Here is a 57,671-nt window from a genome sequence, read left to right as displayed (position 1 = left end):
GGCGCGTAGGCGGCCACCCGTCCCAGCGGGTCGAGGAAGGCGCTCGCGCTCGCGTAGAAGGCGCCCGCGTCGGCGCCCGTGCCGTCGCGGAGGTCGACGACGTAGCGGAAGCCGTGGTCGTCGGTGAAGCTCGCGGCGGTCGTGCCCGTCGTGGACGTCGACGCGCCGATGGTGACGACCTGCGGCTCCGTGGCGCCGGGGACCAGCGTGACCGCCGCGGTCTGCGTGTCCGCGCCGGGCAGGTCGAGGTACGAGCGGTACGCGGCGTCGAGGCTCGCCGGCGCGAAGTCGCCGATCGCCCCCGCCATCGGGCTGTACGCCCCGTAGTACTCCGCGAAGCCGTAGGCCCCGAAGACGTCGCCCCACAGCAGGTCGCTGTGCCCGAGCCCGAGGTTGTGCCCGAGCTCGTGGACGGTGACCGCCGCGCCCGGCTCCGCGATGTGGACGAAGCCGCCGAGCGTGATGCGGCCGACCGTCGCGACCCCCAGGTAGTCGTACGCGCACCCGGTCGGCGTGTAGACGACGAGGTGGTTCGCGGCCTGCGCGAAGTCGACGGCGGGGAAGAGCGCGGCGGCCTCCTCCCACAGCTCGTCGAAGGCGTAGGCGCACGACCCGGGCAGCGACAGCACCCGGGTCTGCGCGATCTCGAACGAGTCGAGGGCGCCGCGGCCCTCGCGGACCCAGTACTCGAGCGCGGCCGCGGCGTCGGCTGTCGCGGCCGCGGGCGCGATGTCCCCGCCGGCCGTCGCATCGTCCACCGTGACCACGTACGCGTCGTGACCGGTGACCGCGACGCTCGGAGCGACGGGCTCGAGGACCGTCGCGGCGCTCACCTCGCCGCCATCGACCGTCGCCGCCACCTCGGAGCCCGTGGGGATCTCCTCGAGCGCCTCCCCGGCCACCTCGGTGACAGTGCCGTCGTCCTCGACGAGGACGTAGGCGTCGGTGTGCTCGTCGGCGGTGTCGATCGTCACCTCGAGCAGGCTCGCGTCGACGGTGGCGAGCCCGAGGGTCTCCCCGGGGCCGGCGGGCACGGCGGCCGCGGAGGCGAGGCCGACGACGGTGAGCGCGAGCGCGATGCCGGCGCTCGTGGCGGACCGGGCCGCCGGGCGGGTGCGAGTCGTCACGGGGGGAGGCTATCGGGGGAGGGACCAGCGGCGATAGGCCCTGACGAGGGTTCGGCGCCCGGGGTGGCGGCGGTCCCCGTGAGGCACCATGGAGAGGTGATCACCGTCCTCACGGGCGCCGGGCTCTCGACCGGCGCCGGCATACCCGACTTCCGCGGGCCGAACGGCGTGTGGACGCGCCACCCCGAGCGGGCGCGGCTCCTCGAGATCGACGTGTTCCTCGGCGACCGCGAGGCGCGCATCGAGGGCTGGCGCGACTGGGCCGCGCACCCGGCGTGGGAGGCGCGGCCGTCCCCCGCGCATCGTGCCCTCGCCCGCCTGGTCGAGGCCGGCGCCGCGCGCGACATCCTCACCCAGAATATCGACGGCCTGCAGCAGGCCGCCGGCACGCCGGACGATGCGGTGGTGGAGATGCACGGGCGCCTCGCCACGACCTCGTGCATGGGATGCGAGTGGGGGTGCGAGACGCGCGAGGTGATCGCGATGCTCGACGTGGATCCGGACCCGCGGTGCCCGTACTGCGGCGGGGTGCTCAAGCCGGACGTCGTCTACTTCGGCGAGGCGCTCGGCGACGCGGACCTCGACCGGGCGTCGCGCGCGTCGCGCGGATGCGACGTGTTCGTCGCGATCGGCACCACGCTGCAGGTCTACCCCGTGGCGATGTACGCGGGGTCCGCGCTGCAGGCCGGGGCGGAGCTCGTCATCGTCAACGCGTCGCCGACGGCGTACGACCGGGACGCGCACCGCGTGATCCGCGAGCCGATCGAGGAGGCCGTGCCGGCGCTGGTCGAGGAGTGGCTCGCGGGCTGAGCGGGGCGCGGGTCGACGACGCGATCCGTCTCTACCTGGGGCTCCGAGGCGCCGGCCCGGGCCCTCCGTCAGTAGGCGTAGGGGAACCGGGTCCAGTCGGGCTCGCGGCGCTCGAGGAACGCGTCGCGCCCTTCCTGCGCCTCCTCCGTCATGTACGCCATGCGCGTCGCCTCGCCCGCGAAGACCTGCTGGCCCGCGAGGCCGTCGTCCGCGAGGTTGAACGCGAACTTCAGCATGCGGATCGCCTGCGGCGACTTCGTGGCGATCAGCGCCGCGTACTCGAGCGCCCTGGCCTCGAGCTCCGCGTGCGGGACGGACTCGTTGACGGCGCCCCAGCGCTCCGCATCGTCCGCCGAGTACTCCCGCGCGAGGAAGAAGATCTCCCGCGCCCGCTTGTCGCCCACCTGCCGCGCGAGCAGCGCGGAGCCGTAGCCCGCGTCGAACGAGCCGACGTTGGCGTCGGTCTGCTTGAAACGCGCGTGCTCGCGGCTCGCGATCGAGAGGTCGCTCACCACGTGCAGCGAGTGGCCGCCGCCGGCCGCCCAGCCGTTGACCGCGGCGATCGTGACCTTGGGGGAGGTGCGCATGAGGCGCTGCACCTCGAGGATGTGGAGGCGGCCGCCGTACGCCGGCGCGTCCTGCGCCGAGCCCTCGTAGAGGTAGCCGTCCTTGCCCCGGATGCGCTGGTCACCGCCCGAGCAGAACGCGTGCACGCCGTCCGCGGCCGGGCCGTTGCCCGTAAGGATGATGGCCGCCACGTCGACGGTCTGGCGGGCGTGGTCGACCGCGCGGTAGAGCTCGTCGACGGTCTGCGGGCGGAACGCGTTGCGGACCTCGGGCCGGTTGAAGCCGATGCGCACCGCGGGCAGGTCACGCTCGCCGTCCGGCCCCCGCCGCACCCACCGGTGGTACGTGATGTCCGCGTCCGGGAAGCCCTCGACGGCTCGCCACTGGGTCGGGTCCATGAGATCGGAGACCTGCGCCGGGATGTCGCTCATGGTCTCCGAGCGTAGTGCGGGGCCGGCCGTCGACTCCCAATGACGCCTGTGGCGCGATCCTCGCCGTGTGAAGGCTGGGGCGGCCCCACGCGCCCCACGCGCCGCATCGGCCACATCTGTCATTGGGAGTCCACGGGGCCGCCAGCCCTAGGCTGAGCCCATGGAGTTCCGTCCCTTCCGCGTCGCGCTGGCGACGCGCTTCCGCGGCGTGACGGAGCGCCACGGCGTCCTCATCCGCGGCACCGGCCCCGACGGCGAGGACGCGTGGGGCGAGTACTCCCCGTTCGACGACTACACGCCCGAGCGGGCCTCCCGCTGGTGGGACGCCGCGATGGAGGCGGCCCGCGGCGAGTGGCCGGCCCCGGTGCGCGACCTCGTCCCGGTCAACAGCATCGTCCCCGAGCTCCCGGCGGGACGCGCCGCCCAGCTCGCCAAGGCGGGCGGCTGCACCACCGCCAAGGTCAAGGTCGCCGGCACCGTCTCCCTGAGGGACGATGCGCGGCGCGTCGAGGCCGTCGCCGTCGCCCTGGGCCCGCAGGGCCGGGTGCGCGTCGACGCGAACGGCGCGTGGGACGTCGACACCGCCGTCAAGGCGCTCGCGGAGCTCGATGCCGCGGCCCGCGCCGGCGGCGGGCCCGGGCTCGAGTACGTCGAGCAGCCGTGCCGCACCGTCGCCGAGATGGCCGAGGTGCGCCGCCGCACGAAGGTGCTCGTCGCCGCGGACGAGTCCGTGCGCCTGCCCGGCGACGCCGACGAGGTGATGCGCGCCGGCGCCGCCGACATCCTGGTCCTCAAGGTCGCGCCCATGGGGGGCGTGGCCGCATGCCTGCGCGTGGTCGAGCGCTACGACGTGCCCATCGTCGTGTCGAGCGCGATGGAGTCCTCCGTGGGGCTCGCGGCGGGCGTCGCGCTCGCGCGGGCCGTGCCCGAGCTGCCCTACGCGTGCGGGCTCGGCACCGGCGAGCTGCTCGCCGAGGACACCGTGCGGGAGACGATCGTGCCGCACGGCGGCGTCATCGGCCCCGTCACCCTGGAGGTGACCGCGTGAGCGAGCACCCGTCGGGGGCCTTCGCCCGCGCGCTGGTCGCGGCGCTCGCGGAGCGCGGCGTCGAGGACTACGTGCTCAGCCCGGGTTCCCGCTCGGGCCCGCTCGCGCATGCCCTCGCGGAGGCCGGCTCGGGCAACCCGCCGCTCGGCGCGCCCCGCATCCGCCTCCACGTGCGCATCGACGAGCGCTCCGCGGCCTTCCTCGCCCTCGGCATCGCGCGCGGCCGGGCCGCCGCCGGCGACGCGCGGCCGGTCGCGATCGTCACCACCTCCGGCACCGCGGTCGGCAACCTCATGCCCGCGGTGATGGAGGCGCACCACTCGGGCGTCCCGCTGCTGCTGCTCACCGCCGACCGTCCCACCGAGCTGCGCGGCGTGGGCGCCAACCAGACCACCGACCAGGTGGGGCTCTTCGGCGCCTTCGTGCGCTGGGGCGCGGACGTCCCGGCCGCCGCCCTGGGCGACCGGCCCGACCGTGCCACCGCGCTCGCGGACCGCGCCGTCCGCGCCGCGCTGGGCGACCGCGCCCGCGAGGACATGGCCGCCGCCGCGGGCCCCGTCCACGTCAACGTCGCGTTCCGGGAGCCCCTCGGCGCGGACGGCGGGCTGTGGAGCGACCCGCCCCGCCTGCCCACGCCGAGCGGCGGCATCCCTGTCGTCGCGCCGCCGGACGAGCCCGCGCCGCTGCCGCCCGTCGCGCGCGGCGTGGTGATCGCCGGCGACGGGGCCGGCGACGTCGCCCGCCAGGTCGCGGAGGCGCACGGCTGGCCCCTGCTCGCGGAGCCGACGTCCCTCGCGCGCTCCGGGTCCCACTGCATCGCCGACTACGTGCGCCTGCTCGAGTCCGCGCACGGCAAGGATCTCGCGGACCGCGTCCACCAGGTCGTCGTCATCGGCCGGCCCACCCTCACGCGGCCGGTGCAGGCCCTCATCGCCCGCGCGCCCGCGCTCGTGGTCGCGCGCTTCGGGGCGCGGTGGCGCGAGGCGCCGCCGCACGCGCAGTCCGTGCTCCGCGAGGTGCCCGCCTCGTGGCTGTGGTCCGCCGCGCCGGACGATGCGGACCCCGGCTGGCTCGCCGAGTGGCGCGCCGCGGGCGGCCGCCCGTCATCGCCCGAGGGCTGGGGGCCGCGCGTGGTCGCGGCGGCGTTCGCCGAGTCGCTGCGCGACGGGGTGTGGGGCGTGGTCGGCTCCTCGGGCCCGGTGCGCGCGCTCGACCGCCTCATGCCCGCCGCCCCGGCGGGATCCGCTCCCATGCTGCTCGCCAACCGCGGGCTCGCGGGAATCGACGGCACCATCTCGACCGCGGCCGGCATCGCCTTCGGGTCGGGCCGCCCGGTGCATGCGCTCATGGGCGACGTCACGTTCCTCCACGAGGCCGGCGGCCTGCTCGTCGGTCCGCGCGAGGAGCGGCCGCGGCTGCGCATCGTCGTGGTGAACGACGGCGGCGGCACCATCTTCGGCGGCCTCGAGCACGGCGGCGCGCCCGCCGAGAACCTCGAGCGGGTCTTCACCACGCCGCACGGCGCGGACCTCGCGTCGCTGTGCGCGGGCTACCGGGTGCCGCATCGTGCGGTGAGGTCCCGCGACGCGCTCGCGGCCGCGCTGGCGCAGCCCGTCGCGGGGCTCGAGGTGGTCGAGGCCCTCGTCGGCTGACCCCTGGTGACTCCCAATGACAGATGTGATGGGAGCGTCACCGCGTGAAGGATGGGGCAGCCCCAGCCTTCACCACGGATGACTCGGGTCACATCCGTCATTGGGAGTCGACGGGCCGGCCCCGTGGGGCTAGCCGTCGCGGCGGGCCCGGAGGACCGCGTCGCGCCGCACCATGACCTCGCCGTCGTGGCTGACGCCGTCGCGCTCGCGCGCCTCCACGACCTCGACGGTCCAGCCGTCGCCCAGCGCGGCGGCCGCCTCCTCCGCGCGGAACGCGAGGCGGCTCAGCTTCGCGTGCTCGAGCACGTGCGGATCACGGGGGTCGTGCCCCACCACCAGCAGCGTGCCGCCCGGCGCGACCAGCTCGGCGAGCCGCGCGACCAGCACGCCGATGCCCGCCTCGGGATGCGCGTAGTGCGTGGTGACCAGGTCGAACGATGCGGCGGGCAGGTCCGCGTGCATCGCGTCGTCGACGCGCCAGTCGAGGCGCGCGGCCACCTCCTCGCCGGTCCGGTCCGCGCGCTCGACGCCGCGCGACACCGCGGTCGCGGACACGTCGATCGCGGTCACGTCCCATCCCAGCGAGGCGAGGTGCACGGCGTCCGCACCCTCGCCGCAGCCGACCTCGAGCGCGCGGCCCGGGGCGAGCCGCGCGGCCTCCTCGACCAGCTGGTGGTTCGGGTTCGCGCTCCACACCGCATCGTGCGACGCGTAGCGCTCCTCCCACGCCGTCGCGTCCCAGCCGTCGACCTCGGATGCCGGGGCGCCGGCCGGGTGCACGTGCGGGATCGCGCCGGTCGTCGACGGCGCCGGCGCGCCCAGCGCGCGCCGCATCGGCTCGAGCTTGGCCTCCGACTCCGCCCACTCGGCGGCGGGCTCGCTCGCGGCGACGATGCCGCAGCCGGCGAACAGCCGCAGGCGCCGCGGATCGGACGGCGAGATCTCTGCCGAACGCAGGCCGATGCACCACTCGCCGTCGCCGCCCGCGTCGATCCATCCCACGGGACCGGCGTAGCGGCCGCGGTCGAGCCCCTCGAGCTCGTCGATGACGCGCGCCGCGCCGAGCGTGGGGGTGCCGCACACGGCGGCGCTCGGGTGCAGCTCGCTCACGAGCTCGAGCGCGGCGACGTTGTGCGACAGCACGCCCGTGACGTCCGTCGCGAGGTGCATGACGTTGGGCAGGTGCAGCACGAACGGCTCGTCCGGCACGTTGACGCTGCCGCAGTGCGAGGCGAGGGCCTGCGTGACCGACCGGACGGCGTACTCGTGCTCCTCGCGGTCCTTCGAGGAGCGGGCGAGGGCGCCGGCGCGCGCGAGGTCGCGCATGTCGTCGCCCGTCATGCGGATGGTGCCCGCGAGCACGCGGGAGGTCACGAGGCCGTGGTCGACGCGCGCGAGCAGCTCGGGGGTCGCGCCCACGAGGCCGTCGACGTGGAACGCCCAGCAGGTGGGGTACTCGTCCGCGAGCCGGCGCAGCAGCACGCGCACGTCCACGGGGCGCTCGGCCGTCGCCTCGACCGCGCGGGCCAGCACCACCTTCTCGAGCTCGCCGGCGCGGATGCGGGCCACGGCGGCGTCGACCGCGGACGCCCATGCGGCCTCGTCGCCGGAGGCGATGTCGACGTGGCCCGGGCCGGCCGGCGCCGTCGCGGCGGCGAGCGCCTGCTCGAGCGTGAGCGGCGCCTCGTCCTCGCGGGAGATCGTGGTGAACCAGGCACGACCGTCCCGGCGTCCCAGCACGTACCGGGGGACCACGAGCGAACCGCCGGCCCCGGAGGCGTCGGCGAACGCGAACGAGCCGAAGGCGACCAGGCCCGTGCCGCGCTCGCGCACCTCGTCCCGGACCTCCGCGTGGCGGCACATGAGCCGCCACCAGTGCTGCGCCTGCTCGACGCGGTCCTCGCCGCCGCCGTCGTGGCGCGCGGCCTCGCCCCACGCCACCATGCCCTCGCCGCGTCGGACCCACGAGATGCCGGCCTCGGGCAGCGCGGCGATCAGGTCGCCCGGGTCGTCGATCTCGGTGGTGCGGACGACGAGAGGTCCGGGGGAGGCGCTGTGGACGGTCACTCCTCCACAGTAGGGCCGTTCCACCACCGCGCCGCACGCACCCCGACCCCCGCCAGGTAGTCGTTGACGAAGCGGCCGCCGGGGTCGAGCTCCTCGAAGACGGCGCGCGCGTCCGCGACCCGCGGGTGGGCGCGCGCGATGGCCGCGGCGTCGAACGCGTGCCACTTGCCCCAGTGCGGGCGGGCCAGGAACGGGGCGAGCGCCTCCTCGATGCGGGGCAGCAGCGCGAGCACCTCGGCGGGGTGCTGCGCCCACGTGAAGTGGATCGCCAGGGTGTCGCGCTCGTACGCGCCGGACAGCCACAGGTGGTCCGCCGCGACCGCGCGCAGCTCGGACACCAGGAGGTGCGGGCGGATGAGCAGGCCGAGCGCGCGCACGGCGGCGAGCGCCTCCCCGGCGGCCTCCATCGGCACGAAGTACTCGGTCTGGATCTCCTGCCCGTTCGACGGCGTGTGGGTGAGCCGGAAGTGCGGGAGCCGGTCGATCCACGGTCCGGGCTCGCCGCCCTGCGGGGTGAGCGCGTCCGGGTCGCCGTCGACGAGCCGCGCGTCGGACTCGGGGCTGCGCACCGCGCCGTGCCACTCCTCGGGCGGCATCTTGTCGAGCCCCACGCCGCTCTTGCGCCAGATCTGCTGGACGGTCGGCTCGTCCCACGTGGTGAAGATCGACACCGAGTACGCGTCCGCGAGGATCGCGGGGGTGTCGGACAGCAGGGTCGCCCACGGCATCCCCGTGTAGACGTCCTGGCGCACGTCGTAGGTGGGCTGGACCCCGAGCGTCACGGACGTGATGATCCCGAACGCGCCGACGCCGACGGCGAGCGCGGGGAACTCGGGGTCGCCCTGGCGGCACGTGCGCAGGTCCCCCTCCGCGTCGATGTACTCGAGCTTGCGCAGCGCGGTGGCCTGGCAGCCGTTGCGCGCGCCGGAGCCGTGGGTGCCGGTCGCGATCGCGCCGACGACCGAGATGTGGGGCAGCGAGCCCGTGTTGTGCAGCGCCCACCCGCGGTGCTGCAGCCACGCGCCGAGCTCGCCGTAGCGGATGCCCGCGGGCGCCGTCACGGTGGGCCACGCGGGGTCGGACAGGTCGATGTGTGGGGAGCCCTCGAGCCCGGTCGTGTCGATGAGCGTGCCGTCGGTGTCCGCGATCGCGTTGAAGCTGTGCCGCGTGCCGAGCGCCTTGACCCGGCCGGGCGCCTCGCGCACCGCGCGCGCGACGTCCTCGACGGTGCGCGCCTCGACCAGACGCTCCGCCACGAAACGATGGGTCCCCGCCCAGGTGACGCCCGCGTCGCTCATGATTCCAACGTAGCAACGGGGGACGCGCGTGCGCGGTTCGTGCCCGGTGCGGCGCGGCGCGCATCGTCCCGGGCGCCGGCGTGCGGGGGGACGATGCGGGGGCCGGCGGAGCGGACGGTCCCGCACGGAGCACCTTGCGCGCACCTCTACGCTTGTCGGGTGCGTACAGAGGCCGATGTCATCGTGATCGGGGCGGGTCCCGGAGGGGCCGCCGCCGCCCGCTACCTCGCCGTCGAGGGCTTCGACGTGATCGCCCTCGAGAAGGCGAGGTTCCCCCGCGAGAAGGTCTGCGGCGACGGGCTGACGCCCCGGGCCGTCCGCGAGATCGACCTCATCGGGCTGCCGACGCCGCGCGACGAGGGCTGGATCCCCAACCACGGCCTGCGCATGGTCGGCGGCGGGCACCGCCTCGAGTTCCCGTGGCACGACCTCGAGTCCTTCCCCCGCTACGGCCTGTCGCTGCCGCGCGCGGACTTCGACAAGCGCCTCGCCGACCACGCCCGCGCCGCCGGCGCCGACGTGCGCGAGGGCTGGCACGTCGAGTCCGCCCTCCGCGACGAGCGCCAGGCGGGCTACGCCGGCGGCGGGCGCGTCGTCGGCGTCGTCGCGCGCGAGACCGACGAGCGCGGCCGCAAGGTCGGCGAGCCCGTCGAGTTCCGCGCCCCGCTCGTCATCGCGGCGGACGGCGTGAGCGCGCGCGTCGCGCTCGGCATGGGCATGGAGCGCATGGAGAACCGCCCCATCGGCGTCGCGGTGCGCACGTACTTCACCACCCCCCGCCACGACGAGGAGTGGATGGAGGGCCACCTCGAGATCTGGGACGGCGAGCGCGGCGCCTCGAACCTGCTGCCCGGCTACGGCTGGATCTTCCCCATGGGCGACGGCACCGCGAACGTGGGCCTCGGCACCCTGAGCGCCAAGGGCACGCCCCCCAAGCTCGACCACCGCGCGCTGCTGCGGGACTGGCTCGACCACTCGGCGGCGGACTGGGAGTTCGGCGAGCAGGTGGGCGGCATCAAGGGCGCCGCGATCCCGATGGCCTTCAACCGCCAGCCGCACTACGTGCCCGGCATGATGCTCGTCGGCGACTCGGGCGGCATGGTCAACCCCTTCAACGGCGAGGGCATCGCCTACGCGATGCAGGCCGCGCGCCGCGCGACCGAGGCCGCCGTCGCGTGGCGCGACGCGACCGGCGCGCGCGACAAGGAGGCCGCGCTCGCGAGCTACGGTCGGATGATGAAGGACGACCTCGGCGGCTACTACTCGCTCGGCCGCGTCTTCGCCTCGCTCGTCGAGCACCCGGCCGTGATGAAGGTGTGCACCCGCTACGGACTTCCTAGTCCTTTGGTCATGGAATTCACGTCTAGACTGCTGGCAGATGTCTATGAGCCTCGTGGCGGGAACTGGGCCGACAGGCTCCTCTCCGCTCTGACGAGGGTCGCTCCGGCGGCCTGACGGCATCCGCGACCTCGACGAAGACGGAAGGATAGTTCCCTGTGAATCCGTACGTGCCGATCATCGTGATGATGGTGATCGCGGGGCTGCTCGCGGGCGCCGGACTCTTCGTCAGCTCGATCCTGGGTCCGAAGCGCGCCAACGCCGCGAAGCTCGACCAGTACGAGTCCGGCCTGCAGCCCACCCCGGGCGCCGCCGGCGGGGGCCGCATCCCGATCAAGTACTACCTCGTCGCGATGACCTTCATCATCTTCGACATCGAGGTCGTGTTCCTCTACCCGTGGGCCGTCGCGCACGACGCGCTCGGGTGGTTCGGGCTCATCGCCATCATGACCTTCCTCGCCCTCATCACGATCCCCTTCGTGTACGAGTGGCGCCGCGGCGGATTCGAGTGGGACTGAGAGATATGGGTATCGAAGAGAGCGCTCCTCCGTTCATGCTCGGCATGGTCGAGGACTTCGTCGGCTTCATGCGGGCGGGATCCCTCTGGCCGGCCACGTTCGGCCTTGCGTGCTGCGCGATCGAGATGATGGCGACGGGCACCCCGCGCTTCGACATCTCGCGCATGGGCTCCGAGGTGTTCCGCGGGTCGCCGCGCCAGGCCGACATGATGATCGTCGCGGGCCGCGTGTCCAACAAGATGGCGCCGATCGTCCGCCAGGTCTACGACCAGATGGCCGAGCCCAAGTGGGTCATCTCCATGGGCGTGTGCGCCTCCTCGGGCGGCATGTTCAACAACTACGCGATCGTCCAGGGCGTCGACCACATCGTCCCCGTGGACATCTACCTCCCCGGCTGCCCGCCGCGCCCGGAGATGCTGCTCAACGCGCTGCTCGAGCTCCAGGAGCAGGTGCGGAACACCCCGATGGGCCGCAACCGCCGCGAGATCGCCGCCGCCGCCGAGGCCGCCGCGCTCTCGGCCACCCCGACCTCCGACATGAAGGGCCTGCTGCGTTGAGCGACTCCCAGGACCTCACCGGCACCGGCGCCCCGCAGGGCGGCCCCCAGCCGGGTGAGCGTGAGCAGATCACCCTCATCAACGTCCGCGAAGGCATGTTCGGCGCCCAGGGCGACACGTCCGGCTACGACCTCCTGGTCAAGCCCGTCGAGATGCCGGGCGCGTCCGAGCGTCCGTACGGCGAGTGGTTCGACGGCGTCGTCGACGTGCTCGAGGAGCTCCTCGGGGACGATGCGGCGGCCGCTATCGAGCACGTCGTCGTCGACCGGGGCGAGCTCACGCTGCACATCGCGCGCGAGCACCTGCCCGCCGTCGCCCAGCACCTGCGCGACGACCAGGACCTGCGCTTCGAGATGTGCCTGGGCGTCTCCGGCGTCCACTACCCGGCGGACGCCGGTCGCGAGCTGCACGCCGTCTACCCGATGCAGTCGATCACCCACAACCGCCGCCTCCGCCTCGAGGTCGCGGTGTCCGACGCCGACCCGCACATCCCGTCGATCACCTCGATCTACCCGATGAACAACTGGCACGAGCGCGAGACCTGGGACTTCTTCGGCATCGTCTTCGACGGCCACCCCTCGCTCGCGCGCATCGAGATGCCGGACGACTGGGTGGGCCACCCGCAGCGGAAGGACTACCCGCTCGGCGGCATCCCCGTGGAGTACAAGGGCGCGGAGATCCCGTCGCCCGACAACCGGAGGCAGTACCGATGACCCAGACCGCACCCCACGCCACGGGCGCGTTCGTCGAGGACCCCGACGCCCCCGAGTACAGCGCCTACGGCGGCGACTGGTCCGACATCGCCGACGAGGCCGCGCGCCTGGCGCAGCAGCGCATCGTCGTCAACATGGGCCCCCAGCACCCGTCCACCCACGGCGTGCTGCGCGTCATGCTCGAGATCGAGGGCGAGACCGTCACGGAGACCCGTGCCGGCATCGGCTACCTCCACACGGGCATCGAGAAGAACATGGAGTTCCGCACCTGGACCCAGGGCGTGACCTTCTGCACCCGCATGGACTACGTCGCGTCCATGTCGCAGGAGGCCGTGTACTGCATGGGCATCGAGAAGCTGCTCGGCATCACGGACGACGTCCCCGAGCGCGCGAACATCCTCCGCGTGCTCATGCTCGAGCTCACCCGCATCGGCTCGCACCTCGTCGCGGTCGGCACCGGCGGCAACGAGATGGGCGCGACCACGGTGATGACCACCGCGTTCGTCGCACGCGAGGACACGTTCCGCGTCATCGAGATGATCTCCGGCCTCCGCACCAACAACGCGTACATCCGCCCGGGCGGCGTCGCCCAGGACGCGCCCGAGGACGCCGTCGCGCTCATCCGCAAGGTGATCCCGCAGATCAAGCAGAAGCTCGACGAGCTCGCGGACCTCCAGCTGGAGAACCCGATCTTCAAGGGCCGCCTCAAGGGCGTCGCGAACCTCGACCTCGCGGGCTGCATGGCGCTCGGCATCACCGGGCCGATCCTGCGCTCCGCGGGCCTGCCGTACGACGTGCGCAAGGCCGACCCGTACTTCGGCTACGAGACCTACGACTTCCAGGTCCCGACGTCGACCGACGCCGACGCCTACTCGCGCGTGGTCCTCCGCCTGGAGGAGTGCTACGAGTCGCTCAAGATCGTCGAGCAGTGCGCCGACCGCCTCGAGCAGACGGCGGGCCAGCCCGTCATGGTCGCGGACAAGAAGATCGCGTGGCCGGCGCAGCTGTCCGTCGGCTCGGACGGCCAGGGCAACTCGCTCGACCACATCCGCCACATCATGGGCGAGTCGATGGAGTCGCTCATCCACCACTTCAAGCTCGTGACCGAGGGCTTCAAGGTCCCCGCGGGCCAGGTGTACTCGGCGATCGAGGGCCCCAAGGGCCTGCTCGGCGTCCACCTGGTCTCCGACGGCGGCACCAAGCCGTGGCGCGCGCACTTCCGTGACCCCGGATTCAACAACCTGCAGGCCCTGTCGATCCTCACCGAGGGCGGTCAGGTCGCCGACGTCGTGGTGGCGATCGCCACGATCGACATGGTGCTGGGAGGCGTCGACCGATGACCTACGACGAGACCACGCTCGCTCAGCTGACCGAGGACGCGGCCGCGATCATCGCGCGCTACCCGGTCAAGCGCTCCGCGCTGCTGCCGATGCTCCACCTGGTGCAGTCCGTGGACGGCTTCGTGTCGCCCGACGGCATCGAGTTCTGCGCCGGCCAGCTCGACCTCACGGCCGCCGAGGTGTCCGCGGTCGCCACGTTCTACACGCAGTACAAGCGCCGCCCCAACGGCGAGTACCAGGTGGGCGTGTGCACCAACACGCTGTGCGCCGTCATGGGAGGCGACCGCATCTGGGACGAGCTCTCCGAGCACGTCGGCGTGGGCCACGACGAGACCACCGAAGACGGGCAGATCACGCTCGAGCGCCTCGAGTGCAACGCGGCCTGCGACTACGCGCCCGTGATGATGGTCAACTGGGAGTTCTTCGACAACCAGACGCCCGAGAGCGCCAAGCAGGTCGTCGACGACCTCCGCGCCGGCAAGGACGTCGCCCCCACGCGCGGTCCCGCCAAGGTGTGCTCGTTCAAGCAGGTCTCGCGCGTGCTCGCGGGCTTCGAGGACGGCCGCGCCGACGAGGACCAGGGCGCGGGCACCCCCACCCTCGCGGGCCTCGAGGCCGCCAAGGAGCAGGGCTGGAAGGGGGCGGCCAAGTGACCGACCTCGTCCCCGTCCTCAGCGCGACCTGGGGCTCCGAGCAGTCCTGGAGCCTCGACACCTACACCGACGCGGGCGGCTACGCGCCGCTCAAGAAGGCCCTGGGCATGGAGCCCGGCGACCTCATCCAGGCCGTCAAGGACTCGGGCCTCCGCGGACGCGGCGGCGCGGGCTTCCCCACCGGCATGAAGTGGGGCTTCCTGCCCCCGGACGACGGCGGCCCCCGCTACCTCGTGGTCAACGCCGACGAGTCCGAGCCGGGCACGTGCAAGGACATCCCCACGATGATGTCCGCGCCGCACGCGCTCATCGAGGGCGTCATCATCACGTCCTTCGCGATCGGCTGCAATCACGCCTTCATCTACCTGCGCGGCGAGGTGGTCCACGTGTACCGCCGCCTGCTGCAGGCCGTGCGCGAGGCCTACGAGGCCGGCCACCTCGGCAAGGACATCCACGGCAGCGGCTTCGACCTGGACGTCACCGTCCACGCCGGCGCCGGCGCCTACATCTGCGGCGAGGAGACGGCGCTGCTCGACTCGCTCGAGGGCCGTCGCGGCCAGCCGCGCCTCAAGCCGCCGTTCCCCGCGGTCGCGGGCCTGTATGCGCGTCCCACCGTCGTCAACAACGTCGAGTCCGTGGCATCCGTGCCGGCGATCGTCGACAAGGGCGTCGAGTGGTTCACCGCGATGGGCACCGAGCGCTCCAAGGGCATGGGCCTGTTCTCGCTGTCCGGGCACGTCACGCGCCCCGGCCAGTACGAGGCGCCGCTCGGCATCACGCTGCGCGAGCTCCTCGAGCTCGCGGGCGGCATCCGCGAGGGCCACGAGCTGAAGTTCTGGACGCCCGGCGGCTCGTCGACCCCGATCTTCACGCAGGACCACCTCGACACCCCGCTCGACTACGAGTCGGTGGGCGCGGCGGGCTCGATGCTCGGGACGCGCGCGCTGCAGCTGTTCGACGACACCACGTGCGTGGTCCGCGCGGTCACCCGCTGGACCGAGTTCTACAAGCACGAGTCCTGCGGCAAGTGCACCCCCTGCCGCGAGGGCACCTACTGGCTCACCCAGATCCTCAAGCGCATCGAGGCGGGCCGCGGCACCGAGGCGGACATCCAGCAGCTGCTCGACACGTGCGACTCGATCGCCGGCCGCTCGTTCTGCGCGCTCGGCGACGGCGCGACGTCGTCGATCATCAGCTCCGTCAAGCTCTTCCGCGAGGAGTACGAGGCGCACGTCGAGCAGGGCGGCTGCCCGTTCGACCACAGCGCCGCCGCGCTCTTCGACTACTCCGACACGCCCGCGACCGAGGAGGCGCACGCATGACCGCGACCGCGGACAAGCCGGCAGCGGAGGTCGTCGACACCGTCACCCTGACGATCGACGGCACCGAGGTCACCGTGCCCAAGGGCACGCTCATCATCCGTGCGGCCGAGCAGGTCGGCATCGAGATCCCGCGCTTCTGCGACCACCCGGCGCTCAAGCCCGCGGGCGCGTGCCGTCAGTGCCTCGTCGACGTCGCCAGCCCGGCGGGTCCCGAGGGCAAGCTGCGCGCGTTCCCGAAGCCGCAGGCCTCGTGCACCATGACGGTGACCGAGGGCATGGTGGTGAACACGCAGCACACCTCGGAGGAGGCCGACCGCGCCCAGAAGGGCGTGATGGAGCTGCTGCTCATCAACCACCCGCTCGACTGCCCGGTGTGCGACAAGGGCGGCGAGTGCCCCCTGCAGAACCAGGCCATGAGCCACGGGCGCCCCGAGAGCCGCTTCGTCGACGTCAAGCGCGTCTTCGAGAAGCCCCTCGCGCTGAGCTCGGAGATCCTGCTCGACCGTGAGCGCTGCGTCCTGTGCCAGCGCTGCACGCGCTTCTCCAAGGAGATCGCGGGCGACGCGTTCATCGACCTCCAGAACCGCGGCGCGCAGCAGCAGATCGGCACGTTCGACGAGGACGTCCTCGACTTCGACGGCTACCGCCCCGTGGGCGCCGCCACCGTCGACGAGGCCGGCAAGGCGTTCTCCTCGTACTACTCCGGCAACACGGTCCAGATCTGCCCCGTGGGCGCCCTGACCTCCGCCGCGTACCGCTTCCGCTCGCGCCCGTTCGACCTCGTGTCGTCGCCGAGCATCTCCGAGCACGACTCGTCGGGCTCGGCGATCCGCATCGACCACCGCCGCGGCAAGATCCTGCGCCGCCTCGCGGAGAACGACCCGGTCGTCAACGAGGACTGGATCTCCGACAAGGACCGCTTCGCGTTCGCGTGGCAGAACCTGTCCGACCGCCTGACCCGCCCGCTCGTCCGCAAGGACGGCGAGCTCGTCGAGGCGTCGTGGCCCGAGGCCCTCGCCGCCGCCGCGGCCGGCATCAAGGCGCAGACCACCGGGGACGATGCGCGGGGCGCCGCGGTCCTCGCCGGCGGCCGCGTCACCCTCGAGGACGCGTACGCGTACCAGAAGCTCGCCCGCGTGGTGCTCGGCACCAACGACGTCGACGCCCGCGCCCGCACCGCGAGCGACGAGGAGCAGGCGTTCCTCGGCGCGCAGGTGGCCGGCACCGGCCTCGGCGTGACCTTCGGCGAGCTCGAGAAGGCGCCTACGGTCGTGCTCGTCGGCTTCGAGCCCGAGGACGAGGGCGGCGTGGTCTTCCTGCGCCTGCGCAAGTCCCTCGGCCGCCAGCAGGTCGTCGCCGTCGCGCCGTTCCTGTCGCGCGGCTCCGAGAAGCTCGGCGCGACGCTCGTGCCCGCGGCGCCCGGCCGCGAGGCCGCCGTCCTCGCGGACCTTCCCGCGGATGTCCGGGAGGCGCTCGCGCAGCCCGGCGCCGTCATCGTGCTCGGCGAGCGCGCGGCCGAGGCGCCCGGCGCCTTCGCCGCCGCCCAGGACCTCGCCTCGTCCACCGGCGCCCGCGTCGCGTGGATCCCGCGCCGCGCCGGCGAGCGCGGCGCCGTCGAGGCGGGCGCGCTGCCCGGCCTGCTGCCCGGCGGCCGCGCCGTGTCCGTCAAGGCCGCACGCGACGCCGTCGCCGCGGCCTGGGGTGTGGACGCGCTGCCGTCGGCCAAGGGCCGCGACACCGCCGGCATCGTCAAGGCCGCGGCCGAGGGCACGATCGGCGCGCTGGTCGTCGGCGGCGTGAGCGCCTCCGACCTCACCGGCGACGTCGCCGCCGCGCTCGAGTCGGCCGGCTTCGTCGTGTCGCTCGAGGTCCGCCGCTCGGAGATCGCCGAGGCGGCCGACGTGGTCCTGCCCGTCGCCCCGCCGTCGGAGAAGCCCGGCACGTTCGTCAACTGGGAGGGCCGCCTGCGCGCGTTCGCGACGGCGATCCGCACCGACGCGATGTCCGACCACCGCGTGCTCGACCTGCTCGCCCGCGAGTGGGGCGTCGAGCTCGGCACCGGGACCGTCGAGGCCGTCAACGCGGAGCTCGCGGCGCTGGGCGCCGCGGAGGCCGCGCATCGTCCCGCCGCCGCGAAGGTCAAGGCCCCGGCCCGCAACCCGCGCCCCAAGAAGGGCGCCGCGGTCCTCGCCACCTGGCACCAGCTGGTCGACGAGGGCGCGCTGCAGGACGGCGAGCCCTACCTCGCCGGCACCGGCCGCGTCGCGGTCGCCCGCATGTCCGCCGCCACGGCCGCGTCGCTCGGCGACGCCGTGAGCGTCGAGGTCTCCACGGAGGCCGGCGCGGTCGAGCTGCCGCTCGTCGTCACCGAGGGCATGGTCGACGGCGTGGTCTGGGTGCCCGTGAAGTCCCCCGGCTCCTGGGTGGCGCGCGACCTGCGCGCGGCCGCCGGAGCCGTCGTCTCGGTGAAGGGAGCGGCGTGATGACCGTCCTCGCGTCCACGTCGGGCGTCCCCGTCGCGGAGGCCCTGGCCGCCGACCCGCTGTGGGTCGTCATCGTCAAGGCCGTCCTCGTCGTGGTGTTCCTGCTCACCTCGGTGCTGTTCGCGGTGTGGTTCGAGCGCCGCGTCATCGGCCGCCTGCAGGAGCGCCCCGGCCCCAACCGCCTGGGCCCGTTCGGCCTCCTCCAGTCCGTCTCCGACGCGATGAAGCTCCTGTTCAAGGAGGACATCAGCGTCCGCAAGGCGGAGAAGGTGCTCTACGTCGCGGCGCCGATGATCTCGGTGTTCTGCGCGCTGCTGATCTTCTCGGTCATCCCGTTCGGGCCCGAGACGCGCATCTACGGCACCGACTTCACGACGCCGCTGCAGCTCACGGACTTCTCCGTCGCGATCCTGTTCGTCCTCGCGTGCGCCGCGCTCGGCGTCTACGGCATCGTGCTGGGCGGCTGGGCCTCCGGCTCGACGTACCCGCTCATGGGCGCCATCCGTTCCACCGCGCAGGTCATCTCGTACGAGCTCGCGATGGGTCTGTCGCTCGTCACCGTCTTCATGCTCTCGGGCACGATGAGCACGTCCGGCATCGTCGAGGCGCAGACCGACCGCTGGTGGATCTGGCCGCTGTTCCCGGCGTTCATCCTCTACGTCATCTCCATGGTCGGAGAGACCAACCGCCTGCCCTTCGACCTCCCCGAGGCCGAGGGCGAGCTGGTCGCCGGCTTCATGACCGAGTACTCCTCCATGAAGTTCGCGTGGTTCTTCCTCGCGGAGTACATGAACATGATCAACGTGTCGGCCGTGGCCTCCACGCTGTTCCTGGGCGGCTGGCGCGCCCCGTGGCCCGCCTCGTGGCCCGGCGCCGAATTCCTCAACACCGGCATCTTCCCGCCGCTGTGGCTGATCCTGAAGATCTGGCTGCTCATGTTCGTGTTCGTGTGGATCCGCGGCTCCGTGCTGCGCTTCCGCTACGACCAGTTCATGAAGTTCGGCTGGAAGATCCTCATCCCGGTGGGCCTCGGCTGGCTCGTGTTCTTCGCCGTCGGCCGCGCGGCCTTCGACCACTTCGACCGCGACCTCAACGTCTACGACGCGGTCGCCGGCGTGGTCGCCATCCTGCTGGTCGTCGCCGTGTGGAGCTTCGTCTCCGACGAGCAGGCGAAGAAGGCGGACCAGGTCGACGAGGACGCCGAGCCCGAGGTGCTCGACGCGTTCGCCGGCGGCTACCCGGTGCCGCCGATGCCGCACCAGGTCCTGCCCCCATCGCCGCGCTCGGGCCGCACGGTCGAGGCGCATGCCGGCACACGAGAGGAGGACTCCGAGTGAGCGGGTCCGACGAGGTCTGGAAGGTCAACCGCGAGCGCGACGCGCAGCGCGAGACGTTCGAGTCCAACCTGCCCAAGAAGGGGCCGATCGGCGAGGCGCTCGCGCCCGTCGCCGGCTTCGGCGTGTCCCTTCGGAACTTCTTCCGTCCCACCGTGACCGAGCAGTACCCCAAGGTCAAGGTGCCGACGATGCCGCGCTACCACGGCCGCCACCAGCTCAACCGTCACCCCGACGGCCTCGAGAAGTGCATCGGCTGCGAGCTGTGCGCGTGGGCGTGCCCCGCGGACGCGATCTACGTCGAGGCGGACTCCAACACGCCCGACCACCAGGTCAGCCCCGGCGAGCGCTACGGCCGCGTCTACCAGATCAACTACCTGCGCTGCATCTTCTGCGGCCTGTGCATCGAGGCCTGCCCGACCCGCGCGCTCACGATGACCAACGAGTACGAGCTCGCCGGTCCGACGCGTGAGGGCCTCATCTACGAGAAGCAGGACCTGCTCGCCCCGATGGGCGAGAACATGCTCGCCGCGCCGCACCCGATGGTGCCCGGCACGACGGACGGCTCGTACTACCGCCAGGAGGTCGACGGGCCCGTCGAGGAGCAGGTCGCGTGGGTGCGCGAGCACCGTCCCGACGACCCGACGCTCCCCGAGAACCGCGGGGCGACGACGGTCGAGAACCAGGGCGGGGGTCGCGCCTGATGGTCAACGCCGTCCTCTTCTGGATCATCGCCGCGATCACCGTGATCCCGGCGCTGTCGCTGCTGTTCGCCCGCAAGGCGGTGCACGTCGCGATGTCCGTGGTGCTCGTCATGGTCGGCCTCGCGACCGCCTACGTGGCGCTCGGCGCCCCGTTCCTCGGCATGGTGCAGATCGTCGTCTACACCGGCGCGGTCATGATGCTCTTCCTGTTCGTGCTCATGCTGGTCGGCGTCGACCAGCGCGAGGAGCTCAAGGAGACCATCAAGGGCCAGCGCTGGATCGGCCTCTTCACCGCGGCCGGCCTGGGCGCCTTCCTCGTATCCATCGTGGGCCGGACGGCGCTGCCGACCGCGGAGGTCGGCGTGCAGGGCGAGCCCGACGTCATCGCGATCATGCTCTTCGAGAAGTACGTCCTCGTCATCGAGGTGCTCGGCTTCCTCCTCATCACCGCCGCGGTCGGCGCGCTCGTGCTCACGCACACGCCGCGCCTCAAGCCGCGCCGCACGCAGCTCGAGGTCCAGCGCGACCGCGTGCTCATGGGCGCGAACCCGGTGAACAAGCCGATGCCGGGCGTGTACGCGCGCCACAACGCGCTCGACGTGCCCGCGCTCGACCCCGAGGGCCAGCCGATCGAGGACTCGGTCTCGCGCGTGCTGAAGACGCGCAGCCAGACCCAGCTGGGCGAGGAGTACCGCGCCCAGCTCGAGGACCCGTCGCGCAAGGAGGGCGACCGCTGATGGACCCCATCAACTTCGTCATCCTCGCGAGCATCCTGTTCGCGATCGGCGCGGCGGCCGTGCTCCTGCGCCGCAACGCGATCATCGCCTTCATGGGCGTCGAGCTCATGCTCAACGCCGCCAACCTCGCGCTCGTCTCCTTCTCCCGCATGCACGGTGAGATCGACGGCCAGATCATGGCGTTCTTCGTGCTGGTGGTCGCGGCCGCGGAGGTCGTCGTGGGACTCGCGATCATCATCGCGGTCTTCCGCGCGCGCCAGACCATCTCGCTCGACGAACCCGCTGAGCTGAAGGGCTGACATGCTTGACCTGACCTGGCTTCTCATCGCCGTGCCCTTGGCGAGCAGCTTCGTGCTGCTGCTCCTGGGCAAGCGCGCGAACCCGTGGGGGCACTGGCTCGGCGTGGCCGCCTCCGGCACCGCGTTCGTCGTCGGACTGCTCGCGCTCATCCAGATGCTCGGCCTCGACGCGCACGACCGTGCGCACGCGGTCCACCTCTTCAGCTGGATCCCCGGCGGCGAGCTCAACGTCGACGCCGGCCTGCTCGTTGACCCGCTGTCGATGACGTTCGTGATGCTCGTGACGTTCGTCGGCACGCTCATCCACATCTACTCCGTGGCGTACATGGAGCACGACCCGAACCGGCGCATCTTCTTCGCTTACCTCAACCTGTTCGTGGCGGCGATGCTGCTGCTCGTGCTCGCGGACTCGTACCTCCTCCTGTTCGTCGGCTGGGAGGGCGTGGGCCTCGCGTCGTACCTCCTCATCGGGTTCTGGAACCAGAAGCCCGAGTACGCGACCGCCGCCAACAAGGCCTTCGTGGTCAACCGCATCGGCGACATCGGGCTCATCATCGCGATGGGCCTCATGTTCACGTACCTCGGCGGCGTCGACTTCGCGACGGTGTTCGCCGCCGCGCCGGAGGCGTCGACCGCGCAGCTCACCGCGATCGGCCTCATGCTGCTGCTGGCCGCGACCGGAAAGTCCGCGCAGTTCCCGCTGCAGTCCTGGCTGGGCGACGCGATGGCCGGTCCGACCCCGGTGTCGGCGCTCATCCACGCCGCGACCATGGTGACCGCGGGCGTCTACCTCATCGTGCGCTCGGCGCCGATCTACGAGGGCGCGCCCGCCGCGCAGACCGTCGTCGCCGCGATCGGTGCGTTCACGCTCATCCTCGGCGCGCTCATCGGTATGGCGAAGGACGACATCAAGAAGGCGCTCGCCGCCTCGACCATGTCGCAGATCGGCTACATGATGCTCGCCGCCGGCCTGGGCCCCATCGGCTACGCCTTCGCGATCTTCCACCTCGTCACGCACGGCTTCTTCAAGGCCGGCATGTTCCTCGGCGCGGGCTCCGTCATGCACGGCATGCACGACCAGGTCGACATGCGCCGCTACGGCGCGTTGCGCACCGCGATGGTCACCACCTGGGTCACCTTCGGCCTCGGCTGGCTCGCGATCCTGGGCGTCCCGCCGTTCTCCGGCTTCTGGTCGAAGGACAAGATCATCGAGGCCGCCTTCGTGGGCGAGGGCGTGCAGCCCTGGATCCTCGGCGGCGCCGCGCTCATCGGTGCGGGCCTCACGGCGTTCTACATGTCGCGCCTGTTCTTCATGACGTTCCACGGCAAGGCCCGCTGGACCGACGACCAGCACCCGCACGAGTCGCCGGCCCTCATGACGGTGCCGATGATCATCCTTGCGGTGGGGTCGGCCTTCCTCGGCCTCTTCCTCGCGATGGGCGACCGCTTCACCGACTGGCTCGAGCCCGTCACCGGCCACGCAGAGCACCACGAGCCCGTCCTCCCGGTGCCGGTCATCATGGTCGCGACGCTGCTGCTCGTCGCGCTCGGCGTGTGGGTCGCGTGGCGGAAGTACGGCGCCGCCGATGTGCCCGAGACCGCCCCGGCGGCCTCGCTGGCCACCATCGCGGCCCGCAACGACATGTTCCAGGACTCGGTCAACCGGGGCGTCTTCGAGCGCCCCGGCACCCACCTCACCCGCACCCTCGTGTACGCCGACGCGGCGCTCGTCGACGGTGCGGTGGACAAGACGGCGCACAGCTTCGCCCGAACCGGCGAGTCCGTGCGCAAGACGCAGAACGGTCAGGTGCGCTCGTACGCGCTGACCATGCTGGTGGGTCTCGTCATCATCATCCTCGTCGTGGTGCAGGGGGGTCTCTAAACCATGTTCCCGATCCTCTCCGTCATGGTGGCGCTGCCCGCGCTCGGCGCCGTCCTGCTCTGGGCCCTGCCCGGCGGGGCGCGCGCCCGGGTGCGCGAGCTGGCGCTCGCCATCACCGGAGTCGAGCTCGTGCTCGCCGTCGTGCTGTTCCTGCAGTTCGACACGTCCGCCGCGGGCACCATCCAGTTCTCCGAGACCTATGCGTGGATCCCGCAGATCGGCACGAGCTGGGCGCTCGGCGTCAACGGCATCGGCCTGCTGATGATCGTGCTGTCCGCGCTCCTCACCCCGCTGGCGATCCTCGCCGGCTGGTGGGAGGACAAGGACCCCGCACGCCGCACGCACTACCTCGCGCTCATCCTGCTGAGCGAGGCGTTCATGGTCGGCATCTTCGCCGCCCGCGACGTCTTCCTCTTCTACGTGCTGTTCGAGGCGATGCTCATCCCGCTGTACTTCCTCATCGGCTCGTTCGGCGGCGGCCAGCGCCGCTACGCCGCGGTGAAGTTCCTCCTGTACTCGCTCGCCGGCGGCCTCGTCATGCTCGTCGGCGTCGTGGCCCTGTACTTCCAGGGCCCGGGCGGCGACCAGGCGTTCCTCACGGACAACCTCACCGGGCTCGACATGTCGACCACGGCGGAGCGGCTGATCTTCCTCGCCTTCTTCCTCGCGTTCGCGATCAAGGCGCCGATGGTGCCCGTGCACACGTGGCTGCCCACCGTCGCCGAGACCGCCCGCCCGGGCACCACCGCGCTGCTCGTCGCCGTGCTCGACAAGATCGGCACGTTCGGCATGCTCACGCTGTGCGTCGCGCTGTTCCCGGAGGCCGCGGCCTGGGCCGCGCCGGTCATCATCGGCTTCGCCGTCGTGTCGGTCATCTACGGCGCGCTGCTCGCGATCGGCCAGAAGGACATGCTCCGCCTGGTCGCGTTCACCTCGGTGAGCCACTTCGGCATCATGGTGCTGGGCATCTTCGCCTTCACGCAGACCTCGATCGAGGGCGCGGCGTTCTACATGTTCAACCACGGCCTGTCGACGGGCGCGCTGTTCTTCGCGGTCGGGTTCCTCATCCACCGCTACGGCACCGCGGACGTCACCGCCTACGGCGGCCTCCAGCGCGTGGTGCCCGTCCTCGCGGGCACGTTCCTCATCATCGGCCTGAGCGCGCTCGCGCTGCCCGGCCTGTCGCCGTTCGTGTCGGAGATCATGGTCCTCATCGGGGCCTTCTCCGTCGCGAAGGTCGCGGTGATCATCTCCGCGGTCGGCGTGGTGCTCGCGGCGCTGTACGTGCTGCTCACCTACCAGAAGGTCTTCACCGGCCCCGCGCCCGAGAGCCGCAAGCCCGTCATGGAGCTCACGCGCCGTGAGCGTGTGGTGCTGTGGCCGCTCATCGCGCTGATGCTGGTGCTCGGCTTCCTGCCCGGCATCGCGATCGACACGCTGCGCGCGCCCTCGGCCGACATCGTGGCCACCGTTCCCACCGAGGAGGCAGGTCAGTGACCTTCACGACCCCCGAGATCGCCTGGGCGCCGCTCGCGCCCGTCATCATCGTCCTCGGCGCCGCCGCGGTCGCGATCCTCATCGAGTCGTTCGTCCGCTCGGCGGAGACCCGCCGTCGCGTGCAGCTGGGTGTCTCCGTCGTCGCGCTGCTGGCCGCCGCCGGCACCGCGATCGTCCAGTGGGTGGGCCTCGAGGGCGCCGGCACCGTGGTCCTCGACGGGATGCTGACCGTCGACCGCCAGTCGCTCGCGTGGCAGGTGCTCATCCTCGTGTTCGGCACGCTCGGCACGCTGCTGTTCGCCGCGCGCACGCGCGCCGGCGAGGAGGCCTTCACGCCGCTGGGCTCGGTCGCGCCCGGCTCGACCGAGGAGACCCTCGCGCGCCGCAAGGGCATGCAGGTGACCGAGGTGTTCCCGCTCGCGCTGTTCGCGGTCGGCGGCATGATGCTCTTCACCTCGGTGACGGACCTCATCTTCCTGTTCGTCGCGCTCGAGGTCTTCTCGCTGCCGCTGTACATCCTCGTGGCGCTCGCGCGCCGCCGCCGCTTCCTCTCGCACGAGGGCGCGCTGAAGTACTTCCTGCTGGGCGCCTTCTCGTCCGCGATCCTGCTGTTCGGCGCGGCCTTCCTCTACGGCGCGACCGGCTCCACGTCGTACACCGAGATCGCCCAGGGCGTCGCCTCGGCGAGCGGCGTCGACGCGCTCGTGCTCGCGGGCGCCGTCATGGTCGTCGTGGGCCTGCTCTTCAAGATCGGCGCCGTGCCGTTCCACTCGTGGACCCCGGACGCCTACCAGGGCGCCCCGACCCCGGTCACCGCGTTCATGGCCGCCGCGACCAAGGCCGCCGCCACCGCGGCGCTGCTGCGCGTCGTGTACGAGGCGTTCTACGGCCTCGAGTGGGAGCTGTCGTGGCTCATCTGGGGCGTCTCGATCGCCTCGATGCTGCTCGGCACCGTGGTCGCGCTCGTCCAGACCGAGCTCAAGCGCATGCTCGCCTACTCGTCCATCGCGCACGCCGGATTCATCCTCGTCGCGTTCGCGGGCTTCCCCGACGGCGCGCTGTCGGCGCTGCCCTTCTACCTCGCCTCGTACGGCCTCGCGACGCTCGGCGCGTTCGCGATCATCACGCAGGTGCGCGAGAAGTCCGAGGACGGCACCGTCATGGGCGAGGCCACGCGCCTCGGCCAGTGGGCGGGCCTGGGCAAGCGCTCGCCGTGGCTGGCCGGCGCGATGGCGCTGTTCCTGCTGTCGTTCGCGGGCATCCCGCTCACCGCCGGCTTCGTCGGCAAGTTCGTCGCGTTCGCCGCGGCGATCTCCGAGGGCGGCTGGCCGCTCGTGCTCATCGCCGTGATCGCCTCGGCCGCCGCCGCGTTCTTCTACGTCCGCCTCGTCGTGCTGATGTTCCTCACCGACGTGCCCGAGGGCCAGGAGGACGCGGTCGAGATCGACCACAGCCCGCTCGCGCGCGCCGTCGTCGTGCTCACCGCGGTCGCCGTGGTGCTGCTCGGCATCGTGCCCGGCCCCGTGCTGGACGCGTTCGAGAATGCCGGCGTGCTGCTGCTGGGAGCGGCGGGCTAGCGCATGGCGACCCTGGCGATCGGTAACGAGGCGCTCGAGGCGGAGCTGCTGCCCCGGCTCGAGCTCGTCGAGGAGCGGCTTCGCGACGCGGTCGCGCAGTCGGACAAGCTCGCCGACGCGACCTCGCGCCACCTCGTGGACGCGGGCGGCAAGCGGCTGCGCCCCGTGCTCGCGCTGCTGTGCGCGCAGCTGGGCGACGGCGCGCGACCGGAGGTGCTCGACGCGGCCGTCGTGGTCGAGCTCACGCACCTCGCGACGCTGTACCACGACGACGTCATGGACTCGGCGCCCACGCGTCGCGGCGCCCCCGCGGCGCACGAGGTGTGGGGCAACTCGGTCGCGATCCTCACCGGCGACCTCCTCTTCGCGCGCGCCTCCCGGGTGGTCGCGGGCCTCGGCCCGCAGGCGGTCCGGATCCAGGCGGAGACGTTCGAGCGCCTCTGCCTGGGCCAGCTGCACGAGACGGTCGGGGCCTCCGAGTCCAACGACCCGATCGCGTTCTACCTCCAGGTGCTCGCGGACAAGACCGGCTCGCTCATCGCGACCTCGGCGCGCTTCGGCGCGATGTTCGGCGGCTGCCCGCCGAGCATCGTCGAGAAGGTGACCGCCTACGGCGAGGCCGCCGGCGTCGCGTTCCAGCTCGCCGACGACGTCATCGACATCCGCTCCGACGCCGCCACCACGGGCAAGACGCCGGGCACGGACCTGCGCGAGGGCGTCCCCACGATGCCCGTGCTGCTGCTCCGCCGCCGGCTCGCCGCGGGCGAGGGCACCGACGCGGACCACGAGCTCCTCGACGCGATCGACGGCGACCTGTCGGACGATGCGGTGCTCGCCGACGTGGTCGCGCGGCTGTCCGCGCACGTGGTCGTCGACGAGACCGCGACGCTGGCCCGCGCGTGGGCCACGCAGGCGAAGGACGCGGTCGCGCAGCTGCCCGAGGGCGACGTCAAGGCGTCGCTGCTGGCCTTCGCGGACGCGCTGGTCGCCCGCGCGGCCTGAGCCCGCCACCTGCCGGACAGCGGGCGCCGCTCGCACCCCCGAATCGCCACGGGTAGACCCTGGTCGGTCCTGGCAGATCTGCGCGTCTTGTGGGTGGATCAGTGACGGATCTCGCGGATCCCGTGCCCCGGGGTAGGGATCCTTCCACGCCGCGACCCCGGGGCGCTCGGTTCCGCGATCGCGTGCGCGGGCACTCGTTGCAGGCCCGGATGAGCCGGGTTACGCTCGCCGGAATCGAGCATGGGGGGAATCATGACCGAGAAGCCCGGCACAGCGCAGTTCTCGATGGCGTACCGGTGTCCGCCGGAGCACGAGGCCGAGGGCGACCGCTTCTTCGCGAACCATGCGGAGTGGATGAGACGCACGCATCCGACGGAGGGTGACGAGGCGCTCCTGCACTACACCGTGTCGAAGCAGCGCGAGGACGGCAGCGTGCGGTTCCTGCTCTGCGAGACGTATGCCACCATGGCCGGCGCGGAGAACCACAGCCGCCTGGCGGTGCTCGACCAGGAGCAGGGCGGCAGCCAGCTCGCGGACTTCCATGCCTTCGTCGCGAAGTGCGACACCATCGGTGGCAGATCCGAGATGCTTCACACCCTCTGGTAGGGCGGACGGGCCCGCCCGCGCCCGGGCTCAGACCGGCTCGGTGACCCTGCCCGACTCGGCCGCCCGCGGATCCCTGACCCGCGACCGCGCGCGCCACGAGTCCGCCGTGATGAGCACGAGCGCGACCCACACGAGCGCGAAGCCTGCCCAGCGGGCCGGCGGCATCGGCTCGTGGAAGTGCCACACGGCCAGCGCGAAGGTCATGGTCGGCGCGATGTACTGGAGCAGCCCCGAGATGTTGAGCGGCAGCCGTCGCGCGCCCGCCGCGAAGATGAGGAGCGCGCCCGCGGTCCACGTGCCGGTGGTGAGCATGAGCGCGTCGTGCCAGCCGCCCAGGCCCTCGGCGCCGCGCTGGAACAGCGTCGCCTGACCCGCGATCCCGACCCAGGCGAGCACCCCGATCGCCACGGGCAGCTGCACCGCGGTCTCCACGGTCAGCCCCGTGAGCGCGTCTACCTTGTGGCCCACGTCCTTCTTGATGAACGAGTACGTCGCGAAGCTGAACGCCAGCACGAGCGAGATCCACGGCAGTCCGCCCATCTCGACCGCGAGCACCACGACGGCGATCGCCGCCACGCCGATCGCCACCAGCTGGAGCCGGCGAAGACGCTCGCCCAGCAGCACCACGCCGAGCGTCACGGTGATGAGCGGGTTGATGTAGTACCCGAGCGATGTCGAGGCGACCCGGTCGGTCACCACGGCGTAGACCATCACGCCCCAGTTGAGCGCGATGACGAGCGACGCGATCGCCAGCCTGGCGAGCACCTTCCGGTCCCGCACCACGGCGACGATGCGCGCCCACCCGCGCACGAACGGCACGATCGCGAGGCACACGGCGAGCGAGGAGATCGAGCGCCAGGCGACGATCTCGAGCGCGCCGGCCGGCTCGAGCGCGGCCATGAAGAGGGGGAACAGCCCCCAGATGAAGTAGGCGGAGGCACCGTAGGCGAGGCCGCGGCGGTCGAGCGAGGGGGTCACCAGAAGATTCTGCCACCGTCTGGCCCCTCGCCTGCAGGGCCAGTCGGCCGCAGCTGGCCCCTCCAACGCGAGGCGGGTGCCGGCGGCCCTGACGCCTCCACGGAAGATTTCGCCCATTTCGATTTGCAAGCGTTTACATGCACCGATACGCTCGCGCTCAGTTGGACCGCTCAGCATCACACCGTCGTGACCAGGCCACAGCGTGGTGGCCCCGAACCTGGGAGTTTCCTTGTCCAAGCCGCTGACCGTGCGTGGCACGGCCGCCCTCCTGCTCCTCACCCTCACCGTCGCCTTCGCCGCCCTCACCGGCGTCGCCGCGCCCTCCGCCGCCGCCGACCGCACCTTCGCGCTCGTCGGCAACCTCCAGGACGAGCTCGGCTGCCCCGGCGACTGGCAGCCCGAGTGCGTCGAGACCGAGCTCGCCGCGACCGGGACCGCCGACCTCTACGCGGCCGAGTTCGACGTGCCCGCCGGCACGTACGAGTACAAGGTGGCCGTGGACGATGCGTGGGACGAGTCCTACGGCCTCGACGGCGGCGCCGCGAACATCCCGCTCTCGCTCCCCAACGCCGCCACGCTGCGCTTCCTCTTCGACGACGCGGCGAAGCGCGTCGGCCTCGAGGTGATCTCGATCGGCGCCGGCTACACGGCGGAGGACGACGCGCTCGTCGCCGACCCCGTGCGCCAGGCGGGATCGGACGAGCAGTTCTACTTCGTCATGACGGACCGCTTCGCCAACGGCGACGCCACGAACGACGAGGGAGGGCTCACCGGCGACCGCCTCACCACCGGCTTCGACCCCACCGACAAGGGCTTCTACAACGGCGGCGACCTCGCCGGCCTCGCCGCGAACCTCGACTACATCGAGGGGCTCGGCACCACCGCGATCTGGCTCACGCCGAGCTTCAAGAACCGGCCGGTCCAGGGCACCGGGGACGATGCGAGCGCCGGCTACCACGGCTACTGGGTCACGGACTTCACGCAGATCGACCCGCACCTCGGCACCAACGAGGAGCTCGAGGCCCTCATCGCCGACGCCCACGACCGGGGCATCAAGGTCTACTTCGACATCATCACCAACCACACCGCGGACGTCATCGACTACGCCGAGGGCGAGTACTCCTACATCGAGCAGGCCGACAAGCCCTATGTCGACGCGACCGGCACCGCCTTCGACCCCGCCGACTACGCCGGCACCGGCACCTTCCCGGACCTCGACGCCGCCACCTCGTTCCCGTACACGCCGGTGGTCGCGGCCGAGGACGCCGACCTCAAGGTGCCGTCCTGGCTCAACGACCCGACGCTGTATCACAACCGCGGCGACTCGACCTGGACGGGCGAGTCCGTCACCTACGGCGACTTCGTGGGTCTCGACGACCTCATGACCGAGCACCCGACCGTGGTCGAGGGCTTCGTCGACGTCTACCAGGGCTGGATCGACCTCGGGATCGACGGCTTCCGCATCGACACCGCCAAGCACGTCAACTTCGAGTTCTGGGAGCAGTGGAGCGCCGAGGTCCTCGCGTACGCGCAGGCCAACGGCAAGCCCGACTTCTTCATGTTCGGCGAGGTCTACGACGCGGACCCGGTCAAGCTCGCTCCGTACATCCGCGACACCGACATGTCCTCGGTGCTCGACTTCACCTTCCAGTCCTCGGCCGTCAGCTTCGCGAGCGGCAACTCCGCCAAGGGGCTGAGCACGCTCTACGCGGGCGACGACCGCTACACGACGCCCGACAGCTCCGCGACCGCGCTGCCGACCTTCCTGGGCAACCACGACATGGGCCGCGTCGGCTACTTCATGCGCAACACCGACGCCCCGCTCGCGCGCACGATGCTCGCCAACGAGCTCATGTTCCTCGGCCGCGGCCAGCCGGTGGTCTACTACGGCGACGAGCAGGGCTTCATGGGCGCCGACCCGGGCAACGACAAGAGCGCGCGCCAGTCGCTCTTCGCGTCGCAGGTGACCGAGTACACGGACCAGGCCCTCCTCACCGGCGAGACCGTCGGCAGCGTCGACCGCTACGACACCGACGTGCCGGTCTACGAGCAGATCGCCGCGCTGTCCGCCCTGCGCGAGAGCTACCCCGCCCTCAGCACGGGCGCCCAGATCGAGCGCTACGTCTCCGACGGCGCCGGCGTCTACGCGTTCTCGCGCGTCGACCCCGACGAGCGCATCGAGCACCTCGTCGCGCTCAACAACACCGGCGCGGACCTCACGGTCGACATCCCGACGCTCACGTCCGGCGCCACGTTCACCGGCATCCACGGCACGTCCGTATCGGTGACGGCGGACGATGCAGGGGTCGCCACGGTGACCGTGCCCGCCCTGGGCGCGGTGGTCCTGCGCGCGGACGGCGAGGTGAGCGCGCCCGCCGAGGCGGCAGAGCTCACGGTGACGGCGCCCGGAGCCGGCGCGGGCCTCTCCGGCCAGGTCGCGGTGCGCGCCGCGGCCGACGGCGCTTGGCGCGAGACGAGCTTCGCGTGGCGCATCGTGGGCGACGCGGACTGGCACGCGCTCGGCACCGCCGAGACCGCGACGCCGCGGGTGTTCCACGACGTCCCCGACCTGCCGGCCGGCACGCTGCTCGAGTACCGCGCGGTGTCCGTCGACGCGGCGGGCCAGGTCTCCGCGGCCTCGACCTATGCCTCGGTCGGCCACTCGGTCGCGATCGTCGCGGAGGAGCAACCCGAGACGACCTACGACTCGGTCACCATCGCGGGCGACCTCCAGTCGGAGATCGGCTGCGCGGGCAACTGGGACCCGGCGTGCGAGGCCGCGATGCTGACCGAGGGCCCGGCCGGCATCTGGACCGGCACGTTCGACGTGCCGGCGGGCAGCTACGAGTACAAGGTCGCCATCGACGGCTCGTGGACGCTCAACTTCGGCGCGAACGGCGTCCAGGACGGCCCCAACATCGCGATCACGCATGACGGCGGCCCGCTGACCTTCTACTTCGACGCGCGCAGCAACATCGTGCAGTCGACCGCCGAGGGTGACATCGTCACGCTGCCGGGCTCGTACCAGGAGGAGATCGGCTGCCCCGGCGACTGGCAGCCCGACTGCCTGCTCAGCCTCATGGCCGACGGCGACAAGGACGGGGTCTACGAGCTCAGCACGACGGAGATCCCCGCCGGCGCGTACGAGATCAAGGTCGCCCACGGCCTCGGCTGGGACGAGAACTACGGGCAGGACGGCGTGCCCGGCGGCGCGAACATGTCCTTCTCCACCGACGACGGCGAGATGGTGACCTTCCGCTACACGCTCGCGACGCACCTCCTCGACATCGAGGTCGCCAACCCGCCGCTGGCCGGCTCGGGGGAGTCGCGCGCGTACTGGATCGACCAGGAGACGCTGGCATGGCCCGCCGACCTGGGCGACGGTGACGCGTTCCGGCTCTACGCCTCGTCCGATGCCTCGCTCGCGGTCGCGGACGGCACCGTCACCGGAGGCGACGGCGTCGACCTCACCGTGGTCCCCGAGGGCCTCAGCGATGCGCAGCTCGAACGCTTCCGCGCGCTCGACGGCTATGTCGCGCTGCACCTCGACGCGGACCGGGACGCGGTGGCGCAGATGCTGCGCGGGCAGCTCGCCGTGGCGCAGCAGTCCGGCGACGACCTCACGGCGTTCACCGGCGTGCAGACCGCCGGCGTGCTCGACGACCTCTACGCGGAGGCGGCGGCCGGCACCGGGCTCGGCGCCGTCTACGGCGACGGCGGCCTCGCGCTGAACGTGTGGGCGCCCACGGCCCAGGAGGCGACGCTGCTCGCCTGGGAGCCCGGCGCCGACGGCGACCCCGCGCGGCACGCGGCGACCCTCGACCCGGCGACGGGCATCTGGTCGGTGGCCGACGACGGCACGCTCGACGGTGTCGAGTACCTCTGGGAGGTCGCGGTCTACGCGCCGTCCACTGGTGCGATCGAGACCAACGAGGTGACCGACCCGTACTCGGTCGCCCTCACGCTCAACTCGGCGCGCTCGGTCGCGATCGACCTCGACGACCCGGCCTGGCGTCCGGACGCGTGGGAGGACACCCCGTCCCCGATCGTCGAGCGCGCGGTCGACCAGACCATCTACGAGCTGCACATCCGCGACTTCTCGATCGGCGACGCCGCGGTGCCCGCCGAGAAGCGCGGCACGTACCTCGCCTTCACCGAGGACGGAGCGGGGCGGGCGCAGCTGCGCCAGCTCGCGGAGGCGGGCATCACCACGGTGCACCTGCTGCCGTCGTTCGACCTCGCGACCATCGAGGAGGACCGTGCGGCCCAGCTCGAGCCGGACTGCGACCTCGAGTCGTTCGCCCCGGACTCCGCCGAGCAGCAGGCCTGCGTGGTGGCGGTGGCCGACGAGGACGGCTTCAACTGGGGCTACGACCCGTTCCACTACACGGTGCCCGAGGGCTCGTACGCGGTGGACGCGGACGGCGGCGCGCGCGTCGCCGAGTTCCGCCAGATGGTGGGCGCGCTCCACGAGGACGGCCTCCAGGTGGTGCTCGACCAGGTCTTCAACCACACCGCGCAGTCGGGCCAGGCGGAGAAGTCGGTGCTCGACCGCGTGGTGCCGGGCTACTACCAGCGGCTCAGCGCGACGGGCGCGATCGAGACCTCGACGTGCTGCCAGAACGTCGCGACCGAGAACGCCATGGCCGGCCGGCTCATGGTCGACTCGGTGGTGACGTGGGCCAGGGACTACAAGGTCGACGGCTTCCGCTTCGACCTCATGGGCCACCACTCGCGTCAGAACATGCTCGACGTCCGTGCGGCGCTCGACGCCCTCACGCTCGAGGACGACGGCGTGGACGGCTCGGCGATCTACCTCTACGGCGAGGGCTGGAACTTCGGCGAGGTCGCGGACAACGCGCTGTTCGACCAGGCGACGCAGGGCCAGCTCGGCGGCACCGGGATCGGGACGTTCTCCGATCGCCTGCGCGACGCCGTCCACGGCGGCAGCCCGGTCGACGGCTCGTCGACGTTCCAGCAGGGCTTCGGCACCGGCCTCGGCACCGACCCCAACGGCGACCCGATCAACGGCACCACCGAGGAGGCTCTCGCGGACCTCGCCCACCAGACCGACCTCGTGAAGCTCGGCCTCGCGGGCAACCTCCGCGCCTACGAGCTGCTCGCCTCGACCGGGGAGGTGCTGCGCGGCGACGAGCTCGACTACCGCGGCTCGCCCGCCGGCTACGCCGACGAGCCCGACGAGGTCGTCACCTACGTGGACGCGCACGACAACGAGACGCTCTTCGACCTCGGCGTGCTCAAGCTCCCGACAGACACGTCCATGGAGGACCGCGTGCGCATGAACACGCTGTCGCTGGCGACCACGGCGTTCGCGCAGACCCCCTCGTTCTGGCACGCCGGCACGGAGCTCCTGCGCTCGAAGTCGCTCGACCGCAACAGCTACAACTCGGGCGACTGGTTCAACCGGATCGACTGGACGGGGCAGGAGTCGACCTTCGGCTCGGGCCTGCCGCCGGCCGCGGACAACGAGGGCAAGTGGTCGATCATGGCCCCGCTGCTCGCGGACCCGTCGCTCGAGCCGGCCGCCGCCGACATCGCGACGGCAGAGGCGGCGGCGCTCGACCTGCTCGAGGCGCGCTCCGAGGTGCCGCTGCTGCGGCTCGGCTCCGCGGACCTCATCGAGGAGAAGGTGACGTTCCCGGGCTCCGGCACGGACGCGACCCCCGGCCTCATCGTCATGCTGATCGACGACCTCGTGGGCGAGGACGTCGACCCGGGGCTCGCCGGCGCGCTCGTGGTCTTCAACGCGTCGCCCGAGGCGATCACGCAGACGCTCCCCGAGCTCGAGGGACGCAAGTTCGGGCTCGCACCCGCGCTCGCCAAGGGCTCCGACCCGGTGGTGAAGGGCACGAAGGTCTCCGCCAAGACGGGCACGCTCACCATCCCGGCGCGGACCGCGGCGGTGCTGGTCGAGGGCCAGTCGAAGGGCAGCGGCAAGGGCAACGGCTCGGGCCACGGCAAGGGTCAGGGGAGCGACGGGGCGCCGGGCAAGCCCGCGCTCATGTGAGGCGCGGCGGCCCCCGGGGTACGTGTCCGGCCCCGGGGCGCCGCCCGGCACCTCGCGCTCGTCGTGCTCAGCCCGCGGCGGCGATCCACGCGAGCATCCACGTCCGCGAGCTCCCGTCGTCGATCGCGGAGTCCGGCAGGTCCACCGCCGCGGCCCACGCCGCCGCCCGCTCCTCGTCGCCGGCGAGCGCCCGGTACATGAGCAGGTAGTCGGCGAACTGGCCGGGCGTACCCTGCCCCCACGCCTCGTCGACGGACGCGACGATGCGCTCCGCGGGCACCGCGCCCAGGTACGCCGCCGCGGCGGGCTGGCCGGGGATGACCTGGATGCCCAGCATCGCCGCGGGGTCGTCGCTGAACCACGTCGCGTAGTCCCGCTTCGCGCCCCACTCGATCGCGACGATCGGGTGCGCGTAGCCGTCCAGCCCGGTGAGGTCGGGAGCGAGCCACAGCCGCGTCGCGGCCTCCGACTCCGCGGACAGCATCCACCGCGCGGACCCGCCCAGGGCATCGTCCCCGCGCAGGTCGGCCCACAGCGCGACGGCGTTCCACGCGAGCGCCGCCTCCGAGCTCGACTCCTGGTTGTTGCCGTCCGCGAACGGGCTGATGCCCGACGCCCACGAGTGCCCCGCGACCGGGTCGAACGCGCGCCTCAGCGGGAACGCGTCGGACGTGCCGGGCGCGGCGATGTCCTCCGCGACGAGGTCCATGACCGGGCCGATGCGCTCCGCCAGCTCCGGGTCCCGCGCCCCCGCGACGGCCGCCGCGTACAGCAGGTAGCCGTAGTGGAAGTGGTGGTCGTTGAACTGCTCCGAGCCGAAGGCGGTCGCGAGCCCGACCACGCCGCGCAGCGCCGGGTCGTACGTGAAGCAGCGCTCGGCGCGCTCCGCGCACCCCTCCGGGTCGCCCCACCGGTCGAGCTGCTCCTCGAGCGTGCCCTGGAGCTGCTCGGCGTACGCGTCCTCTCCGAGCGCGTCCGCGATCTGGAGCAGGTTCGCGAGCCGGTACAGCGCCTTCGCCCCGAAGTACGTGTCCGCGGGCAGGTCGGGCTCCGCGCCCGCGTCGGCCGCGAAGGCCGCGGCGATCGCGTCGCGCTCGGCGTCCGTGATCCCGGACAGGTCGAGCGAGGCGCTCGGCTCGACCAGCGGCACGTCCCACGAGACGGACGATGCGCGGCACACCGAGAAGGGCCCGTCGATGGTCGCGTACGTGCCGAGCGTGCAGTCGAGGTCCGCGGCGCGCGCCGCCGGCACCGCGACCACGGTGGGCTCGTCGGCGTACGTCACCGTCGTGGTGGCCGCGTCGGCGAGCGCGTACTCCGCGTCGGCGCCGCGCGCGACCGGCCCGAGGGCGGCGGCGATGGCGGCCGCTTCGCCGCCCTCGGGCACGGCGAAGAGCTGCGCGGTGCCACCCGGGTCGAGGGTGAGCGCGGTGCCGTCGACGGAGGCGCCGTCGAGGGCGATGCCGTACTCGGTCGCGCCGATCGTCGCGGTGGCGAGCCCGTCGCCCGCCGGCTCGAAGGCGGCGGACAGCTCCGCCTCCGCGCCGCCGTCGGAGGAGACCGCGACCACGGGCACGCCCTGCGCGAGGGTGAGCGCGACGGGTCCGGTCGCGAGCGTGACGGCCACGGGGCTCGCGTCCACCACCTCGCCGAAGCCCGACGCCCCGGCGACCGTGACGGTGAGGTCCGCGACGGCGGGGGCGAGGATCGCGTCGGGCTGCGCGTCGGGCCGCGTGAGGCCCATCGCGAAGCCTCCGTCGACCGCCTGGAACGACAGCGGCTTGGGGAACACCGGCAGGCCCGGGTCGCCGAAGGCGAGCGCGGAGTACCAGCGGTTCGTCGGCGGCACCACGTCGTCGGCGAGCCGGGTCGCGACGCCCGCGTCGGCCGCCTCGGGGAGGATCGACGGATCCGGTCCGCCCTCCCGCGGTCCCGGTGCGGCGCTCGGCACCGCCCCGTCGAGGGACGCGGACCCGCCCGTGCATGCCGCCAGGAGCAGCGCTCCCGCCACCGCCGCCGCCATGACCGCTCGCCTCACAGCCCGACCTTGCGGGCGAGGTCGCCGAGCGCGTCGGTGACGCCCGCGAGCGGGCCGTCGTCGCGCAGGTGCAGCGTCGCGGCCACGGGCGTGCCCGCCTGGACCAGGCCGCCGTCGGCGTCGTCGACGAGCGCGTCGGACTCGATCCGCACGGTGACGCGCGCCGCGCCCTCGACGGTCTCGACCGAGTAGTCCGCGACGGTGCCGGCGAGCAGCGAGTCGTCGGGCAGGCGCAGCTCGACCGCCGCATCGTCCACGATGCGCGAGAAGTCGCGCGGCGTGAGGACGAACTCGGCCTCGGTGTAGAGGCTGTCGCGCTCGTCGATCGCGGCGATGACCGTGCCCGCCCCGGCGAAGCTGCCGACGTCCGCGGTCACGTCCTCGACGGTGCCGGCGATGCTCGCGCGCACCGTGACGGTGCCGTCCTTCGCGAGCGAGCCCGGCTCGGCCTCGATGAGGCCCTGCTTGATGTCGCGCGCGAGGATCGGGCTGTCGATGGCGAACAGCCGGTCGCCCTTCGTGACGGTGTCGCCGTCGTCGACGTACTGCGCGACCACCAGCCCGCCGTAGTCGGTGCCCACGTCGAAGCGGGACGCCTGGATCTCGGCCGACGTGCTCAGCACCTCCGACTGGCGGCGGTTGAACAGCAGGGTCGCGGCGGCGACCACGAGCAGCACGGCGAGGACGCCGGCCACCAGCTTGAGGCGGTTCCCCCAGGTCATGAGGCGAGCTCCCGTCGTGCGCGCCGGCCGAGCGTCGCGGGGAGCACGGGCCGGACGATGGTCGGGTGCGCATCCGCGCGGGTCGCGGGCGCGGCGGGCGTCGTCTGTGCGGGCGGCGCGGACGGAGCTGGCGGCGGCGGCGCGGCGGGGACCGGGGCCGGAGCCACCGCATCGGCGCGGACGGCGACAGCGGCCCCCACCGGGACGGCCTCGCGCGCGGCGATGGCGTGCGCGACCTCGACGGGTCGCGCGACCACGACCGCGGGCTCGGGCGGCGCCTCCGGCAGCCCGCCGCGGTCGGGCGCGAGCGGCCGGCCGCGGCGCAGCGCGCGCGCCTCGCGCCGGGCGGCGAGGAGGAACGCGCCGAGGATGACCGTGTTGGTGACGTTCCACGCCGTCGCCAGCGTGACGACCCCGTTGTCCCAGTCGCGCCAGATCGCGACGAGCGAGGTGAGCGCGAGGAACACGAAGAACAGCACCTGCGGCACGATGAAGTTGAACGGCGAGCGCGCCTTGGTGCTGCCGGTCGACGTCCAGCCGACGTCGCGGCTCGTGAACGCGTTGACCAGCGCCTTGAGGTAGATGGGGAAGGACACGGTCGCGAGGGTGAGCGTCTGCCAGCGGAACGTGCCGAGCGTGAACCACGCGAGCCCGATCTGCATGACGTAGAAGCCCGCGTAGAAGACGAGCCACGTGGTGATCGAGATCGACAGCGCCATCGGCCTCAGGTCGAGGTAGATCTCGAGCGGCGGCACGAGCAGGAGGAGCAGCGGCGCGATGCCGGTGAGGTAGAAGGTCGCCGTCACCAGGTACTGGATGCGCTGGTCCGCGGTGAGGTTCCGGCGCGGGCTGAGCGGGTTGTGGGTGAGCAGGATCTCGAACCCGCCGGTCGCCCATCGCAGCTGCTGCTTGGCGTAGGCCTCGACGGTGTCCGGGGCGTTGCCGACGGCGAGCACCGTGGGGATGTAGACGGAGCGCCACCCGAGCTCGTGCAGCAGCAGCGAGGTCCACACGTCCTCGGACTTCGAGTCGGTGTAGATGCCGCCGACCTCGTCGATCGCGGTGCGCCGGAAAACCACGTTGGTGCCCACGCAGAACGCCGCGTTGAAGCGGTTCCGGCCCGGCTGGACGAAGCGGTAGAAGACGGCCTGCATGTAGCCGGCGCCCTTCGCGATCGTCGTGTGGAGGTTGCCGTACGTCTGCGGCGTCTGCACGAACGCGACCCGGTCGTCGGTGAAGAACGGCACGGTCTCGAGCAGGAAGCTGCGGTCGGGCACGAAGTCCGCGTCGAAGACCGCGAAGAACTCGCCCTTCGCGAGCGTGAGCGCGTGGTTGATGTTGCCGGCCTTGGCGCCGCCGGAGCTGAGGCGCCGCACGTAGCGGGCGCCCAGCTCGGCGGCGAGGTCGCGCATGTCGTCGCTGCGGCCGTCGTCGAGCACCCATGTGCGGTGCCGGCCGTGCATCGCCATCGCGCCCGTGACGGTCCGGCGCACGATGTCGAGCGGCTCGCCGTACGTCGTGATGAAGACGTCGACGGCGATGCGTCGCCCGTCGAGCTCGAGGGGCCACTCCGTCGGGTCGCCCGTGCGCGACCGGCCGAACAGCGCGGCCTTCGCCTGGTGGAACGCGAAGTCCCGGGGGTCGACGGCGCCTGCGAGGATGGTCCACATCGACAGCAGCGCATGGAAGACGAGCACGGACTCCGCCGTGATCACGAGCAGCCACGGGATGACGTCGCCGCGGTTCGCGGGGTTGAGCAGGAAGAAGGCGTAGCCGAGGATCCCGATCGTCGCGAGGATCACCATGAGGGTCATCACGGGCGACGGGCCGGGGGTTCGCGCGGCGATCGGCGGCGGCGGGGTCGAGGGGGCGTCGAGCGATCGCATGATCGGCTCCTCTCGTCTCGCGCGGGAGCGCGGGCGGGCGGGAGGTCGGATCGGCGACGGTGACGGTGGCGCACCCGGAGGCGGGGCGCCCTGCGGCTCATCTGGCGGCTCGCTGGAGAGGCCACTGTAGGCATGAAACGGACGAATCGGTCAAGCATTCCCGGCCGTTGCGTGCATCCGCCCTGGCAGCAGTGCACGATGCGGGCGTCACGCGACGTGGATGCCACACTCCGTCTTGTCCTGGCCGGACCAGCGGCCGGCGCGGCGGTCCTCGCCCGGCGCGACCTGCCGGGTGCACGGCCAGCAGCCGATGCTCGGGTAGCCCTGCGCGACCAGCGGGTTGCGGGGCAGGCCGTTGCGGTCCTCGTAGGCCTCGACCGCCGCATCGTCCCAGAGCGCGAGCGGGTTGATCTTCACGAGGCCGTGCTTGGCGTCCCACGACACGACGGGCATCTCGGACCGGGTCACGGCGTCGACGCGCCGCGCCCCGGTGACCCACGCGGAGTAGCCCTCGAGCGCGCGCCGGAGCGGGTCGACCTTGCGCAGCTGGCAGCACAGCCCGGGGTTGCGCGCGAAGAGGTCCTTGCCGTGCTCGGCGTCCTGCTCGGCGACGGTGCGCTCGGGGAGCACGTCGACGATGGTGATGGGGAACGATGCGGCGGCCGCGTCGCGCGTGTCGAGCGTCTCCTCGAAGTGGTAGCCGGTCTCGAGGAAGAGCACGTCGATGCCCGCGAGGCGGGTGCCGAACAGGTGGGGCAGGACCGTGTCCTGCATCGACGAGGCGACCGCCAGGTCGCGCCCGAAGGTCGCCACCGCCCAGTCGGCGATGTGCTCGGCGGAGGCGGTGAGCAGGCGCGCGTTGACGTCGGCGCACGTCTCCGCGTTCCACTCGACGGGGTTGAGCAGCGTCAGCGGCGCCGCTCCCGGCACGTTCATCGGATCAGCTCCTCGTCCACCCGGAAGGCCCAGTCCGCGAACTGCTCGCCGTCCTCGCGCGTGGCGAGGTAGTTGCGGGTCACCCGCTCGACGTACTCGGGCATGCCGTGCTGCGTCACCTTGTGGGCGCGGATCTTGCGGCCGAAGTCGTTGTCCTCGCCGCGGCCGAGCCGCCCGCCCAGGTGCACCTGGAAGCCGGGCACCTGCTCGCCGGACTCCTCGTCGAGGACCAGCTGGCCCTTGAAGCCGATGTCCGCGACCTGGATGCGCGCGCACGAGTTGGGGCAGCCGTTGACGTGCACGGTGATGGGCGAGTCGAGCGTGGGGAAGGCCGCGTCGAGGGTCTTCACCACCTCGCGCGCGGTCGCCTTGGTCTCGACGATCGCGAGCTTGCAGTACTCGATGCCGGTGCAGGCCATCACGTTGCGGGCGAACTCGCCCGGCTGCGCCTCGAGCTCGAGCGCGCGCAGCCCGTTGACGACGTCGTTGACCTTGTCCTCGGGCACGTCCAGGATGAGGATCTTCTGCAGCGGCGTGAGGCGGATGCGGTCCGAGCCGGCCGCCTCCGCGACGTCGGCGATCGCCGCGAGCTTGACGCCCGAGATGCGGCCCGCGACCGGAGCGGCGCCGACGTAGTACCGCCCGTCCTTCTGCTCGTGGATGCCGACGTGGTCGCCGCGGTCGCCCGGCTTGGCGACCTCGGGACCCGGCCCGTCGGGGAGCTTCCACCCGAGGTAGTCGTCCTCGAGCACCTGGCGGAACCTCTCCGCGCCCCACGCCTTGACGAGGAACTTGAGGCGGGCGCGGGTGCGCAGGCGGCGGTAGCCGTGGTCGCGGAAGATCCCGATGACGCCGGCCCACACGTCCGGCACCTTGGCGGGCTCGACGAACGCCCCGAGGCGCTGTCCGAGGTGCGGGTTGATGCTGAGCCCGCCGCCCACCCACAGGTCGTAGCCGAGCCCGAGCTCGGGGTGCTCGACCGCGACGAACGCGATGTCCTGCACCTCGTGGACGATGTCGGGGATGCGGGTGCCCGAGATCGCGGACTTGAACTTGCGGGGCAGGTTGGAGAACTCGGGGTTGCCGATGCCGCGCGCGATGATCGCCTCGATCTGCGGGGTCGGGTCGAGGAGCTCGTCCTTCGCCACGCCGGCCACCGGCGAGCCGAGGATCACGCGCGGGCTGTCGCCGCACGCCTCCGTGGTGAAGAGCCCGACGGACTCGATGCGCCGGAAGATCTCCGGCACGTCCTCGATGCGGATCCAGTGGAGCTGGATGTTCTGGCGGTCGGACACGTCCGCGGTGTCGCGCCCGAACTCCTGCGAGATCGCCGCGATCTCGCGGGCCTGGGCGACGGACAGCTGGCCGCCGTCGGAGCGCACGCGGAGCATGAAGTACTCGTCGTCGAGCTGGTGCGGCTCGAGCACGGCCGTCCTGCCGCCGTCGATCCCGGGCCGGCGCTGCGTGTACAGGCCCCACCAGCGGAAGCGCCCGCGCAGGTCGGTCGGCGGGATCGACCAGAAGCCCCAGCGCGCGTACATCGTCTCGATGCGGTGGCGGACCTCGAGGGGGTCCGACGTCGCCTTGAACTCCTCGTTCGGGTTCAGCGGGGTGCGGTCGCCCGCCGCCCACTGGCCGTCCTTGGACGCGGTGTTCTTGCGCGCGGCGGCCTCACGGGTGCGGATGAGGCGCGCCTCCTCGCGCTGGCGGCGACGCTCGTCGGCGTCGTTCGCCTGGGGGGCAGGGGCGATGGCTCCGGGGTGATCGGCGGTGGTGCTCACTGCTGCTCCAGGTGGGGACGGGGTGGGAGCTGCGGCGTGGCGAGGTTGCGCTCGTCATGCCGAGCGCCCGGGATGGATGGGGACTTCTCTCCGGGGCGTCTCAGGCCGACGGACACATGGCACAGCAAACGCGGCACTGGAGTGCACGCTGGTTCGCCGAGGTCGCCATGGCGGCGATGATGACACATCATCAGGCGCCTTGGGAAGACCTCCGGGCGCGATGGCCCGACGGTCAGGGGCGACGCCTACCAGGCACTATGCCCCCCGGGGTGTGCGCGCCCGGGGCCTTCGGCCCGGGCCGCGGGGCGCGCGGCGACCTACGATCGCGAGCGGGGCACGGTGCGCCGCGACCCCGCCCGATCCCTTCCGGAACGCGAGGACCAGCGACGATGGACCCGGCCGCGCCCCCCTTCGACCCCGCCGCGTTCCTGCGCGGGCTCGACGCGCTCCACGCGTCGGGCGCTGGCCCCGACGCGGCCGAGCGCTACCTGCGCGACGCGCTCGCGGCCGCCGGCGACGACCCGGGTCCGCGGCTCCAGGTGCTCAACGAGGCGATGGGGCACCATCGCTCCGTCGGCCTCCACGACGACGCCGTCCGCGAGGCGTCCGAGGCGCTCGCGCTCGTCGACCGGCTCGGCGCCGCGGGGTCCGAGGCGCACGCGACCACGCTCATCAACGCCGCGACGGCGCATCGTGCCGCCGGTCGGCAGGACGATGCGCTCGCGCTCTACCGCGACGCCCGTGCCGTCGCGACCCGCGCGTTCCCGGCGGGCGACCGCCGGCTCGCCGCCCTGCGCAACAACCTCGCGCTCGCGCTCGCCGAGGCCGGCGACCACGCGGCGGCGCGCGACGAGCTCGTCGCGGCGCTCGCGATCCTCGAGGGCGCGTCCGTGGACCCCGGGGCGGACCTCGACATCGCCGCGACGCGCTCCAACCTCGCCCTCGAGTGCCTCGCGCTCGGGCTCGACGAGGAGGCGCGCGACCACACCGGCGCCGCGCTCGCGATCGTGCGTCGCGGCGGCCACCGGGAGGACCCGCACGCGGCCGCGATGCTCGCGAGCCACGCGCAGGCGTGCCTCGTGGCGGGCCGCGCCGCCGAGGCCGTCGAGCTCTACGCGGAGGCGCTCGCCATCGTCGAGCGCTCCTACGGCGCCGGCTCGGACGCGTACGCGATCACCGCCGACAACCTCGCCGCCGCCCGCCGCGCGCCCGCCGCGGGCGGGACGCCGGCGACGGCGGGCGCGGACCCGGCCGCCGCATCGTCCCCCGCGCAGCCGCAGGACCCGGACGAGCCGCCCCCCGGGCTCACGGGCATGGACCTCGCCCGCGAGCTGTGGGAGGAGCACGTCAAGCCGATGCTCGTTGAGCGGTACCCGGCGCATCGCGGCCGCATCGCCGTCGGGCTCGTCGGGCACGGGTCCGAGTGCTACGGCTTCGACGACGCCGCGTCGCGCGACCACGACTTCGGGCCCGGGCTGTGCCTGTGGCTCACCGCCGCGGACCACGCCGCGATCGGCGCCGCGCTCCACGCCGACTACGACGCGCTGCCCGCCGTCCTCCACGGCATCGGCCCCCGCGTCGAGACCGCCCGCGCCCAGGGCCCCGGCCGGCGCGTGGGGGTCTTCGAGATCGGCGAGTTCTTCGCGTCCGTCGCGGGGCGCGCCGCCCCTCCCGCCGCGGACAGCCCGCACGAGTGGATGCTGCTCGACGAGGCGACCCTCGCCGCGGCGACCAACGGCGCCGTGTTCGCGGACCCGCTCGGCGCGTTCAGCGCGGTCCGCAACGGGTTCCGTCGCATGCCCGACGACGTGCGCCTCGCGCGCCTCGCGCAGCGGCTCGGCATGATCGCCCAGGCGGGTCAGTACAACGTGCCCCGCATGCTCGACCGCGGCGACGGCGAGGCGGCGTGGCTCGCCGTCGCGGAGCTGTCGCGCGCGACCGCCTCCCTGGTGCACCTGCTCAACGGGCCCACCGCCGTGGGCTATCTGCCCTACTACAAGTGGCACTTCGCCGCGCTGCGCGCGCTCGCGGCGCGGCCCGCCTCGCGCCTGCCCGAGGTCCACGCCGACCTCTCGGAGATCCTCCGCCTCGCCTCGGCCGCGTGCCTCGGCGGCGCGGGCTTCGGCGAGGGCGGCGGCGGTGCCGACCCGGCGCGCGCGCGGCTCGAGGCCGCGATCGAGCGGATGTGCGCGCGGATCGTCGTCGAGCTGCGCGTCCAGGGGCTGTCGCGCTCCGACGCGGACTTCCTCGAGCACCACCGCGGCGAGGTGCAGTCACGCATCCGCGACCCCTGGCTGAGGGCGCTGTGAGCGGCGGGGAGGCGGCGCGCGCGGCGAGGGCCGAGGCGGTCGTGCGCCACGAGTTCGCGCAGTTCCAGCACGTGCGCGGCGACGACGGCCGCGCCGACTGCCAGGACGACTGGCCGACCTTCCGGGCGATGCGCCTCAGCCAGTTCCTCGAGTGGACCCTGCGGCTGCTCGACAGCTACGCGGACGACCTCGACGTCGCGGACGTCACCGGGCGCAACCTGCTGACCGAGAAGTACGCCCGGATGATGGAGTCGACCGCGCCGGAGCGCTACGCCCGCGAGATCGCGCCCCACCTGCCGCCGCTGTCCTCGACGCGCCTCGCACTGCAGGAGCGCATCGTCGCCACCCAGGTCGCGTGGGCGCGCGACTTCCGCGCCCACTACCCGCGGCTTGGCGCGGGCATGCGCGTCCTCACCACGGCCGAGGACACCGACGACGCGACGTCCCTCGAGACCTACCTCCGGGGCGAGCTCGGCACCTACTCGACGCGGACGCTGCGGCTGTACGCCGCGTTCGTCGACGCCGTCGCGGCCGAGGGCGGGAACCTCACCGAGCGGGCCGTCGCGCGCACCGCCGGCTACGCCGGGTTCGCGGACCTCGACGCCGCCGAGGCCGCCCAGGACGCGTGAGCGCCGACGGGGGAGCGCGCGCCCGACTCATACCCGGGAGGGCATCTACCAGCGCCGATGCCCCCTGGGGTGTGCGGGGGCGGGGGTTGACGAGAGGCCTGGTCGCCGTGTCTATACTCTGGTGGCGTTCGCCCGGAGCGGGCGTGGCGAGCAGCGCACCCCTCCCCGGAATCCCCGCCCAGCAACTCTGAGGAGACCGCCGTGACCACCGAGCGCCCGCTCCGTGTCGCCATCATCGGCGCCGGCCCCGCCGGCACGTACGCCGCCGACATCCTGTCCAAGACCGACCTCAACGTGTCGATCGACATCATCGAGCGGCTGCCCGCGCCCTTCGGCCTGGTGCGCTACGGCGTGGCCCCGGACCACCCCCGCATCAAGCAGATCATCGTCGCGCTGGCGAACGTCATCGGCCGCGGCGACATCCGCCTCCTCGCCAACGTGAACGTGGGCGAGGACATCTCGCTCGACGAGCTCCGCGAGCACTACGACGCGGTCATCTTCGCGACCGGGTCCTTCGAGGATGCCGACCTCGACATCCCTGGTATCGACCTCGAGGGCTCGTTCGGTGCCGCCGACTTCGTGTCCTGGTACGACGGCCACCCGGACGTGCCGCGGACGTGGCCGCTGAACGCGAGCGAGGTCGCCATCTTCGGCGTCGGCAACGTCGCTCTCGACGTGGCCCGCATCCTCGCGAAGCACGTCAAGGACCTCATGCCGACGGAGATCCCCGCGAACGTCGTCGAGGGGCTGTCGGCCTCCCCGGTGACCGACGTCCACGTCTTCGGCCGCCGCGGCCCGGCGCAGGTGAAGTTCTCGCCGCTCGAGCTGCGCGAGCTGGGCCACGTCCCGGACGTCGACATCGTCGTGTACCCGGAGACGGACTACGAGTTCGACGAGGCCTCGATGGAGATCGCCGAGAACAACAAGCAGCAGAAGCAGGTCGTCAAGACCCTGACCGACTACGCGCTCAAGGAGCCCGGCACCGCCTCGCGCCGCATCCACCTGCACTTCCTGCAGTCGCCCCACGAGGTGCTGGGCGAGGACGGCAAGGTCGTCGGCGTGCGCGTGGAGCGCACCGCGCTGCAGGGCGACGGCTCGGTCAAGGGCACCGGCGAGTTCATCGACTACCCCGCGCAGGCCGTGTACCGCGCCGTCGGCTACTGGGGCACCGAGATCGAGGGCGTCCCGTTCAACCGCGACAAGGGCGTGATCCGCAACGAGGGCGGCCGCGTGGTCGACGAGTCGGGCGCGCAGGTCCCCGGCTTCTACACGACGGGCTGGATCAAGCGTGGGCCGGTGGGACTCATCGGCCACACGAAGTCCGACGCGTCCGAGACCATCGCGAACCTCGTCGAGGACTCGGCATCGCTGTACGCCGAGAGCAAGGCGACCCCCGCGGGGCTGAGCCCGGACAACGTGCTGCGCCTGCTGAAGTCGCGCGGCGTCCCGGTGATCCAGTGGGAGGACTGGGAGATCCTCGACGCGCACGAGCGCGCGATCGGCGAGCCGCACGGCCGCGAGCGCATCAAGGTCGTGCCGCGCGAGCAGATGACCGAGATCGCGCTCAGCCGCATCGCGCACAACGTCTCGCCCTGAGGTGCCGCGCGACTCCCGATGACAGAGGTGGACCATGGGGCCGATGCGACGGACGTGACCGTCGCATCGGCCCCGTTCCGTCTCAGGCGGCACATCCGTCATCGGGAGTCCGCGGGCGTCTCCCGTCCGCGCGGTGGCACCCGGTGCCGCGGAGCCATGGCACGATTCCTCCCGGGGGGAACCGGCACAGGCTGACGCGCGTTCTCCGTCCGAGGGAAAACGGAGGACACGTGGGCGGCAGGAAGTACTTCAACGGGCTCAAGACCACCGGTCTGTTCGTGCTGCTGTGGGCGGTGATGCTCACGCTCGGCACGTTCATCGGCGGCGGCCAGTACCTGTGGCTGTTCGCGCTCCTCTCCGTCGCGGGCACCGCGTTCGGCTACTGGAACTCCGCCACGCTGGCGATCCGCGCGATGCACGCGCGTCCGGTCACCGAGGTCGAGCAGCCGGCCATGTACCGCATCGTGCGCGACCTCAGCCGCGAGGCGAACCAGCCGATGCCGCAGCTCTACGTGTCGCCCACCGCGGCGCCCAACGCGTTCGCCACCGGCCGCAACCCGCAGAACTCCGCCGTGTGCTGCACCGAGGGCATCCTCGAGCTGCTCGACGAGCGCGAGCTGCGCGGCGTGCTCGGGCACGAGCTCATGCACGTCTACAACCGCGACATCCTCATCGGCTCGGTGGCCGCCGCGTTCGCGGGCATGATCACCGCGGTCGCGCAGATGCTCTTCTTCTTCGGCGGCGGCCAGTCGAACCGCGAGAACCCGCTCGGCGCGATCGGCCTGCTCGCGATGCTCATCCTCGCGCCGCTCGCCGCGTCGCTCATCCGACTCGCGATCTCGCGCACCCGCGAGTACGACGCGGACGAGGACGGCGCGTCGCTCACCGGCGACCCGCTCGCGCTCGCCTCGGCGCTGCGCAAGCTCGAGCAGGGCACGCGCGCGCGGCCGCTCAAGGACACGCCCCAGCTCGAGAACGTGTCGCACATGATGATCGCGAACCCGTTCCGCGGCGAGGGGCTCGCCAACCTCTTCGCGACGCACCCGCCCATGGACCAGCGCATCGCGCGCCTCGAGGACATGGCGCGCAACCGCGGCTACCTGCGCTGACGTCGACACGGCGGGTCCGCGCCCGCTGTCGGAGGGCCGCCGTAGCGTGGACCCCATGACGACGCTCGAGGACCGCGCCGCGACGGCGCTCGTGGTGATCGACATGCAGCGCGACGTGGTCGCGCGCGCGGTCGACCGGGACGGCGTGATCGCGCGCATCGCCGCGCTCGTCGCGCGGGCGCGGGCCGCCGCGGTGCCGGTGGTGTGGATCCAGGACACGCTCGACGGCGCGCAGAGCAGCGACGGCTGGCGGCTGGTCGAGGGCCTCGAGCCCGGCGCGGGCGAGCCGGTGGTCGCGAAGGAGCACGGCGACGCCTTCGAGGGCACCGAGCTGGAGCGGGTGCTCGCCGGGTTCGGCGCGGGGAGGCTCGTCGTGTGCGGCGCGCAGACGGACGCGTGCGTGCGCTCCACCATCCACGGCGCGTTCGCGCGCGGCTACGACGTCACGCTCGTCGAGGACGGTCACACCACCGCGGACCTGACCGCGTACGGGGCGCCGCCGCCCGAGCAGGTGATCGCGCACACCAACCTCTACTGGCGCTACCAGAGCGGTCCGGGCAAGCGCGCCGAGGTGGTCCCCGCCGCGGGCGTCGCGCTCGACGCGTCCTGACACGGGCGTTCGCCTCGCGCCGTCGCGTCGCGCGGCGCAGGCTGGAGGGGTGCGGCGGCGACCGGCGTCACCGCGGCGGAAGGCGGTGCGGCGATGCACGAGGTCGAGAGGCTCGAACGTCAGGCGTGGGAAGAGCTCTCCGGCGGCGATCCGCGCGCGTTCTTCGGGCGCGTGCTCGCGCCGGATGCGGTCATGCTGCTGCCCGACGTGGGTCTGCTGGAGCGCGACGAGTCCATCGACTCGATGGCGACCACGCAGCCGTGGGACGTCCACACGCTGGAGGACATGCGAGTCCTCGCGCCGTCTGAGGACGTCGCGGTCGTGGTCTACCGTGCGCGGGCGATCCGCTGGGACATGCAGCACGTCACCCACGTGTCGAGCACGTACGTGCGGTCGGACGGCGAGTGGCGGCTGCTGGTGCACCAGCAGACCGCCGCCTCGCATCCGTCCTAGCGGTGGCGCCTAGCGGAAGTTGACGAACTGCAGCGCGGCGTCGACGTCCGCGCCCTTGAGCAGCGCGATGGTCGCCTGCAGGTCGTCGCGCGACTTCGAGGTGACGCGCAGCTCGTCGCCCTGGATGAGCGCCTTGACGGACTTCGGGCCCTCGTCGCGGACGAGCTTGGTGAGCTTCTTCGCGACGTCCTGCGCGATGCCCTCCTTGACCTTCGCCGCGAGGCGGTACTCCTTGCCGGACTGGACCGGCTCGCCCCACTCGAGGGCCTTCATCTCGATCTGACGCTTCGCGAGCTTGCCGATGAACACGTCGAGCACGGCCTTGACGCGCTCGGGGCTGTTCGCCTTCATGAGGATGTCCTCGCCCGAGAACTCGATCGACGCGTCGACGCCCTTGAAGTCGTAGCGCTGGGCGATCTCCTTGGCGGCCTGGTTGAGGGCGTTGTCGACCTCCTGGCGGTCGACCTTGGACACCACGTCGAAGCTGCTGTCTCCTGCCATGCTCTTCTCCTTCCGGGCGCCGTCGGAGCGGCGCCGCCACGTCTCGGGAGCCGGTCCCGGGCGCGATTCGCGTCGGGGGCTCGATCCTTGCTATCCTTCCATGCGCGCCGCTTGCGGCGCATCGGCAGGTTGCCCGAGCGGCCAAAGGGAGCTGACTGTAAATCAGCCGCGTCATGCTTCGGGGGTTCGAATCCCTCACCTGCCACACAAGAGAAGCGCCCCTCCTCCGGGAGGGGCGCTTCTGCGTTCGGGATCCTGTCGCGCGCCGTGCGCCTCTCCACGCGAGACGATGCGCGTGAGCGGTTCCCGCGCCGTGTGCCCGTTCACAACCCGGGGTTGGCGTGGAGGGGTGCACCAGCCGCGTGGAGGGGTCCCCGGGCGGGCGGGGCTCACACGCCCGCGGCGGCGTTCTCCACGGTGTGCGCGTCCGCATCGTCCCGCATGTCCTCGAGCTCGACGCCCTTGGTCTCCGGGACGCGCGACAGCACGAAGAAGAAGGACAGCAGCGCCATCGCCGCGTAGAAGCCGTACGCGAGCACGAGCGACAGGTCGGCGAGGCCCGGGAACGACACGGTGATGAGGAAGTTCGCCGCCCACTGCGCAGCCGCCGCGACCGCGAGGGCCGTGGCGCGCATGTGGTTGGGGAACATCTCGCCCAGCAGCACCCACACGACCGGCCCCCACGAGGCCGCGAAGAACACGACGAACAGGTTCGCGGCGATGAGCGCGGCGGTGGCCCAGCCGCCCTCGAGCACGGCATCGCCGGCGGCGTCCGTGGTCGCGTTCGCGAAGGCGATCGCCATGGTGGCGAGCGACACGAACATGCCGGCCGAGCCGATGAGCAGCAGCAGCCGGCGGCCGATGCGGTCGACGAGCGAGATCGCGACGATGGTCGCGACGATGTTGGTGAGCGACGTGATGGTCGACGTGGTGAAGGCGTCGGACTCGTCGAAGCCCACGGACTGCCACAGCGTCGTCGAGTAGTAGAAGATCACGTTGATGCCCACGAGCTGCTGGAACATCGACAGCAGGATGCCGGTCCACACGATCGGGTGCAGGCCCCACGCGTGGCCCCTGAGGTCGCGGAGCGAGCGCTTCTCGTCCGTGCCGAGCGAGAAGCGGATCTGGGTGATCTTGTGGTGCGGGTCCGTCTCGCCCGTGTAGTCGGCGAGGATCCGCGCGGCCTCCTCGTCCCGGTGCTTGGTCACGAGGTAGCGCGGCGACTCGGGCAGGCGCAGCGCGGCCACGCCGTAGATGATCGCCGGGATCGCCGCCGCGAGGAACATCCACCGCCACGCCTCGAGCCCGGCCCACAGCTCCTCGGACGCGCCGCCGGCGCTCGACGCGAGCATCTCGTCGCTCAGCAGCGCCGCGAAGATGCCGAGCACGATCGCCATCTGCTGGAGCGAGCCCAGCCGTCCGCGGAACGTCGCGGGCGCGACCTCCGCGATGTACGCCGGTGCGATGACGGAGGCGGCGCCGATCGCGAGCCCGCCGAGGATGCGCCAGCCGATGAGGTCCCACACGCCGAACGCGAAGCCCGAGCCGAGCGCGGAGAGGAAGAACATGATCGCCGAGATCACCATGACGCGGATGCGCCCGTAACGGTTGGCGAGGCCGCCCGCGAACCAGGCGCCCACCGCGCAGCCGAGCAGCGCGGAGGCCACCGCGAAGCCGGTGAACGTGTCGCCCAGGTCGAACTCGCCCTGGATGGAGTCGACCGCGCCGTTGATGACCGACGAGTCGAAGCCGAAGAGGAAGCCGCCGAGCGCGGCGCCGATGCTGATCGCGACGACGCGACCGTGCAGGCGGGGCGCCGCCGGCGAGGAAGGCTGCTGTGTCACGGCGGGCTCCAATCAGGGACCGCCACGTCGCGGTCCCGGCCTCTCCATCGCCGCGCCTCGGCGGCGCGGCCCAACACCCCGAAACTATCCCCAACCGGGGCGGATCGCCCGCCGAAGGACCCGGTGCGCGGGTCGTGTCGGGCGCGGGGACAATGCGCGGGGCGCCCCGGTGTCAGTGGCCGCCGGTGAACGGCGTCATCACCCGCGCCGCGACGCTGTCGCGGCCGGTCGCGCGCTCCTCGGCGTCGGCGGCCGCCATCGCGCGCAGGCCCGCGTTGACGCCGAGCCAGCGGACGGGCTCGGGTTCCCAGCGCGGCGACCGGTGCCCCACCCAGGGCAGCGCCGTGAGCGCGGTGCGCTCGCCGAGCACGAGGTCGCGTAGCGTGCGGCCCGCCAGGTTCGTCGTGGTGACGCCGTCGCCGACGTAGCCTCCCGCCCAGCCCATGCCGGTGGCCGGGTCGAGCCCCACCGAGGCGTGCCAGTCGCGCGCGATCCCGAGCGCTCCGCCCCACGCGTGGGTGATCTCGACGTCCCGGAGCACGGGCAGCAGGTCGACGAGCGTGCGGTGGAGCTTCGCGTGCACGCGCGCGGCGGCACCGCGGTCGAGGCGCGTCGACGAGCCGAATCGGTAGGGGGCGCCGCGGCCGCCGAAGACGATGCGGTCGTCCGCGGTGCGCTGCCCGTAGATGACGAGGTGGCGGCCGTCGGTGAACGTCTCGCGGCGGGCGAGGCCGATCTCCTCCCACATCCCGTCCGGCAGGGGAGCCGTCGCGATGATGAGCGAGTGGACGGGCACGACGTCGCGGGCGTGGCCGGGCAGCCCCGGCGTGTAGCCCTCGGTCGCACGGACGACGTGCGAGGCGGTGAGGGTGCCCCGGTCGGTCTCGACCATGTGCGGCGCGATCCTTGTGGCCGCGGTGCGCTCGTGGACCCGCACGCCGCGCTCGCGGACGGCCCGGACGAGGCCGCGCACGAGGCGGCCCGGATGCACGGCCGCGCAGTCGGGCGTGTACGTGCCGCCGAGGACGCCCGCGGCGTTGAGGCGGCCGCGGGCCGCCTCGGCATCGAGGAGCACGATGTCGTCCTCGCCTCGGCCCCAGGCGCGGGCCTCCGCGACCTCGGCCCGGGCGCGGTCGAGCTGGGTCGCAGTGCGGGCGAGCGTGAGCGTGCCGCCCTTCGCGAGGCGCGCGTCGATGCCCGCCGCGGCGGCCGCGCGGATCACCTCGTCGACGGAGGCGCGCATCTCGGCGTGCTGGCGCAGCGCGGCGTCCCGGTCCGCCCCGCGCGCGAGCGTGGCGAGCGAGCTGGGGAACAGCGCGGACGCCCATCCGCCGTTGCGCCCCGAGGCTCCGTAGCCCGCGATCTCGCGCTCCACCACCGCGATGCGCAGGTCGGGCCGCGCCTCGGCGAGGTAGAAGGCGGTCCACAGCCCCGTGAAGCCGGCACCGACGATCGCCACGTCGACCTCGCGGTCCCCGGCCAGCGCATCGGCCGCGACGAGGTCGTCGCCCGCCGTCGCCAGCCAGAGCGACACCGACGCGTAGGCGCGGGCGCGCTCGGACGGATCGTCCGGCGCCGGGGTGCGGACGGATCGGCCGGCCCGTCCCGCGAAGTCGTGCGTGTTCATGGCCTCAGTGTGGCGAGCATCACGTTGGAAACACGCCCGCAATCTCCCGGCTCGGACAAGTCGTCTCTCGCGCATCGTTCCTCCGGGCAGATCGGCCGATAAGGCCCGTCCACCGGATGTTCACCTCTTGTTGAGCCCCTGGGGGCATGCCACTATCTCCCCACTCGAAGAAGTCCGACCGGGTCCGCCCGGAGTCAAGGAGGTCGACGTGTCCGAGGTCACGCCGCCGGAGGAAGTCAAGAAGAAGGGCGTCTCGCGCCGCGGTCTGATGATCGGAGGCGCGGCGGGTGTCGCCGGCCTCGGCGCGGTCTACCTGATGGGCCGAGGCAACGGAGGCGGTGGCACGGACGCGGGCTGCGTCACCACGGACCTCTCGGACTCCGAGTCCGTCCTCAATATGTCGAACTGGCCCGAGTACATCGACGAGGACGACGGCGACTACGTGTCGACCATGACCCAGTTCGAGAAGGACACGGGCATCGACGTCACCTACACGCCCGACGTCAACGACAACGTCGAGTTCTTCTCGAAGGTCCGCAACCAGCTCGGCGCGTGCCAGCCGACCGGTCGCGACATGTTCGTGCTCACCGACTGGATGGCCGCGCGCATGATCGAGGCGGGCTGGATCCAGCAGCTCGACAAGGCCAACGTGCCCAACCTCGACAAGAACCTCATCTCGTCGCTCCAGGGCGTCGGCTGGGACCCCAACCGCGACTACTCCGCGCCGTGGCAGTCCGGCTTCTCGGGCATCGCCTACAACAAGTCGCTCGTGGGCGAGGTCTCGACGATGGACGAGCTCCTCACGCGCTCCGACCTCAAGGGCAAGGTGACGCTGCTCACCGAGATGCGCGACACCATGGGCCTGCTGCTCCTGTCCGAGGGTGCGGACCCGTCGAACTTCACGGACGACCAGTGGGGCAACGCCCTCGACAAGATCTCCAAGGCGCGCGCCGACGGTCAGATCCGCGCGTTCACCGGCAACGAGTACATCAACGACCTCGCCAACGGCAACATCGCGGCCTGCGTCGCGTGGTCGGGCGACGTCGCCGCCGCCGAGGACGAGAACCTGGTCTTCCTGCCCCCGCAGGAGGGCATGATGATCTGGTCGGACAACATGATCGTGCCGGTCCAGGGCACCCACAAGGCCAACGCCGAGAAGTGGATCGACTACTACTACGACCCGGCCGTCGCCGCGAAGCTCGCCGCCTACGTCTGGTACGTGTGCCCGGTCGAGGGCGCGCAGGCGGAGATGGAGAAGATCGACCCCTCGCTCGTCGACAACCCGCTGATCTTCCCGACCGCGGACTACCTCGCCCAGACGCACGGCTTCATGGCGCTGGACGAGGCGAAGGCCTCGCAGTACGAGAAGGACTACGCGGATGTCACTGGCTGACGGTGCCCGCGGAGACCTCAAGCTCACCGGTCTCCACAAGCGGTACCCGAACGGCTTCGTCGCGGTCGAGTCGCTCGACCTGGTGATCCCGCAGGGCTCGTTCTTCGCGCTGCTCGGCCCGTCGGGCTGCGGCAAGACCACGACGCTGCGCATGGTCGCCGGTCTGGAGGAGGCCACCAAGGGCTCCATCCACATCGGCGACGAGGACATCACGTACGCGAAGCCGTACAAGCGGCCGGTCAACACGGTGTTCCAGAACTACGCGCTCTTCCCGCATCTCACGATCGCGGAGAACGTGGCGTTCGGTCCCAAGCGTCGCGGCGCGAAGGACCCGACCGACCAGGTCAAGGAGATCCTCGCGCTGACCGAGCTCACCGAGCAGGCCGCGAAGAAGCCCGCGCAGCTGTCCGGCGGACAGCAGCAGCGCGTGGCGCTCGCCCGCGCCCTCATCAACCGCCCGGACGTGCTGCTGCTCGACGAGCCGCTCGGCGCGCTGGACCTCAAGCTGCGCCGTGCGATGCAGGTCGAGCTCAAGCGCATCCAGGAGGAGGTGGGCCTCACCTTCGTGCACGTCACGCACGACCAGGAGGAGGCCATGACGATGGCCGACACGGTCGCCGTCATGAACAAGGGGCGCATCGAGCAGATGGGCGCGCCGTACGACCTCTACACCAACCCCCAGACCACGTTCGTGGCGAACTTCCTCGGCCGCTCCAACCTCATCAAGGCGAAGGTCGTGGGGCGCGAGGGCACCGGGGACGATGCCGTGGTCAAGGTCGACATGCACGGCACGGTCGCGACGATCAAGGCGAGCAAGGTCCACACCTCGTCCGACGAGGGCTGGGTCGGCATCCGTCCCGAGAAGGTCCTCATCCAGCCCGAGGGGCAGTCCATCGACGCGCCCGGCGCGGCGCTGTCCGGAGCCGTGGTGGTCGACGCGAGCTACATCGGCGTCTCGACCGACTACACGCTGCGCATGCCGTGGGGCCAGGAGATCACCTGCTTCGAGCAGAACACGGGCCGCCGCGGCGGGCTGATCCCGGTGGGCACCAAGGTCGACGTGTCATGGCGTCCCGAGTTCGCGTTCCTTCTCGACTCCGCTCAGGACGTTGAGGCGGGGCTCGAGGAGGACTGAATGGAGTCGCTCCAGCGGGTGTTCGGCAAGAACGCCGCCTACATCCTGATCGGGCCGGCCGCGATCTGGCTCGCGGTCTTCTTCCTGTTCCCGATGCTGTCGCTGCTCACCACGTCGCTGTCGGATCCGGCGACGGGCTCGCCGATCAACGGGTACACGCTGACCTGGCGCATCGCGAACTACACGGAGGCGCTCGGCGAGTACTGGCCGTACATGATGCGGTCGCTCCTGTACGCCGGCATCGCGACCCTCATGTGCCTCGTGCTCGGCTACGTGCTCGCGTATGCGATCGCCTTCAAGGCGGGGCGCTGGAAGACCGTGATGCTCGTGCTCGTCATCGCGCCGTTCTTCACGTCCTTCCTGGTCCGCACGCTGTCGTGGAAGCTGATCCTCGCGGACAACGGCTTCATCGTGAACACCCTGCAGACCCTGCACATCCTGGGCGAGGACGGCAGGCTCCTGGCGACGCCGTTCGCGGTCATCATGGGCCTGACGTACAACTTCCTGCCGTTCATGATCCTGCCGCTGTACACGAGCCTCGAGAAGATCGACCCGCGCCTCAACGAGGCCGCGGCGGACCTCTACGCGAGCCCGTTCCAGCGCTTCGCCAAGGTGATCTGGCCGCTGTCGCTGCCGGGCGTCGTCGGCGGCACGCTGCTGACCTTCATCCCGGCGACGGGCGACTACATCAACGCGTCGCTGCTGGGCAGCCCGAACACGCAGATGGTCGGCAACAAGATCCAGCAGCTGTTCACCACCGCGGGCGACTATCCGCACGCGTCGGCGCTGTCGGTGATCCTCATGGCGATCATCGTCGGCATGGTGCTGGTCTACGTCCGCCGGGCGGGAACGGAGGAGCTGCTGTGATCACGCGCGTCGGAAGCTGGATCGGCAAGCACCTCATGCTCACGCTGGGGATCCTGGTGCTGCTGTACATGTACATCCCGAACTTCATCGTCGCCCTGATGTCGTTCAACGACTCCTCGCAGTCGCGCAACCTCTACCAGTTCCAGTCCTTCACCTGGGACAACTGGCTCAACCCCTGCGAGCCGCAGGGCATGTGCGAGTCGCTGCGCGTGAGCATCAGCATCGGCCTGCTGGCCACGCTCGTCGCCACGATCATCGGCACGCTCGCCGCGTTCGCGCTGGTCCGTCACCGCTTCGAGGGACGCTCCACCATGAACCTGGTGCTGTTCCTGCCGATGGCGACGCCGGAGATCGTCATGGGCTCGTCGCTCCTCGCGCTGTTCGTCGCGGCGGGCTTCGGCGGCCAGCTGGGCTTCTGGACCGTGCTGATCGCGCACATCATGTTCTGCATCTCGTTCGTGGTGGTGACGGTCCGCTCGCGGCTCGCCGGCCTGGACTCGAACCTCGAGAAGGCGGCGTCGGACCTCTACGCGAACGAGTGGCAGACGTTCTGGAGGATCACCTTCCCGCTGGTCTTCCCGGGCATCCTGTCCGCGGCGCTGCTCGCGTTCTCGCTGTCGTTCGACGACTTCATCATCACGAACCTCAACTCGGGCACCACGGTGACCTTCCCGATGTTCGTGTGGGGTGCCGCGCAGCGCGGCGTCCCGATGCAGGTGAACGTCATCGGCACGCTCATGTTCCTGCTCGCGCTCGGCATCGTCATCGGTGGCGAGCTGCTCTCCCGGCGCCGGGCGAGGGGCAAGGCCGCGGCGCTCTGAGCCGCTCCCGCAGACGACGAAGGGCCCCGATCCGCAAGGGTCGGTTCTAACGATCCCCGCAACACCCTGACTTCAGGGAGTTGCGGGGATCGTGTCGTTTGAGGAGTTGAGAGTCCAGTTCTTTGACGTGCTGGAATTGCACGAGGGCAATATCACGGCGGCTGCTCGTGCTGTTGGCGTGAGCCGGAACACGGCGTATGGATGGGCACGGAAGGCAGGTGTGCGCGGTCGTGGAACGCCGGGCACGGGCCCCCATCCGGGACGGGCCGAGTATGAGCGGCTGCGTGCTGCCGGGGTGCGGCGCAGCGTCGCTGCCGCCCGGGTTGGCGCGCATGAGCGCACCGCCGAGGAGTGGGACCGAGGCGTCGTGAAGTCCAATGGCACGCGCCTTTATCCCGATGGCCGCTTCATCGACTACAAGACGGGTATGACGACCTACACGTCCGCTACGCCCCAGCTGTCCGTGGCTGCTGTTGAGGCGGTGCTGGATCCTCGGTTCCTGACCATCGTCGACCGGGAGACGATCGCGGACCTGAAGCGCCAGGGCTGGTCGCTGCGGGCGATCGGGCGGGAGCTGGGTCGGCCGGCGTCGACCATCAAACGCGAGATCGACAACCGCAGCACCGACCGCTTGTACCGTCCTCATGCGGCGCAGCGCTCATGGGCGGCCAGCCGGACCCGGCCCAAGGAGTCGAAGCTCGCGCATCCTGGCCCGTTGCGGGACTTCGTGGTGGAGAAGCTGCGCCTGAAGTGGTCGCCGGAGCAGATCTGTCACGCTCTGATCGACGAGTATCCCAGCGACGAGAGCATGCGCGTGAGCCACGAGACGATCTACCAGGCGATCTA

The 57,671-nt window shown here is 72.1% G+C and carries 44 protein-coding genes, 1 tRNA gene and 1 pseudogene (1 of these 46 running past the window's edge); 33 read left to right on the top strand and 13 right to left on the bottom strand.

Going from position 1 to position 57,671, the window contains the following annotated elements; all coding sequences use genetic code 11:
* Positions 1-1,127 carry the 5' portion of an Ig-like domain repeat protein gene (locus AOM07_RS15135; RefSeq protein WP_062313901.1) on the bottom strand. Its footprint begins 751 nt before the window's first position, so the window shows 1,127 of its 1,878 coding nt (coding positions 1-1,127); it begins with the start codon at positions 1,125-1,127; its stop codon lies off the left edge, out of view.
* 96 nt (positions 1,128-1,223) lie between these two features.
* Between AOM07_RS15135 and AOM07_RS11385 the strand changes: the two genes are divergently transcribed.
* Positions 1,224-1,937: an SIR2 family NAD-dependent protein deacylase gene (locus AOM07_RS11385; RefSeq protein ID WP_228374448.1), complete on the top strand. Its 714-nt coding sequence runs from the start codon at positions 1,224-1,226 to the stop codon at positions 1,935-1,937.
* A 68-nt stretch (positions 1,938-2,005) separates the two neighbouring features.
* On the opposite strand, the gene AOM07_RS11380 is transcribed toward AOM07_RS11385, so the two are convergent.
* Positions 2,006-2,935 carry a 1,4-dihydroxy-2-naphthoyl-CoA synthase gene (locus tag AOM07_RS11380; protein WP_062313898.1) on the bottom strand — a complete coding sequence of 310 codons (930 nt, stop codon included), beginning with the start codon at positions 2,933-2,935 and terminating at the stop codon, positions 2,006-2,008.
* Between the two features lie 160 nt (positions 2,936-3,095).
* Between AOM07_RS11380 and AOM07_RS11375 the strand changes: the two genes are divergently transcribed.
* Both AOM07_RS11375 and menD read left to right on the top strand, forming a co-directional pair.
* A complete protein-coding gene (locus AOM07_RS11375) occupies positions 3,096-3,983 on the top strand; it encodes an o-succinylbenzoate synthase (protein WP_084830276.1) in 888 nt (295 codons plus the stop codon).
* Entirely contained in the window at positions 3,980-5,635 is a 1,656-nt protein-coding gene (menD, locus tag AOM07_RS11370) for a 2-succinyl-5-enolpyruvyl-6-hydroxy-3-cyclohexene-1-carboxylic-acid synthase (RefSeq protein ID WP_082101318.1), read from the top strand. Before AOM07_RS11375 ends, menD begins: the two co-directional genes overlap by 4 nt.
* A 129-nt stretch (positions 5,636-5,764) precedes the next feature.
* On the opposite strand, the gene AOM07_RS15200 is transcribed toward menD, so the two are convergent.
* Both AOM07_RS15200 and AOM07_RS11360 read right to left on the bottom strand, forming a co-directional pair.
* Complete coding sequence (locus tag AOM07_RS15200; RefSeq protein ID WP_169748156.1) at positions 5,765-7,702, bottom strand: isochorismate synthase; 1,938 nt, start codon at positions 7,700-7,702, stop codon at positions 5,765-5,767.
* On the bottom strand, positions 7,699-9,000 hold the full coding sequence (locus tag AOM07_RS11360; RefSeq protein WP_062313894.1) for an FAD-binding protein: 1,302 nt from the start codon (positions 8,998-9,000) through the stop codon (positions 7,699-7,701). The genes AOM07_RS15200 and AOM07_RS11360 overlap by 4 nt, the downstream gene beginning before the upstream one ends.
* A 159-nt stretch (positions 9,001-9,159) precedes the next feature.
* Between AOM07_RS11360 and AOM07_RS11355 the strand changes: the two genes are divergently transcribed.
* From AOM07_RS11355 to AOM07_RS11275, 17 genes and pseudogenes are all read left to right on the top strand, one after another.
* Positions 9,160-10,455, top strand: a complete 1,296-nt coding sequence (locus AOM07_RS11355) for a geranylgeranyl reductase family protein (protein WP_062313892.1) — start codon at positions 9,160-9,162, stop codon at positions 10,453-10,455.
* Between the two features lie 68 nt (positions 10,456-10,523).
* Positions 10,524-10,856 (top strand): NADH-quinone oxidoreductase subunit A, encoded by a 333-nt coding sequence (gene ndhC, locus AOM07_RS11350; protein ID WP_062299052.1) that lies wholly within the window; start codon positions 10,524-10,526, stop codon positions 10,854-10,856.
* A gap of 5 nt (positions 10,857-10,861) precedes the next feature.
* A complete protein-coding gene (locus AOM07_RS11345; protein ID WP_062313890.1) occupies positions 10,862-11,413 on the top strand; it encodes an NADH-quinone oxidoreductase subunit B in 552 nt (183 codons plus the stop codon).
* Positions 11,410-12,126: an NADH-quinone oxidoreductase subunit C gene (locus AOM07_RS11340; protein ID WP_082101321.1), complete on the top strand. Its 717-nt coding sequence runs from the start codon at positions 11,410-11,412 to the stop codon at positions 12,124-12,126. Before AOM07_RS11345 ends, AOM07_RS11340 begins: the two co-directional genes overlap by 4 nt.
* Positions 12,123-13,466 (top strand): NADH-quinone oxidoreductase subunit D, encoded by a 1,344-nt coding sequence (locus AOM07_RS11335; RefSeq protein ID WP_062313888.1) that lies wholly within the window; start codon positions 12,123-12,125, stop codon positions 13,464-13,466. Before AOM07_RS11340 ends, AOM07_RS11335 begins: the two co-directional genes overlap by 4 nt.
* Positions 13,463-14,101 (top strand): annotated as a pseudogene (gene nuoE / locus AOM07_RS11330) (NADH-quinone oxidoreductase subunit NuoE); the annotation flags it as partial. The gene AOM07_RS11335 and the pseudogene nuoE, both read left to right, overlap by 4 nt.
* 14 nt (positions 14,102-14,115) lie before the next feature.
* The gene (gene nuoF / locus AOM07_RS11325; RefSeq protein ID WP_062313883.1) at positions 14,116-15,441 is read left to right on the top strand and encodes an NADH-quinone oxidoreductase subunit NuoF; all 1,326 of its coding nucleotides are present in this window, start codon (positions 14,116-14,118) and stop codon (positions 15,439-15,441) included.
* Positions 15,438-17,924 carry an NADH-quinone oxidoreductase subunit G gene (locus AOM07_RS11320; protein ID WP_062313881.1) on the top strand — a complete coding sequence of 829 codons (2,487 nt, stop codon included), beginning with the start codon at positions 15,438-15,440 and terminating at the stop codon, positions 17,922-17,924. Before nuoF ends, AOM07_RS11320 begins: the two co-directional genes overlap by 4 nt.
* Positions 17,924-19,261 (top strand): NADH-quinone oxidoreductase subunit NuoH, encoded by a 1,338-nt coding sequence (gene nuoH, locus AOM07_RS11315; RefSeq protein ID WP_062313880.1) that lies wholly within the window; start codon positions 17,924-17,926, stop codon positions 19,259-19,261. The genes AOM07_RS11320 and nuoH overlap by 1 nt, the downstream gene beginning before the upstream one ends.
* 68 nt (positions 19,262-19,329) lie before the next feature.
* The gene (gene nuoI / locus AOM07_RS11310) at positions 19,330-19,962 is read left to right on the top strand and encodes an NADH-quinone oxidoreductase subunit NuoI (RefSeq protein ID WP_062314065.1); all 633 of its coding nucleotides are present in this window, start codon (positions 19,330-19,332) and stop codon (positions 19,960-19,962) included.
* Entirely contained in the window at positions 19,962-20,699 is a 738-nt protein-coding gene (locus AOM07_RS11305; protein WP_062313878.1) for an NADH-quinone oxidoreductase subunit J, read from the top strand. Before nuoI ends, AOM07_RS11305 begins: the two co-directional genes overlap by 1 nt.
* Positions 20,699-20,998 carry an NADH-quinone oxidoreductase subunit NuoK gene (gene nuoK / locus AOM07_RS11300; protein ID WP_062313876.1) on the top strand — a complete coding sequence of 100 codons (300 nt, stop codon included), beginning with the start codon at positions 20,699-20,701 and terminating at the stop codon, positions 20,996-20,998. Before AOM07_RS11305 ends, nuoK begins: the two co-directional genes overlap by 1 nt.
* 1 nt (position 20,999) lies before the next feature.
* The gene (nuoL, locus tag AOM07_RS11295) at positions 21,000-22,880 is read left to right on the top strand and encodes an NADH-quinone oxidoreductase subunit L (RefSeq protein WP_062313874.1); all 1,881 of its coding nucleotides are present in this window, start codon (positions 21,000-21,002) and stop codon (positions 22,878-22,880) included.
* A gap of 3 nt (positions 22,881-22,883) precedes the next feature.
* Positions 22,884-24,377 carry an NADH-quinone oxidoreductase subunit M gene (locus tag AOM07_RS11290; RefSeq protein ID WP_062313872.1) on the top strand — a complete coding sequence of 498 codons (1,494 nt, stop codon included), beginning with the start codon at positions 22,884-22,886 and terminating at the stop codon, positions 24,375-24,377.
* On the top strand, positions 24,374-25,954 hold the full coding sequence (nuoN, locus tag AOM07_RS11285; protein ID WP_062313870.1) for an NADH-quinone oxidoreductase subunit NuoN: 1,581 nt from the start codon (positions 24,374-24,376) through the stop codon (positions 25,952-25,954). Before AOM07_RS11290 ends, nuoN begins: the two co-directional genes overlap by 4 nt.
* A 3-nt stretch (positions 25,955-25,957) precedes the next feature.
* A complete protein-coding gene (locus AOM07_RS11280) occupies positions 25,958-26,956 on the top strand; it encodes a polyprenyl synthetase family protein (RefSeq protein WP_062313868.1) in 999 nt (332 codons plus the stop codon).
* Positions 26,957-27,208: 252 nt separating this feature from the next.
* Positions 27,209-27,562, top strand: a complete 354-nt coding sequence (locus tag AOM07_RS11275; RefSeq protein ID WP_062313866.1) for a hypothetical protein — start codon at positions 27,209-27,211, stop codon at positions 27,560-27,562.
* A gap of 27 nt (positions 27,563-27,589) precedes the next feature.
* On the opposite strand, the gene rarD is transcribed toward AOM07_RS11275, so the two are convergent.
* The gene (gene rarD, locus AOM07_RS11270; protein WP_062313864.1) at positions 27,590-28,540 is read right to left on the bottom strand and encodes an EamA family transporter RarD; all 951 of its coding nucleotides are present in this window, start codon (positions 28,538-28,540) and stop codon (positions 27,590-27,592) included.
* Between the two features lie 229 nt (positions 28,541-28,769).
* Between rarD and pulA the strand changes: the two genes are divergently transcribed.
* The gene (gene pulA / locus AOM07_RS11265; RefSeq protein ID WP_084830273.1) at positions 28,770-34,568 is read left to right on the top strand and encodes a pullulanase-type alpha-1,6-glucosidase; all 5,799 of its coding nucleotides are present in this window, start codon (positions 28,770-28,772) and stop codon (positions 34,566-34,568) included.
* A 67-nt stretch (positions 34,569-34,635) separates the two neighbouring features.
* On the opposite strand, the gene AOM07_RS11260 is transcribed toward pulA, so the two are convergent.
* The 5 genes from AOM07_RS11260 to AOM07_RS11240 all read right to left on the bottom strand — a co-directional run bounded on the left by AOM07_RS11260 (position 34,636) and on the right by AOM07_RS11240 (position 41,931).
* The gene (locus tag AOM07_RS11260) at positions 34,636-36,606 is read right to left on the bottom strand and encodes a glycosyl hydrolase (RefSeq protein WP_156171916.1); all 1,971 of its coding nucleotides are present in this window, start codon (positions 36,604-36,606) and stop codon (positions 34,636-34,638) included.
* Entirely contained in the window at positions 36,603-37,328 is a 726-nt protein-coding gene (locus AOM07_RS11255; RefSeq protein WP_062313860.1) for an efflux RND transporter periplasmic adaptor subunit, read from the bottom strand. Before AOM07_RS11255 ends, AOM07_RS11260 begins: the two co-directional genes overlap by 4 nt.
* Positions 37,325-39,214: a glycosyltransferase family 2 protein gene (locus tag AOM07_RS11250; RefSeq protein ID WP_062313858.1), complete on the bottom strand. Its 1,890-nt coding sequence runs from the start codon at positions 39,212-39,214 to the stop codon at positions 37,325-37,327. The genes AOM07_RS11255 and AOM07_RS11250 overlap by 4 nt, the downstream gene beginning before the upstream one ends.
* Before the next feature lie 207 nt (positions 39,215-39,421).
* Positions 39,422-40,150 (bottom strand): phosphoadenylyl-sulfate reductase, encoded by a 729-nt coding sequence (locus AOM07_RS11245; protein WP_062313856.1) that lies wholly within the window; start codon positions 40,148-40,150, stop codon positions 39,422-39,424.
* Positions 40,147-41,931: a nitrite/sulfite reductase gene (locus AOM07_RS11240; protein ID WP_304512063.1), complete on the bottom strand. Its 1,785-nt coding sequence runs from the start codon at positions 41,929-41,931 to the stop codon at positions 40,147-40,149. The genes AOM07_RS11245 and AOM07_RS11240 overlap by 4 nt, the downstream gene beginning before the upstream one ends.
* Before the next feature lie 389 nt (positions 41,932-42,320).
* Here AOM07_RS11240 and AOM07_RS11235 point away from each other — a divergent pair, with 389 nt between their 5' ends.
* From AOM07_RS11235 to AOM07_RS11210, 6 genes are all read left to right on the top strand, one after another.
* The gene (locus tag AOM07_RS11235) at positions 42,321-44,240 is read left to right on the top strand and encodes a DUF4037 domain-containing protein (RefSeq protein WP_062313853.1); all 1,920 of its coding nucleotides are present in this window, start codon (positions 42,321-42,323) and stop codon (positions 44,238-44,240) included.
* Positions 44,237-44,869 (top strand): DUF4125 family protein, encoded by a 633-nt coding sequence (locus AOM07_RS11230; RefSeq protein ID WP_062313851.1) that lies wholly within the window; start codon positions 44,237-44,239, stop codon positions 44,867-44,869. The genes AOM07_RS11235 and AOM07_RS11230 overlap by 4 nt, the downstream gene beginning before the upstream one ends.
* 201 nt (positions 44,870-45,070) lie before the next feature.
* Entirely contained in the window at positions 45,071-46,465 is a 1,395-nt protein-coding gene (locus AOM07_RS11225; RefSeq protein WP_062313849.1) for an FAD-dependent oxidoreductase, read from the top strand.
* A 296-nt stretch (positions 46,466-46,761) separates the two neighbouring features.
* Positions 46,762-47,574, top strand: coding sequence for a zinc metalloprotease HtpX (gene htpX, locus AOM07_RS11220; RefSeq protein ID WP_439644845.1), 813 nt, complete (start codon positions 46,762-46,764; stop codon positions 47,572-47,574).
* A gap of 55 nt (positions 47,575-47,629) precedes the next feature.
* Entirely contained in the window at positions 47,630-48,184 is a 555-nt protein-coding gene (locus tag AOM07_RS11215) for an isochorismatase family protein (RefSeq protein ID WP_062313845.1), read from the top strand.
* 93 nt (positions 48,185-48,277) lie between these two features.
* Positions 48,278-48,637 carry a nuclear transport factor 2 family protein gene (locus AOM07_RS11210; RefSeq protein ID WP_062313843.1) on the top strand — a complete coding sequence of 120 codons (360 nt, stop codon included), beginning with the start codon at positions 48,278-48,280 and terminating at the stop codon, positions 48,635-48,637.
* Positions 48,638-48,646: 9 nt separating this feature from the next.
* Here the strand turns inward: AOM07_RS11210 and AOM07_RS11205 are convergent, their stop codons facing one another.
* A complete protein-coding gene (locus tag AOM07_RS11205; protein ID WP_062313841.1) occupies positions 48,647-49,138 on the bottom strand; it encodes a YajQ family cyclic di-GMP-binding protein in 492 nt (163 codons plus the stop codon).
* Positions 49,139-49,261: 123 nt separating this feature from the next.
* Between AOM07_RS11205 and AOM07_RS11200 the strand changes: the two genes are divergently transcribed.
* A tRNA-Tyr gene (locus tag AOM07_RS11200) sits at positions 49,262-49,343 on the top strand.
* A gap of 184 nt (positions 49,344-49,527) precedes the next feature.
* Here AOM07_RS11200 and AOM07_RS11195 read toward each other — a convergent pair.
* Both AOM07_RS11195 and AOM07_RS11190 read right to left on the bottom strand, forming a co-directional pair.
* Positions 49,528-50,982, bottom strand: coding sequence for a sugar porter family MFS transporter (locus tag AOM07_RS11195; protein ID WP_084830272.1), 1,455 nt, complete (start codon positions 50,980-50,982; stop codon positions 49,528-49,530).
* 172 nt (positions 50,983-51,154) lie between these two features.
* Positions 51,155-52,609, bottom strand: a complete 1,455-nt coding sequence (locus AOM07_RS11190; protein WP_084830271.1) for an NAD(P)/FAD-dependent oxidoreductase — start codon at positions 52,607-52,609, stop codon at positions 51,155-51,157.
* Between the two features lie 208 nt (positions 52,610-52,817).
* Between AOM07_RS11190 and AOM07_RS11185 the strand changes: the two genes are divergently transcribed.
* From AOM07_RS11185 to AOM07_RS11165, 5 genes are all read left to right on the top strand, one after another.
* Positions 52,818-54,002: a polyamine ABC transporter substrate-binding protein gene (locus AOM07_RS11185; RefSeq protein WP_228374447.1), complete on the top strand. Its 1,185-nt coding sequence runs from the start codon at positions 52,818-52,820 to the stop codon at positions 54,000-54,002.
* Positions 53,989-55,137 carry an ABC transporter ATP-binding protein gene (locus AOM07_RS11180; protein ID WP_062313839.1) on the top strand — a complete coding sequence of 383 codons (1,149 nt, stop codon included), beginning with the start codon at positions 53,989-53,991 and terminating at the stop codon, positions 55,135-55,137. The genes AOM07_RS11185 and AOM07_RS11180 overlap by 14 nt, the downstream gene beginning before the upstream one ends.
* Complete coding sequence (locus AOM07_RS11175) at positions 55,138-56,004, top strand: ABC transporter permease (protein ID WP_062313837.1); 867 nt, start codon at positions 55,138-55,140, stop codon at positions 56,002-56,004. It abuts the gene before it with no gap.
* A complete protein-coding gene (locus AOM07_RS11170; protein WP_228374446.1) occupies positions 56,001-56,825 on the top strand; it encodes an ABC transporter permease in 825 nt (274 codons plus the stop codon). Before AOM07_RS11175 ends, AOM07_RS11170 begins: the two co-directional genes overlap by 4 nt.
* A 91-nt stretch (positions 56,826-56,916) precedes the next feature.
* On the top strand, positions 56,917-57,671 hold a 755-nt coding region (locus tag AOM07_RS11165), incomplete at its 3' end, for a helix-turn-helix domain-containing protein (protein ID WP_156171915.1).

It is taken from the genome of Demequina rhizosphaerae, assembly GCF_000971255.1.
GTDB lineage: Bacteria > Actinomycetota > Actinomycetes > Actinomycetales > Demequinaceae > Demequina > Demequina rhizosphaerae.
This window is presented reverse-complemented; position numbering and strand designations above follow the sequence as displayed.

Excerpts from the sequence above, each read along its gene's own strand:
- ndhC (WP_062299052.1), top strand. The coding sequence starts at position 10,524 with ATGATGGTGATCGCGGGGCTGCTCGCGGGCGCCGGACTCTTCGTCAGC.
- AOM07_RS11375 (WP_084830276.1), top strand. The coding sequence starts at position 3,096 with ATGGAGTTCCGTCCCTTCCGCGTCGCGCTGGCGACGCGCTTCCGCGGC.
- AOM07_RS11210 (WP_062313843.1), top strand. The coding sequence starts at position 48,278 with ATGCACGAGGTCGAGAGGCTCGAACGTCAGGCGTGGGAAGAGCTCTCC.
- AOM07_RS11255 (WP_062313860.1), bottom strand. The coding sequence starts at position 37,328 with ATGACCTGGGGGAACCGCCTCAAGCTGGTGGCCGGCGTCCTCGCCGTG.
- AOM07_RS11360 (WP_062313894.1), bottom strand. The coding sequence starts at position 9,000 with ATGAGCGACGCGGGCGTCACCTGGGCGGGGACCCATCGTTTCGTGGCG.
- nuoL (WP_062313874.1), top strand. The coding sequence starts at position 21,000 with ATGCTTGACCTGACCTGGCTTCTCATCGCCGTGCCCTTGGCGAGCAGC.
- AOM07_RS11335 (WP_062313888.1), top strand. The coding sequence starts at position 12,123 with ATGACCCAGACCGCACCCCACGCCACGGGCGCGTTCGTCGAGGACCCC.
- AOM07_RS11345 (WP_062313890.1), top strand. The coding sequence starts at position 10,862 with ATGGGTATCGAAGAGAGCGCTCCTCCGTTCATGCTCGGCATGGTCGAG.
- AOM07_RS11205 (WP_062313841.1), bottom strand. The coding sequence starts at position 49,138 with ATGGCAGGAGACAGCAGCTTCGACGTGGTGTCCAAGGTCGACCGCCAG.
- AOM07_RS11290 (WP_062313872.1), top strand. The coding sequence starts at position 22,884 with ATGTTCCCGATCCTCTCCGTCATGGTGGCGCTGCCCGCGCTCGGCGCC.
- AOM07_RS11180 (WP_062313839.1), top strand. The coding sequence starts at position 53,989 with ATGTCACTGGCTGACGGTGCCCGCGGAGACCTCAAGCTCACCGGTCTC.
- AOM07_RS11250 (WP_062313858.1), bottom strand. The coding sequence starts at position 39,214 with ATGCGATCGCTCGACGCCCCCTCGACCCCGCCGCCGCCGATCGCCGCG.
- nuoK (WP_062313876.1), top strand. The coding sequence starts at position 20,699 with ATGGACCCCATCAACTTCGTCATCCTCGCGAGCATCCTGTTCGCGATC.
- AOM07_RS11245 (WP_062313856.1), bottom strand. The coding sequence starts at position 40,150 with ATGAACGTGCCGGGAGCGGCGCCGCTGACGCTGCTCAACCCCGTCGAG.
- AOM07_RS11190 (WP_084830271.1), bottom strand. The coding sequence starts at position 52,609 with ATGAACACGCACGACTTCGCGGGACGGGCCGGCCGATCCGTCCGCACC.
- AOM07_RS11175 (WP_062313837.1), top strand. The coding sequence starts at position 55,138 with ATGGAGTCGCTCCAGCGGGTGTTCGGCAAGAACGCCGCCTACATCCTG.
- AOM07_RS11215 (WP_062313845.1), top strand. The coding sequence starts at position 47,630 with ATGACGACGCTCGAGGACCGCGCCGCGACGGCGCTCGTGGTGATCGAC.
- htpX (WP_439644845.1), top strand. The coding sequence starts at position 46,762 with ATGCTCACGCTCGGCACGTTCATCGGCGGCGGCCAGTACCTGTGGCTG.
- nuoH (WP_062313880.1), top strand. The coding sequence starts at position 17,924 with ATGACCGTCCTCGCGTCCACGTCGGGCGTCCCCGTCGCGGAGGCCCTG.
- AOM07_RS11235 (WP_062313853.1), top strand. The coding sequence starts at position 42,321 with ATGGACCCGGCCGCGCCCCCCTTCGACCCCGCCGCGTTCCTGCGCGGG.
- AOM07_RS11305 (WP_062313878.1), top strand. The coding sequence starts at position 19,962 with ATGGTCAACGCCGTCCTCTTCTGGATCATCGCCGCGATCACCGTGATC.
- AOM07_RS11275 (WP_062313866.1), top strand. The coding sequence starts at position 27,209 with ATGACCGAGAAGCCCGGCACAGCGCAGTTCTCGATGGCGTACCGGTGT.
- AOM07_RS11320 (WP_062313881.1), top strand. The coding sequence starts at position 15,438 with ATGACCGCGACCGCGGACAAGCCGGCAGCGGAGGTCGTCGACACCGTC.
- AOM07_RS11280 (WP_062313868.1), top strand. The coding sequence starts at position 25,958 with ATGGCGACCCTGGCGATCGGTAACGAGGCGCTCGAGGCGGAGCTGCTG.
- AOM07_RS11380 (WP_062313898.1), bottom strand. The coding sequence starts at position 2,935 with ATGAGCGACATCCCGGCGCAGGTCTCCGATCTCATGGACCCGACCCAG.